Genomic DNA, 57,016 nt, shown 5'->3' on the forward strand with positions numbered 1-57,016 from the left:
CTCGACCTCGAAGGTCTCGAGGATGCGCAGGTCGATGCCCTTGAGGATCGGGGCGTCGTCGTCGACCCTGCCGCCGAGCTGCCAGCGGCGCTGGCCGCTGGCCTGAAGCAGGAAGACGTCATACTGGTCGACGTGGGGGCCGACGCTGCCGCCGGGCGGCGCATAGCTGACCATGATGTCGTCGAGGCGCCAGCTCGGCAGGAAGTCGAAGGTCTCGAGCAGCTCGGCGACCTCGGGCACGTAGTGGTCCACGGCCTGGACCAGCAGGGTCCAGTCCTGCTCCGGCAGGCGGGCGAAGGTGGCCTCGTCGAAGGGGCCGTGGCTGACCTGCCAGGGGCCGTCAGGGCCTTGCTCCTCGACCAGACGCGCCTCGATGTTCTCCTCGCAGGCCAGGCCGGCGAGCTCGTCGGGTTCGAGGGGGCTCTGGAAGTCGGGGATGGCGCCGCGGATCAGCAGCGGCCGGCGCTGCCAGTGGTCGCGCAGGAAGTCGGCGGCGGTGCGGCCGCCGAGCAGGGTGAGGGGTTCGTCTCGGGACTGTCGTGACATGAGGCTCGCGCTCGCGAAGGGATGAAACGGCGACAGGCGCCGATTGGCGCCTGTCGGGATACTAGCATGTGGGGCCAGCCGACGAGGGGCATGGCGGGTTAAGGATCGGGCCTCGTGCTCGCGATCCCGGGAACGAAACCCTGACACTGCGCTTGCCGCCTGCGCGTCGCTTCACAACATAATCCCTCACGGGTGAAGCTGGCTCGCCATCCCTGGCGAGCCACGCGCGCGGCTGCGCTGGTGTCAGCGTCCCCGGGTAGATATCGCATCGCTACGATGCCCGCCCCTGATCGGCTGACCGGCCGGGCGCTTACAGATTGCGCGCCTGGGCCTCGGCGTTGCCGATGTAGTTGGCCGGAGTCAGCTGCTTGAGCTCGCCCTTCACCTCGGCCGGCAGCTCCAGGGTGTCGATGAAGGCGGCGAAGCCGGCCTGATCGATGCGCTTGCCGCGGGTCAGCTCCTTGAGCTTCTCGTAGGGCTTCTCGATGCCGTAGCGACGCATCACGGTCTGGATCGGCTCGGCCAGCACTTCCCAGCTGTTGTCCAGGTCCTCGGCCAGGCGAGCCGGGTTGGCCTCGAGCTTGCCGATGCCCTTCAGCGAGGCCTGGTAGGCCACCAGCGCGTAGGCCATGCCGACGCCCAGGTTGCGCAGCACGGTGGAGTCGGTCAGGTCGCGCTGCCAGCGGGAGATCGGCAGCTTCTCGGCCAGGTGACCCAGCACGGCGTTGGACAGCCCCAGGTTGCCCTCGGAGTTCTCGAAGTCGATCGGATTGACCTTGTGCGGCATGGTCGAGGAGCCGATCTCGCCGGCCACGGTCTTCTGCTTGAAGTAGCCCAGCGAGATGTAGCCCCAGACGTCGCGGTCGAAGTCGATCAGCACGGTGTTGAAGCGGCACACGGCATCGAACAGCTCGGCGATGTAGTCGTGGGGCTCGATCTGGGTGGTGTAGGGGTTGAAGGTCAGGCCCAGGCCCTCGACGAAGGTGCGGGCATTGGCTTCCCAGTCGACCTCCGGGTAGGTCGCCAGGTGGGCGTTGTAGTTGCCCACGGCGCCGTTGATCTTGCCGAACAGCTCCACGCTCTCGATCTGCTTGAGCTGGCGACGCAGCCGGTAGGCGACGTTGGCCATCTCCTTGCCGAGGGTGGTGGGGCTGGCGGTCTGGCCATGGGTGCGCGACAGCATCGGCTGAGCGGCGTGCTCCTCGGCCAGGCGGGCCACCTCGTCGGCCACCTGGTGCATCACCGGCAGCAGCGCATCCAGGCCGCCGCGCAGCATCAGCGCGTGGGACAGGTTGTTGATGTCCTCGCTGGTGCAGGCGAAGTGCACGAATTCGGTGATGGCGTGCAGCTCGGGCGTCTCGGCAATGCGCTCCTTGATGAAGTACTCGACCGCCTTGACGTCATGGTTGGTGGTGCGCTCAATCTCCTTGATGCGCTCGGCGTCTTCCACGGAGAAGTCGCGGACCAGGGCATCCAGCGCCGCGGTGGCCGCGGCGGAGAGCGGCGGCACCTCGGTGATCTGAGGCTGCTCGGCCAGGCGCTGCAGCCAGCGGGCCTCGACGATGACGCGGGCACGGATCAGGCCGAACTCGCTGAAATGCTCGCGCAGGGCCTCGGCCTTGCTGCCGTAGCGGCCGTCGACGGGAGAAAGGGCGGTGAGGGCGGTCAGGGGGAGTGACTTGGGCTGCATGGGCGCGTTCCGGGTGGCGTGGTGGAGAAATCAGTGGGGGAAATCAGTTCAGCTCGTCCAGGGCCTTCTTGAGGGCGCCGCGCTGGAACATCAGCTTCCAGCGGCGGCCGCCCTGCTGGTGCCACAGCAGCGCGAAGCGGATGCCGGTCAGCAGGCAGGCGCGCACGCGCTCGGGCATCATGCGGCTCTGCAGCAGCGAGGGATCGCCCTGGACGACGATCCGGCTCTTGAAGGTGGAGATGGTGTCCTGGTAGGCCTCGCCGAGGCTGGCGACGACGTTCTCGTGGGTCTCGCCGAAGTGCTCGGCCTGGCCCTGGATGCGGGTCAGCCGGGTGCCCAGGGTGTCCATCATGTCGGCGTCGTTTCTCAGCTTGCTCATCAGCATCAGCAGCGAGAAACCATAGCGCATCACCACCGGGTTGGCCTGGCGGCGGCCCAGCATGCCCTCGAGGGTCTCGATGCCCTGGCGCAGGTTGTTGGGATGGCCGCCGTAGATGGCCTCGAAGCTGGCCGGGTCGGTGTCCAGGGTGGCGTGGATCAGGGTGTCCCAGGCGCGCTGGTCGACCTGGCCGGTGCGGGCCAGCTGGTCGACCTGGCTGGCGGCCTGGAAGACCCCGGCCAGCGCCAGGGCCTGGCGCGCGACGGGGGAGTCGGGGGCGCGGTGAATGGGCGTGGTGCCGTTCATCGCGCGGCCTCCTCGGCGTTCCAGATGGCTTTGATCACGCCGCCGCCGAGGCAGATGTCGCCGTCGTAAAGCACCAGCGACTGGCCGGGGGTCACGGCGCGCTGGGGCTCGTCGAAGCGCACCCGCACGCCGCCGTCCTCGGTGGTCTCGAAGCGGCAGGGCACGTCTTCCTGGCGATAGCGGGTCTTGGCGGTGAGGCGGCCCTCGGCGGCCGGCGGCTCGCCGGCGACCCAGTCCATCGGCTCGGTGGCCAGGCTGTCGGTGTAGAGCAGCGGGTGATGCTTGCCCTGCACGGCCACCAGCACGTTGCGCTCGAGGTCCTTGTCGGCCACGAACCAGGGCGCGTCGGAGTAGTTGGCGAGCCCGCCGATGCCGAGCCCCTGGCGCTGGCCGAGGGTGTAGTACATCAGGCCCATGTGCTCGCCGATGACGTCGCCGTCCGGCGTCTCGATGGTGCCGGGCTGGGCGGGCAGGTACTGCTGCAGGAAGTCGCGGAAGCGGCGCTCGCCGATGAAGCAGATGCCGGTGGAGTCCTTCTTGCGCGCGGTCACCAGGTCATGACGCTCGGCCAGGGCGCGGACCTCGGGCTTCTCCAGTTCGCCGACCGGGAACAGGGTGCGGGCGATGGCCGCCTCGGGCACGGCGTGCAGGAAGTAGCTCTGGTCCTTGTTGGCGTCGAGCCCCTTGAGCAGCCGCGGGCGCTCGGCCCCGTCGAGCTCGCCGCGGGCGCGGCCGCCACGGACGTAGTGGCCGGTGGCGATGCGCTCGGCGCCCAGCATCTCGGCGTACTCGAGGAACACCTTGAACTTGATCTCGCGGTTGCAGAGGATGTCCGGGTTCGGCGTGCGTCCGGCCTGGTACTCGGCCAGGAAGTGCTCGAAGACGTTGTCCCAGTACTCGGCGGCGAAGTTGGCGGTGTGCAGCTTGATGCCGAGCTTGGCGCACACGGCCTCGGCGTCCGCCAGGTCTTCCTTGGCGGTGCAGTATTCGGTGCCGTCGTCCTCGTCCCAGTTCTTCATGAACAGGCCCTCGACCTCATAGCCCTGCTCGAGCAGGAGCAGGGCGGAGACGGAGGAATCGACGCCGCCGGACATGCCGACGATCACCTTGCCTTGGGTGGCTGTCATGACGCTCTCGGATTGGGGTGGTCGCAAATGGGGCGGGATTATACATCACTCGAGCCGGAAGCTCGAAGAGCGGTGCTTCGCACCTGGAAGCTGGAAGCCCCCCCCCCCTTGCCGGAGTGCAGGGCGACACGCTGTTTTCCAGCTTCCAGCTTCCAGCTTCCAGCTTCCAGCTTCCAGCTTCCAGCTCCGCGCGAAGCGCGGCTACCGTTCGTGAATCACGTCCATGGGATAGAAGCGCCCGGCCAGGGCGTCGCGCACGCGGCGCAGCACCAGCGGGCTGCGCAGCCGTCCCAGGCGTTCCAGCGCCTCCAGTTCCTCCAGCGTCACCCAGTGGGTGGCCAGGATGTCCGGGTCGAGTTCGGTGCCCAGCCGGGCCAGCGCCATGCCGTAGAAGCCGTGGCTGTGAAAGGTGGTGCCGTCCGGCGCCCGATAGACGTAGATGCCCAGGTAATCGCTGAGACCCACCTGCCAGGCGGTTTCCTCGCGCAGCTCGCGCAGGGCGGCGTCCTGGATGCGCTCGCCCGGTTCCAGGTGCCCGGCCGGCTGGTTGAAGACCGTGTGGGGCCCGCCCCGGTCTTCCTCGACGATCAGGAAGCGCCCGGCGCGCTCGACCACGGTGGCCACGGTGACGAGGGGATGCCAGCGGCTCATCGGCGTGTCCTCCCGCCGTGGGGTGACTTGCCGTTCCGACGGCCGCTGCCCCGGCGGCCGGTGTCGCGACGATTCGAGGGCGGCGCGGGCGCGTGCAGGGTCTCGCGACGCCACTCGCCGGGCGCCAGGCCGTCGAGCGACCAGGGGCCGATCGCCACCCTGACCAGGCGCAGGGTGGGGTGGCCCACATGGGCGGTCATGCGTCTCACCTGGCGATTGCGGCCCTCGGAGATGATCAGCTCCAGCCAGTGGGTGTCGGGATGACGCTTCGGGTCCAGCGGCGGCTCGCGCTCGGGCAGCTCGCTGGCCTCGAGGCGGCGCACCCGGGCCGGCCGGGTCAGGCCGTCCCTGAGTTCGACGCCGCGGCGCAGGGCCTCCAGGGCGACATCGTCGGGCCGCCCCTCGACCTGCACGCGATAGGTCTTGGGCTGCTTGTGACGCGGATGACTGATGCGGTGGATCAGCTCGCCGTCGTCGGAGAGCAGCAGCAGACCCTCGGAGTCGTGGTCGAGTCGGCCCGCCGGATAGATGCCGGGCACGTCGAGGTAGTCGGCCAGGGTGGCGCGGGGCGTGCCCTCGGCGTCGCCCTGGTCGGTGAACTGGGACAGCACCCGGTAGGGCTTGTGAAAGAGATATAAGCGGCTCATGGGCGTATCTTACCGCTCGGCGCGGCGGGATGGCAGGGATCGGCGACCATCGCTGCCATGCGTCGTGGGCGGCGGGCTGGTATACTGCGCGACGCTCGCCGGAGCGCCCTCGTCATTTTCCGGGCCTGGCGTGACCCGCTCAGAGGGATGGCCGATGCCGCGTGTCGGCGATCGAGCCGAGCGGCGGTCGCCCTGGTTGCCCGTGTTGCCGACATCGAGAGTGTGCGCTTCGATCCGTTTCATGCACCGCAGTGACCAGAGAGATCTACGCCACATGTCCAAAACGCCGAAGATTATCTATACGCTGACCGACGAAGCGCCGGCTCTGGCGACCCATTCCCTGTTGCCGATCATCGACGCCTACACCGATTCCGCCGGCATCTCCGTCGAGACCCGTGATATCTCCCTGGCCGGGCGTATCCTCTCGCAGTTCCCCGATTCCCTGACCGACGAGCAGCGGCTGGGCGACCACCTGGCCGAGCTGGGCGAGCTGGCCAAGACGCCGGAAGCCAACATCATCAAGCTGCCCAATATCAGCGCCTCGGTGCCGCAGCTCAAGGCGGCCATCAAGGAACTGCAGGGCCAGGGCTATGCGCTGCCCGACTACCCGGACGAGCCCGCCAGCGACGAGCAGCGCGACATCAAGGCGCGCTACGACCGGGTCAAGGGCAGCGCCGTCAACCCGGTGCTGCGTGAAGGCAACAGTGACCGTCGTGCCCCCAAGTCGGTGAAGAACTACGCCCGCAAGTACCCGCACCGCATGGGCGAGTGGCAGTCCGATTCCCGCTCCCACGTCGCCCACATGAACGAGGGTGACTTCTACGGCAGCGAGAAGTCCGCCGTGATCGGCGCCGACGGCGCGGTCAAGATCGAGCTGGTCGGCCAGGACGGCAGCGTCAGCGTGCTCAAGGAGCGCACCCCGGTGCTGGCCGGTGAGGTGATCGACGGCTCCATGATGAGTCGCAAGGCGCTGTCCGCCTTCGTCGCCGAGCAGATCGCCGACGCCAAGGCCCAGGGCGTGCTGTTCTCCCTGCACCTCAAGGCGACCATGATGAAGGTCTCCGACCCGATCATGTTCGGCATGGTGGTCGACGAGTTCTACCGCGACGTGCTCGAGAAGCACGCCGAGGCGCTGGAAGAGGTCGGCTTCGACGCCACCAACGGCATCGGCGACCTGTACGCCACCATCGCCAAGCTGCCGGCCGACAAGCAGGCCGAGATCGAGGCCGACATCGACGCGCTGTACGCCGAGCGTCCGAGCCTGGCCATGGTCGATTCCTACAAGGGCATCACCAACCTGCACGTGCCGAGCGACGTGATCATCGACGCCTCCATGCCGGCCATGATCCGCGACTCCGGCAAGATGTGGGGCGCCGACGACGCCCTGCACGACACCAAGGCGGTGATCCCGGATCGCTGCTATGCCGGCATCTATCAGGCCACCATCGAGGACTGCAAGAAGCACGGCGCCTTCGATCCGACCACCATGGGCAGCGTGCCCAACGTCGGCCTGATGGCTCAGAAGGCCGAGGAGTATGGCTCCCACGACAAGACCTTCCAGATCCCCGCCGGCGGCACCGTGCGCGTGACCGACGAGGCCGGCGAGGTGCTGTTCGAGCACGCGGTGGAAGAGGGCGACATCTGGCGCATGTGCCAGACCAAGGACGCCCCGATCCGCGACTGGGTCAAGCTGGCCGTGTCCCGCGCCCGCGAGAGCGGTGCCCCGGCGGTGTTCTGGCTCGACGCCGAGCGCGCCCACGACGCCCAGCTGATCAAGAAGGTCGAGGCCTACCTGCAGGATCACGACACCGACGGTCTGGACATCCGCATCATGGCCCCGGTCGAGGCGATGCAGTTCTCCCTCGAGCGCATCCGCCGCGGCGAGGACACCATCTCCGTGACCGGCAACGTGCTGCGTGACTACCTGACCGACCTGTTCCCGATCATGGAGCTCGGCACCAGCGCCAAGATGCTGTCCATCGTGCCGCTGATGAACGGCGGCGGCCTGTTCGAGACCGGCGCCGGCGGCTCCGCGCCCAAGCACGTCCAGCAGCTGCTCGAGGAGAATCACCTGCGCTGGGATTCCCTGGGCGAGTTCCTGGCCCTGGCCGCGTCCCTCGAGCACCTGGGCAAGACCTTCGACAACGCTCGCGCCCGCGTGCTGGCCAAGGCACTGGACGAGGCCAACGGCAAGTTCCTCGACAGCAACAAGTCGCCGTCGCGCAAGGTCGGTGAGCTCGACAACCGCGGCAGCCACTTCTACCTGGCCATGTACTGGGCCGAGGCGCTGGCCGCCCAGGACGAGGACGCCGAGCTCAAGGCGCTGTTCGGCAAGCTCGCCGCCGAGCTGACCGCCAAGGAGGCGGTGATCGTCGAAGAGCTCAACGCCGTTCAGGGGCAGGCGGTCGACATCGGTGGCTACTATCACGCCAACGGCGAGCTGGCCGATGCCGTGATGCGCCCCAGCCGCACCCTAAACGCGGCCCTGGAGCTGGTGGCCGAGCGCTAAGCGCCACCGACCCGCGACAGACGCGTCGTCGACGTGTTCCGGCCCCCGCCCGTTCCCGGGCGGGGGCCGTTGCATTGCTGGCGGCGGTCAAAGACGGCACAGTGAATTCATCCCGATGAACCCGATCGCCTCGCCGGCGTCCAAACACGGTTGGAATGCCCGGGGGGCGCCCGGCTTGTCGATAGCGACAGTGATGCTTATGTTCAAGACAAAGGAAGAGGGCATGGCGCCGCACCGCGCGTCGCTTCATGCCGGCATGACGCGGCCTCCCGGGCCCGAGGAAGAGGGCGACGGCGACCTGGCGGTGCAGTCGTCGGAACCGGAGCTTGCGCAACCGCCGATGTACAAGGTGGTCTTGCACAACGACGACTTCACCCCCATGGAGTTCGTGGTGGACGTGTTGCAGACGTTCTTCAACATGGACAACGAGAAGGCGGTGCAGGTCATGCTGGCCGTGCACACCCAGGGCAAGGCGACCTGCGGGATCTTCACTCGCGATATCGCCGAGACCAAGAGTCATCAGGTCAACGAGTACGCCCGGGAGTGCCAGCACCCACTGCTGTGCGACATCGAAGCAACGGATTGAGCGTCGGCGTGTCGAAGTAAGGAAATCGCCAGCGTTGGCGGGGCGACTTGCAACGCCGATGTTTGTGCTCGATGTTGATGATGCCGGACCCAGAAGGGTCCGACGCAAGCCCTAAGCGGCGAGAAGGGGACTGCCATGCTGAGCAAAGAACTTGAACTGACCCTGAACACGGCCTTTACCGTGGCGCGCTCCAAGCGTCACGAGTTCATGACCGTGGAGCACCTGCTGCTGGCGCTGCTCGACAACGCCTCGGCGGCGGACGTGCTGCGAGCCTGCGGGGCCAACCTCGACAAGCTGCGGTCCGACCTGCAGGATTTCATCAATTCCACCACGCCGCTGATTCCCGAGGATCAGGCCGATCGCGAGACGCAGCCGACGCTGGGCTTCCAGCGCGTCCTGCAGCGCGCGGTCTTCCACGTGCAGTCTTCCGGCAAGAGCGAGGTGACCGGCGCCAACGTGCTGGTGGCGATCTTCTCCGAGCAGGAGAGTCAGGCCGTCTACTTCCTCAAGCAGCAGAACGTGGCCCGGGTGGACGCCGTCAACTACATCGCCCATGGCATCTCCAAGGTCGCCGGTCATGGCCAGGGGCAGAGTTCGCCGTCGCCCGAGGCCGAGGACGCCGAGGAGGCCGGCAGCGAGCAGGGCGGCAATCCGCTGACGGGCTATGCCACCAATCTCAACGAGCAGGCCCGCATGGGCAAGATCGACCCGCTGATCGGGCGCGATCACGAGCTCGAGCGGGTGGTGCAGATCCTCGCCCGGCGGCGCAAGAACAACCCGCTGCTGGTCGGCGAGGCCGGCGTGGGCAAGACCGCCATCGCCGAGGGGCTGGCCAAGCGCATCGTCGAGGAGGACGTGCCCGAGGTGATCGGCGACGCCGTCGTCTACTCCCTCGACATGGGCGCGCTGCTGGCGGGCACCAAGTACCGCGGCGACTTCGAGAAGCGTCTCAAGGCGCTGCTGGCCGAGCTGCGCAAGCAGCCCAACGCCATCCTCTTCATCGACGAGATTCACACCGTGATCGGCGCCGGGGCGGCCTCCGGTGGCGTGATGGACGCCTCCAACCTGCTCAAGCCGCTGCTGTCCTCCGGCGAGCTGCGCTGCATCGGCTCCACCACCTTCCAGGAGTTCCGCGGCATCTTCGAGAAGGACCGTGCGCTGGCCCGTCGCTTCCAGAAGGTCGACGTCATGGCGCCCTCGGTGGAGGACACCATCCGCATCCTCAAGGGGCTGCGCTCGCGCTTCGAGGAGCATCACCACCTCAAGTACACCGACGCCGCACTGGAAAGCGCCTCGCGGCTGGCGGATCGCTACATCAACGACCGTCACCTGCCCGACAAGGCGATCGACGTGATCGACGAGGCCGGTGCCCACCAGCGGCTGCTGCCGCCCGAGGTGCGCGTCGACACCATCGACACCGATCAGGTCGAGGCTGTTGTGGCCTCCATCGCGCGGATTCCGCCGAAGAGCGTCTCCAGCTCCGATCGCAAGCTGCTGGCCAATATCGACCGCGACCTCAAGATGCTGGTGTTCGGCCAGGACGAGGCGATCGACGGCCTGTCGGCGGCCATCAAGCTGTCGCGGGCCGGCCTCAAGGCGCCGGACAAGCCGGTGGGCAGCTTCCTGTTCGCCGGTCCTACCGGGGTCGGCAAGACCGAGGTGGCTCGCCAGCTGGCCCACATCATGGGCATCGACCTGGTGCGCTTCGACATGTCCGAGTACATGGAGCGCCACACCGTGTCGCGGCTGATCGGCGCCCCCCCGGGCTACGTCGGCTATGACCAGGGAGGCCTGCTGACCGAGGCGATCACCAAGCAGCCGCACTGCGTGCTGTTGCTCGACGAGATCGAGAAGGCGCACCCCGAGGTCTTCAACCTGCTGCTGCAGGTGATGGACCACGGCCGGCTGACCGACAACAACGGCCGCGAGGCGGACTTCCGTCACGTGATCCTGATCATGACCTCCAACGCCGGGGTCGAGCAGGCCACGCGGCGTTCGATCGGCTTCCAGACCCAGGACCACTCCACCGACGCCATGGAGGTCATCCGCAAGACCTTCTCGCCGGAGTTCCGCAACCGCCTGGACGGCATCATCCAGTTCCACGCCCTGCCCACCGAGGTGGTGCGCAACGTGGTCGACAAGTTCCTGATCGAACTCCAGGCGCAGCTCGACGAGAAGCGCGTGCAGCTCGATGTGGACGAGGAAGCCCGGGACTGGCTGGCCGAGAAGGGTTACGACCCCGATATGGGGGCAAGGCCGATGGCGCGCCTGATCCAGGAGAAGCTCAAGAAGCCGCTGGCAGAGCTGATCCTGTTCGGCGAGCTGGCCGAGCACGGTGGCGTGGTGCACGTCAGCGTCGAGGACGGCGAGCTGCACCTGGCATCGGAGTCGGAACTGGCCGACGCGCCCTGAAGCGGCGCGTCGATCGCTTCCGCCAACCCATCAGCGCCCTGTCTTCGGACGGGGCGTTGTGCGTCTGGGAGCCGTGCTGGCGGGGAGGGGCCGAAGGGCATTTCATGCATGCCCTCAGGCTGGCCTAGCGAGAGCGGTAGACGATGCGGCCCTTGGACAGGTCGTAGGGAGTCAGCTCGACCTTGACCTTGTCGCCGGTGAGGATGCGGATGTAGTTCTTGCGCATCTTGCCCGAGATGTGGGCGGTCACCACGTGGCCGTTCTCGAGTTCGACCCGGAACATGGTGTTGGGCAGCGTGTCGACGACGACGCCTTCCATTTCGATATGGTCTTCGCGTGCCATATAGGCAATTCCTCGCTGGTGATAACAAACGGCGGCACGAGTGGCGGAGTGTCCGTTCGTGCCGATCAGGATAGCGCGATATTGTGCCGCATGCCGGGCGTCAAGGCAAAAAGCGCCGCAATGTCAGGTCGGGATCAGGCGCCGCCAGTGGCGTCCCTCGAGCCGCTCCAGGGGGGAGAAGGCCTGCTTGTAGGCCATCTTGCGGCATTCCTCGATCCAGTAGCCCAGGTAGACGTGGGGCAGACCCAGCTCGCGGGCGCGTTCCACCAGTGCCAGCACCGCGTAGGTGCCCAGCGAGCGGCGGTCGAATTCCTCGGCCGGGTCGAAGAAGGTATAGATGGCCGACAGGCCATGCGAGAGCTGATCGAAGGCCGAAACGGCCAGCAGCCGGCCGTCGAGGCGCAGCTCCAGCATCCGCGCATAGTCCTGATTCAGGGTCAGGAAGGTGCGGTACTGCTCATGGCTGGGGGGGTACATGTCGCCATCGGCGTGCCGGGTGCGGATGTAGTGGGCGTAGAGCCCGTAGTGCTCGGCATCGAACAGCGCCGGGCGAACCCTGGCCTCGAGATCGGCGTTGCGGCGGTAGAGCTTGCGCTGGGTGCGGTTGGGGGTGAAGCCCTTGACCGGAATGCGCACCGAGATGCAGGCGTTGCAGCCCTCGCAGTGGGGGCGATAGAGGTGTCGTCCGCTGCGCCGGAAGCCGAGTGGCGCGAGGGAGTCGTAGACGCCGCTGCCCGGTGACTCCTGGGGATCCAGGAACAGGGTGGTGGCCTCACGCCCCTCCAGATAACTGCAGGCGTGCGGCACGGTCAGGAAGAACCGCAGATCGCGAATCGGCTGGCGGGGAGTGTTACTGCTCAAGGTGACCGCCTCCTGTGGCTCCCGGGGGCATCTGTCTCGCGGCGTCGAGGCGTTCGAACGACCATGCCGGCGGTGGAAAGACGAGGGTCCCGTCGCCCTGCGGCTCCGGCATCGCGTCCAGCCACTCATCAAGATAGCCGATGAACGTCCGCCGGGCGATGTCCCGGGCGCCCAGGCTCGCCAGGTGCGCGGTATGCATCTGACAGTCGATCAGGCGGCCGCCTTCGGCGGCCATGGTGCGGGCGAGGCACGCCAGCGCCACCTTGGAGGCGTCGGGCGCCCGCGAGAACATCGATTCGCCGAAGAATACCGGCCCCAGTGCAATGCCGTAGAGGCCGCCCACCAGCGTCTCGTCCTGCCACACCTCCACCGAGCGGGCCGCGCCCAAGGCGTGCAGGCGGCGGTAGGCGGTGACCATCTCCGGAGTGATCCAGGTGCCGGGCTCGTCGTCTCGGGGTGCGGCACAGGCGGCGATGACGGCCTCGAAGGCGGTATCGCCGGTGACCGTGAAACCGCCGTTGCGCAGCCGCTTGGCCAGGCTGCGCCGGACCCGGACCTCTTCGGGAAACAGCACCATGCGCGGGTCCGGGCTCCACCACAGGATGGGCTGGCCCTCGCTGTACCAGGGGAAGATGCCGTGGCGATAGGCGCTGAGCAGCCAGGCCGGGCTCAGTTCACCGCCGGCGGCCAGCAGACCGCCGGGATCGTCGAGGGCGGACTCGACCGATGGGAAGCGAACGGGGTGCTCGGGGAGCCAGGGCAGCATGGGGTGGACGTCCTCGGGGCGTGGAAGTCCAAGTGTGACCGGCGCGATGGCGCGGCTCAAGTCGTGGCGTGCCCCCTGTGACGGGCGCGGCTGGCTCGGTATGATTGTTGGCCTTGGATTTGGAAGACGCCGTCTCGGCGCAAGGGGGTTGGCCGCTTGAGTGCCAAGAAGACAACCACGTCGCCGCGCGAACGCGCAGCGACGGCCAGGGAAACGGCCCGGCGCTTCGGCCTGCGTTTGCAGGGATCGATGCGCGAAGGCGTGGTGATCCTGCTGCTGGCGGGCTGCGTGTTCCTGCTGCTGGCGCTATACAGCTTTCGGCCCGACGATCCCGGCTGGTCACGCAGTGGCCCCGAGACCGAGGTCGCCAACTGGATGGGCCGCATCGGTGCCTGGCTGGCCGACGTGCTCTATTCGCTGTTCGGCGGCAGTGCGCTGTGGTGGCCGGGCATGCTGGGCTTCGCCGCCTGGTGGCTGATCCGTGCCGGCCAGGTGCGCCTGGAATGGGATGCCACGGCGCTCGCCGTGCGCAGCGGCGGCCTGATGCTGCTGCTGCTCGGCTCGACCACGCTTGGTGCGCTGCACTTCTACGATCCCGAGAGCCTGCTGCCCTACGGGGCCGGCGGCATCCTCGGCGAGGGGCTGGTCGGGGCGCTGCTGCCGCTGGTCGGTGCCGGCGGCACCGCGCTGCTGGCGCTGGTGGCGATCCTGTGCGGCGTGCCGCTGTTCAGCGGCTGGTCCTGGCTGACCATCATGGACGAGCTGGGCCGGCGTGCCACCTCGCTGTGGTCCGGCATCAGCGAGCGCTTCGCCTTCGGCCGTGACGACGCGGGCGACGGCGACGCCGAGCCCGCGCAGGACGGCACGCAGGACAGCAAGAGCGCCGACGACTCGGCCCGGGCCGAGCGTGATGACGCGGCGAGCCCGGAACGCGCGCCCTGGTGGCGCCGCTGGCTGCCGGCGCGTCGCGAGCCCGTCCCGGCGCTGGCTGCCGAGAGCGGACGCCGCGAGCCCGGCTTCGGCGACGACGGCGACACCGAGATTCCCTGGGAGGTGCCCGAGCGCACGCCTTCGGCCAAGCGCCCGGAGGCGGCCTATACCGCTCAGGAGCCGCGTCTGTCGCTGTCCCCCGAACGCGGCGAGCCGCGCGAGGCCGGCGAGCCCGTCGCTGCCATGCCGCTGCGCGCCACCGAGCCTGCGGAGCCCGAGGCGCCGGCTGCATCGGCGGAGAACGCTCGGCCGGCAGAGCCGACGCCGTCCCGTGCGGTCGAGCCCGAGCCCAAGGCCGAGGAACCGACGCCGCGTCGTGAGTCGCCCGATGCGGCGTGCTCGCCCGCCGCGCCGTCGCCCCAGGCCTTCGCACCGCGGGAGGACGCCGCTGTCGAGCCTCGGGAGCCGCGGCACGAGTCGTTCGTGTCGCGCGAGCGCGAAGAGAGCGAAGAGAACGAGGAGAAGAGCGAAGAGCCGGCACCCAAGTCCTGGGAGCCCGCGTTGTCTCCGTCCCCCGGGCCGGCACCGGAGGCCGAGCCGACGCGCGAGTCCTCACCGTCGACGGCCGAGCAGCCGTCGTCCGGGACGCCGGTCGAGGACACCCCGGCCGAGGCGGTCGCGCCGCCCTGGTCGCATGACGAGGTCGACCACTCGGCCCAGGCCGAGCGCGAGCTCGCCCCGAATCAGCCGGTCGAGCCCCAGGCGCCCGAGGCGTCCTACGAGCCTGCGGCTCCCCGTGAGACTCAGCCTGAATCGGTTGCGACGCCGTCGCCCGAGCGGCCCGAGCCGCGCCGCGTGCCGGAGGTGATCCCCGATCCGGTGCTGCCGGACGACGATGACGAGGTGCCGCTGCCGTCGTCTTCTGCGTCGGCCGCGCCCGTCTCGCGGGCGGCCGAGCCGCCGCGTCAGGAAGCGCCCGCCGCTCAGGTGGCGACCGCCGAGCAGGCGCGTCAGGCCACCGACGAGCCCGACGGCCCGACGCTGTGGACCGTGGAGCACCTGCAGAACCAGGGCGCCGAGGTGGAGGCGTTCGCCGAGCCCGAGGGCGAACTGCCGAGCCTGCGGCTGCTGACGCCGCCCCAGGATCATGAGCCCAACTACACCGACGAGCAGCTGGCCGAGATGGCCGAACTGCTGGAGGTGCGGCTGCGCGAGTACGGGGTCAAGGCCGAGGTGGTCGACACCTGGCCGGGGCCGGTGATCACGCGCTTCGAGATCAAGCCGGCGGCCGGGGTGAAGGTCTCCAAGATCAGCAACCTGGCCAAGGACCTGGCGCGCTCGCTGATGGTCAAGAGCGTGCGCGTGGTGGAGGTGATCCCGGGCCGGCCCACGGTGGGCATCGAGATCCCCAATCCCAACCGCGCCATGATCCGCCTGCGCGAGGTGATCGACTCCGACCGCTACCAGCACGAGGCCTCGGCGCTGACCATGGCGCTCGGCCAGGACATCGGCGGCGGCGCCGTGGTCGCCAACCTCGGCAAGATGCCGCACCTGCTGGTGGCCGGCACCACCGGCTCGGGCAAGTCGGTGGGGGTCAACGCGATGCTGATCTCCATGCTGCTCAAGGCCAAGCCGGAAGAGGTCCGCATGATCATGGTGGACCCGAAGATGCTGGAGCTGTCGGTCTACGACGGCATTCCACACCTGCTGGCGCCGGTGGTCACCGACATGAAGGAGGCCGCCAACGCCCTGCGCTGGTGCGTGGCCGAGATGGAGCGGCGCTACAAGCTGATGGCCGCCATGGGCGTGCGCAACATCGCCGGCTTCAACGCCAAGCTCGACGAGGCCGAGCGCGCCGGGGCCCAGGTCGCCGATCCGCTGTGGGAGCCGCAGCCCTGGGAGATGCACCAGGCGCCGCCGGTGCTCGAGAAGCTGCCCTACATCGTGGTGGTGATCGATGAGTTCGCCGACATGTTCATGATCGTCGGCAAGAAGGTCGAGGAGCTGATCGCGCGTCTGGCCCAGAAGGCCCGTGCCGCCGGCATCCACCTGATCCTCGCCACCCAGCGGCCCTCGGTGGACGTGGTGACCGGCCTGATCAAGGCCAACATCCCCACCCGCATGGCGTTCCAGGTCTCCTCCCGGGTCGACTCGCGCACCATCCTCGACCAGGGCGGCGCCGAGAACCTGCTGGGCCACGGCGACATGCTCTACCTGCCCGCCGGGTCCGGCATGCCGACCCGCGTGCACGGTGCCTTCGTCGACGACGACGAGGTGCATCGGGTGGTCGAGGACTGGAAGCGTCGCGGCGAGCCGGAGTACATCGACGAGATCCTCTCCGGCGGCGTGTCCGCCGACGCCCTGGCCGGCCTCGAAGCCGAGGGCGGCGGTGGCGGCGACGACGACGCCGAGCAGGACGCCCTCTACGACGAGGCGGTGGCCTTCGTCACCGAGAGCCGTCGGGCCTCCATCTCGGCGGTCCAGCGGCGCTTCAAGATCGGCTACAACCGGGCGGCACGCCTGGTCGAGGCGATGGAGACGGCCGGCGTGGTCTCGACCATGGGCACCAACGGCGCCCGCGAGGTGCTGGCGCCGCCGCCGGCGGGCGACTGAGCCGCCGATCGTGCAACCACCATGCAAGCCGCGGCGGGGAGGCAACCCGTCGCGGCCCGTGCAGTCTTACCGGGCAGGATGCTCTCGACCTTCAGGGAAACAGGAGATGACCATGAAACGATCCCTCGCCGCGCTGGCCCTGGTGGCCCTGACCCCGCTGACCGCCGTGGCCAACGAAGGCGCCGAGCGGCTGGCGCACATGCTCGAGCCGTTGGACACCTACGTCGCCGACTTCGACCAGCAGATCCTCGACGGCTCCGGCCAGCGGTTGCAGGAGGCCAGCGGCCGCATGTGGCTGTCGCGCCCGGGCCGCTTCCGCTGGGAAGTGAACGCCCCCTATGAGCAGGTCGTGGTCTCCGACGGCGACGAGGTCACGCTCTACGATCCCGACCTCCAGCAGGCCACCGTCCAGCCGCTGGACGACCGCGTGACCCACACGCCGGCCCTGCTGCTGTCCGGCAGCGCCGACCAGCTGACCGAGAGCTACGAGGTCTCCAGCAGCCAGCAGGGCACCGCCGAGACCTTCGCGCTGGTGCCGAAGAGCCCCGACACCCTGTTCGAGGAGCTCAAGCTGACCTTCTACGGCGAACGGCTCGGCTTCCTGCAGATGACCGACAGCACCGGCCAGCGCACTGCCATCGAGTTCGACGACGTCGAGCAGAACGTGTCGGTGGAAGACTCGCGTTTCGACGTGACGCTGCCGGAAGGCACCGACGTGATCCGCGAGTCGCGCTAGGCGCCGCCAAGCGCGGATGCCGCCGACGACACCGCCCCCGGAGCAAGCGCTCCGGGGGCGGTGTCGTTTCAGGCGGGGTCTCGGGTCGCCAGTCCGGCGCGTTGCTGCTGGCGCCACAGCCGGGTGGCCACCAGCAGGCAGGCGCCGAACAGCGTCACGCCGAAGGCCGTCAGGGCGCCGGCCTGTCCGAGTCGCTCCATCAGGCCGCCGGTGACGACGACCGGCACGCTGAAGCCGAGATAGGCCAGCAGGAAGAAGCCGGCGCTGGCGCGGTCGGGGCGATCCCCGGCAGTTTCGAGCACGCCGCTCAGGCCGCCCAGATAGAGGAATCCGTAGCAGGCGCTGCTGGCGCCCAGCGTGCCCAGCAGCACGGCGAGCAGCTGGCCCTCGAGGGCGCCCCAGGCGATCAGGGCGTAGGTCAGCGGCAGGATGGCCAGGCCCAGGCGCACCGAGGTCGCCGGCGCCAGGCGGCGGGCCAGGGGCTGGAAGAGCACGCCGCCGCTGCAGATGCCGAGGGTCGCGAAGCCGGACCAGGCCGAGAGTGCGTGGCGCTCCAGCACGCCGGGCAGCAGCGCGATCACCAGCCCGACCGTGGCCCAGGCCAGCAGGATCGCCGCGCCGAAGGTGGCGGCACCGGGCGGATAGGCCGGCAGGCGGATCCGAACGGCGCCGGAGGTGACGGGGCTGTCGTCGCGCAGTCGCCACAGGCCGGCCAGGGCCAGCGAGGCCGCGAGCAGATAGCCCCACAGGCTCGGCGGCGTCAGGCTGGGCTCGCGAAGCAGGCTCAGGCTGGTCAGGGCGGCGCCCAGGCCGAAGCCGAGTGAGGTGCTGGCCGTGACCCAGGCCGTGGCGCGGCGACCATCGCCGGCGGGCATCAGCGCGCGCATGTAGCCGGGGGCCGAGGCGGCGGTCAGCGCGCTGGCAATGCCCATCAGCAGTCGGGCGAGGCCCAGTGTGATCACGCCGGGGGCGATCAGCGTCAGCAGGGTGGCGGCGAGACACAGGCCCAGGGCAACGGCGATCAGGGCACGTCGCCCGAACCGCTCCGGCAGGCCGCCGCCGAGCAGCAGCACCGGCAGGATGCCGAGCACGTAGCAGGCGAAGGCGACGCCGGTGGCGGTCGCGCCGAAGCCGTCGTGGGCGGCCAGGGCATCATAGTAGGGCGCCTGGAGATTGACGGCGGTAGTGATCAGGCAGAGGGCGGCGGCCAGGCGCAGTCCCGGAAGCGTCGACATGGGAGTCCTCGGGCGGGTGGATGAGCCTTCAAGCCTCGCACCGTGCCCGCGGCGCCATAAGGTACACTGGCGGCCGATTTCACGGGAACGGTAGGGGCACGACACCGATGGCCAGCAGGGGCATCCCATGCGGATGATGATCGATCCGCGAGATCCGCGGCCGCGGGTGGAGCAGCTGACGGACGGCCTGCGAGGCTGGATCGAGCGGCACGCCGCCCCCGGCGATCGGTTGCCGTCGATCCGCCGCCTTGCGGCGTCCCAGGGCGTCGGCCGCAACATGGTCATCGAGGCCTACGAGCGCCTCGTCGCGCTGGGTCGGATCGTCTCGCGTCCCGGTGCCGGGTTCTACGTGGCCGAGGGCGCCTGCAGAACGACGGAGCACCAGGCCCGGGCCGGCATGGCCGACGTGTCCGACGAGATGTGGCAGCAGTTCCAGCCCGAGGGCGAACATCTACGCCTGGGCTGCGGCTGGCTGCCCACCGCCTGGCGCGACGAGGAGGCCTTCGGCTACGCCCTGCGCCGGGTGACGCGTCAGTCGATGACGGGGTTGTTCGAGTACGGCACGCCGCTGGGCTCGCCCGAGCTGCGCGCCCTGGTGCAGGAGCGGCTGTGGGGGCTGGGCATTGCGGTCGACGCCAACCAGCTGCTGACCACCGCGGGCGGCAGCCAGGCCCTAGACGCCATCGTGCGCGGGCTGCTGCGTCCGGGCGATACCGTGCTGGTCGAATCCCCGGGCTACTACAACCTGCTCGGGCTGCTGCATCTGCATCGGGTCAACGTCGTCGGCGTGCCCCGGACCGAGCATGGCCCCGATCCCGAGCGCCTCGAGGCACTGATCGAGCGCCATGCCCCGCGTCTGTTCTTCTGCCATAGCGCCTTGCACAACCCCACCGGCACGACCCTGTCCGAGGCGGTCGCCCGGCGGGTGCTGGCGCTGGCCGAGCGCCATGACCTGTGGATCGTCGAGGACGACATCTACGCCGACTTCCAGGCGGCGCCCACGCCGCGACTGGCCGCGCTGGATGGCCTGCGGCGGGTGCTCTACGTGGGGAGTTTTTCCAAGACACTGTCCTGCTCGCTGCGGGTCGGCTTCATCGCCACGCCGCCGGCGCTGGTCAGAACGCTGGTCGACGTCAAGATGCTCAGCACCATCGCCACCTCGCCGTTTGCCGAACAGGTGGTGGCGACCCTGCTGCGCAACGGCGGTTATCGCCGGTTGGTGGAGCGGCTGCGGCCGCGCCTCGCGCGGCGCATGGACACTGCCCTGAAGCTGGCCCACGAGGGCGGTTGGGTGCCGTTCGCGACGCCCCGGGGCGGCATGTTCCTGTGGGCGCGCCACCCGGCGTTCGCCTCGTCCCGGGCGCGGGCCTTCCTCGCCGACCCGCGATGACTCAGTCCCGTGCTCGGTCGGCGGCGGCGTCGAGCTCGGCCCGCCACTCCAGCATCTGGCCGTAGCGCTTCTCCTGGCCGTTGGCGGTGGGCTGGTAGAAGCGTTCGAAGGGCACGTCGTCCGGCCAGCAGTCGTGGGCGCTGCCGGCGGGGTAGCCGTTGGGCTCGTTATGGGCGTAGCGATAGCCGTCGCCGTGGCCCAGCGATTCCATCAGCTTGGTGGGCGCGTTGCGCAGGTAGGTGGGCACCTCGAGGCGCGGCTGGGCGGCGGCGAACGCCTTGGCGCGGTTCCAGGCCTGGTCGACGGCGTTGCTCTTGGGCGCCACCGCCAGATGGACGGCGGCGTGGGCGATGGCGCGCTGGCCCTCGTAGTCGCCGAGCCGCAGGTAGGCGTCCCAGGCCGCCATGGTCAGCGGCAGCGCCTTGGGGTCGGCGTTGCCGACGTCTTCCGAGGCGATGGCGGTCAGCCGGCGGATCACGTCCAGCGGGTCGCCGCCGCCCTGGATGAATCGCGCGATGTAGAGCAGGGCGGCGTCCTGGCGCGAGGAGCGGATCGACTTGTGGATCGCCGACAGCAGGTCATAGTAGTGATCGCCCTGCTTGTCGAAGGCGCTGGCCTGGTGGCCGATCACGTCCTCCAGCGCCTCGCGGGGCAGGCGCTCGCCGTCGCCTTCCTGCACCGTGAAGTCGCAGGCGGTCTCCAGCAGGCCCAGGGCGCGGCGGGCGTCGCCGGCGGCGGCCCGGGCCAGCAGCGCGAGCACCTCGTCGTCCACGGTGATGTGTCGGGCGCCCAGCCCGCGGTCGGCGTCGGCAAGCGCGCGGCGGAGCACCTCGGTCACGTCGTCGTCGGAGAGCGACTTCAGCACGTGCACCCGGGCCCGGGACAGCAGCGCCGAGTTGACCTCGAACGAGGGGTTCTCGGTGGTGGCGCCGATCAGCGTCAGCAGGCCGGACTCCACGTGGGGCAGCAGGGCGTCCTGCTGGCTCTTGTTGAGCCGGTGGATCTCGTCGAGGAACAGCAGGGTGGGGCGGTCCTGACCCTGGGCGGCTCGGGCGCGGTCCACCGCCGCGCGGATGTCCTTGACCCCGGCCATTACCGCCGAGAGCCGCTCGAGGTGGGCGCCGGACTCCTCGGCCAGGATCTCGGCCAGGGTGGTCTTGCCGGTGCCCGGCGGGCCCCACAGGATCATCGACCGCACCGGGCCGCCCTCGGCCATGCGGCGCAGCGGCTTGCCGGGGCCGACCAGCGCCGGCTGGCCCACGTAATCGGCCAGCCGACGGGGGCGCATGCGCCAGGCCAGGGGGGCGCTCTCCTCGCTGCTGGCCTGCTGGAACAGGTCCATTTCTGACTCCTTCGCTGACGGCTGCTATGTTGGATACGCGATGTCGGGCATTGGCTCCCGGCATCGCCAGATCCCGAACGAGGTGGGCGAACCCTGACGGCCGGTGCCATTGGCCAGGAACCCGGAGGGCGAAGGCGCGTCTAACACCAGTGCCTTCCGTCCATGACCGATATTGAGGAGGCTGCCGCAATGCCCATGCTGAACCAACTGCGCCAGGATCATGCCAACATGGCCCGCATGTTGCACGTTCTACAGCTCAAGCAGAAGACCCTGGCCGAGGGCGAACGCCCGAACTTCCAGCTGGTGCGGGAAGTCGTGGATTATATCCTCGATTACCAGGACAGCTTCAGCCAGCCGCTGGAGCATGTCTGCTCCGAACGCCTGCAGGAACTGGCCCCGGAGACCGAGGCGGTGACCGAGCGGCTGGCCAAGGACTATCGTGCCCTCAAGGCCCAGCTCAAGCGCCTCTCCGGCGACCTCGACATGATTCTCATGGATGCCGTAGTGCCCATGGATCGTTTCGCCGACGACCTCAAGGCGTATCTCGATGCCCATCGGGCCTACCTGCGCGACGAGCGCGAGCTGCTCTTCCCGCTGATTCGCGAGCATTTCTCCGAGGATGACCTCCAGCGGCTTGCCGAGGCTCTGCCCGAGGGCGCGACCACCGAACTCGAGCGCCTGCAGGAGGCCTACCCCGAGCTCTATGCCGAGCTGCGCGATGCGCCGGAGCCGGTGACCTGATTCCCTGCGTCGCCGCCGGGAGACGGCTTCGAGTCCCGGCCCCGCTGAGGTAGAATGCGCCGCATCGTTCGACGGAATGCCTGCGATGCCGATGTTCGCCTCGACCACCTTCACCCTGATCTTGCCCCTCGTGCCGTCCCGGCCGGGGGGCGAGTGCGTGGTGGCGCGCCGATGACGGGCCCGGTGCTGGTGTTCGATTCCGGCGTCGGCGGGCTCTCGGTGGTCGAGGCGCTTCGCCGCCGCCTGCCCGACGTGGTCCTGGCCTACGCCTGCGACAACGCCATGCTGCCCTATGGCGTGCGCGAGGACGCCTGGCTGGTAGAGCGCATCCTCGCCGTGTGCGAGGCGGCGGTGGCCGCCAGTGGGTGTTGTGGCCTCGTGGTGGCCTGCAACACCGCCAGCACCCTGGCCCTCGATGCCCTGCGCGAGCGGCTGTCGGTGCCGGTGGTGGGCACCGTGCCGGCGATCAAGCCCGCCACCGGGGCCAGCGAGAGCCGCCATATCGGTCTTCTCGCCACCAGTGCCACCGTGGCGCGGCCCTATACCGCGCGGCTGATCGAGGCCTTCGCCGGCGACTGCCGGGTCACGCGCCTGGCCGCCGACCCGTTGGTGGGCGAGGCCGAACGCCTGGTGGCCGGCGAGGTGCCGGACCCCGAGGTGCTGCGCCGGGTGCTGGCGCCGCTGGCCGAGCTGCCGGATCTCGATACCCTGGTGCTCGGTTGCACCCACTTCCCGCTGCTGCGCGAGGCGCTCGAGGCCGCGGTACCGCATCCGGTGCGCTGGGTCGACTCCGGTGACGCCATCGCCCGGCGCACCGGCCAGGTGATCGTCGCGCCCCAGCGCCGCCCGGCCGTCGAGCGGGGCTGGGTCACCGGCCCCGACACGACCCTGGCCCGGGGGCTCGCCGGCTTCGGTTTTTCCGAGACACACGCTCTCGTGTTGCCCTGAGGCATCGGCCGGCCCAAGGTGCCGCGCTTTCCGTCTTTCATCGCCCGTATTCGACCATCCCTTTCGACCGACCATCTTTCAGGAGCCGCCGTGGCCATTCCCGTTGTCGACCCCGACCGCTATGACGAGCAGCTCGCGGCCAAGCGCGACCGACTGACCGCCCAGTTCGCCCGTTTCGCTCCACCCGAGCTGGAAGTGCATGCCTCGCCGGCCAGCCACTACCGCCAGCGCTGCGAATTCCGGGTCTGGCACGAGGGCGACGATCTCTACTATGCCATGTTCGAGGTCGATCCCGAGGACCCGAAGCAGAAGACCGTGGTGCGTCTGGACGACTACCCGGTGGCCGGCCAGCGCATCAATGAGCTGATGCCGGCACTGCGCGAGCGCCTGCTCGACAACCCGACCCTGCGGCATCGGCTGTTCCAGGTGGAGTTTCTCACCACCTTGACCGGCGAGGCGCTGGTGACGCTGATCTATCACCGCCAGCTCGACGAGGCCTGGGAGGTCGAGGCCCGTGCCCTCGAGCAGGCACTGGACATCATGATCATCGGCCGGGCCCGCAAGCAGCGCCTGGTGCTGACCCGCGACCACGTCTGGGAGCGGCTCGGCGTCGACGGCCGCGAGCTCGTCTACCAGCAGGTGGAGAACAGCTTCACCCAGCCCAACGCCGAGATCTGTCGTTCGATGCTGTCCTGGGCCCGGGACGTCACCGCCGGCAGCACCGAACGCGACCTGGTGGAGCTGTACTGCGGCAATGGCAACTTCACCGTGGCCCTGGCGGAGAACTTCCGCCGCGTGCTGGCCACCGAGATCTCGCGCACCTCGGTCGCCAGCGCCCGGGAGAACCTGGCCGCCAACGGCGTCGACAACGCCGTGGTGGGGCGTATGTCGGCCGAGGAGTTCTCCCAGGCGCTGCGCGGCGAGAAGGGCGGCCGCCGGGTCGCCGAGTTCGGCCTCGACGACTACGATTTCTCTACCGTGCTAGTCGACCCGCCGCGGGCCGGGCTCGATGAGGACAGCTGTCGTCAACTCAGTGACTACGAGCGTATCGTCTATATTTCATGCAATCCGGATACGCTTGCCGACAACCTGGAGACCCTCACCCGTACCCACGAGGTGGTGCGCTTCGCGCTCTTCGACCAGTTCCCCTGGACCCACCACTGCGAGTGCGGTGTCCTGCTGGAGCGGCGCCGCTAGCGGCGAGAACAGACCTCGCTGCCGGGCGAAATGTCAAGGGCGATGCGCAACCGACATGGTCATGAGGAAAGCGGCATGTGGCTGGGGTGATCGGTGTCGAACGCGTAAGCTGTTGGCAATGCGGGGCTTTGGCCGAGGCCGGGCCCGGCGATTCGGTCCAATGATCCGGCCGCACGAGGCGGCCGCTGGCAGTCGAGGTGATGGATGCTACAAGTCGCACACGAGGAGGGCCGTCAGGACCTCCTCAAGCAGCTCGAGGAACGGCTGCAGAGCCGTCTGGAACAGGACAAGGCCGCGTCGGTCGAGGCCTTCGCCCGGCACTTTTATGCGGCGGTGCCTCTGGAGGATCTCGCCGACCGACGCCTTGACGACCTCTACGGCGCGACCCTCTCGGTGTGGCACTTCATCCAGCAGTTCGATGCCGACGCCCCCAAGGTGCGGGTCTTCAACCCGGACTTCGAGGAGCACGGTTGGCAGTCCACCCATACCTTCATCGCCGTGCTGCACGAGGACATGCCGTTCCTCGTCGATTCGGTGCGCGTGGAGCTCAACCGTCGCGGCATGACCGTGCACGCCATCCACAACGCCGTGCTGGCGGTGGAGCGCGACGCCGATCATCGCCTTTGCCGCGTCAGCGACCCTGGTGCGTCCGGCGCTCCTGAGACCCGCGAATCGCTGATCGCCATCGAGGTCGACCGCCACTCCGACGTGGCCGAGCTGGAAGAGATCGAGGCCAGCCTGCATGAGGTGCTGGGCGACGTGCGCACCGCCGTGGCCGACTTCGACCCCATGCGCGAGAAGGTCCGCGAGGCCATCGCCGAACTCGAGACCGGCTGCCCCGAGCAGGTCGAAGCCGAGGATCATCGCGAGGCGATCGCCTTCCTCGAATGGTTGCTCGAGGACAACTTCACCTTCTTCGGCTACGACGAGTACGAGGTTCTCGAAGACGGCAGCCGGCAGCGCCTGGACAAGGTCGAGGACAGTGAACTCGGCGTGTTCCGCCTCGACCAGCCGCGCTACCGCGAACGCATTCGCACCGACCTGGGCGTCGAGGGCGACCGCTTCGTGCTGGTCCCCCAGCTGCTGTCGTTCGCCAAGAGCGCCCATCATGCGCGCATCCACCGGCCGACCTACCCGGACTACATCTCCATCGACCGCTACGACGAGCAGGGCAACATCGTCGGCGAGCGGCGGTTCCTGGGGCTGTTCACCGCCACCGTCTACAACGATTCGCCGCGCCACGTGCCGATCCTGCGGCGCAAGCTGCGCTCGGTGATGGAGATCTCCGGCTTCAATCCCAAGGCCCACAACGGCAAGCAGCTGCTGCAGATCCTCGAGGTCTATCCCCGCGACGACCTGTTCCAGATCGACGTCGACGAGCTGGCGCAGACCGCGCTGGGCATCCTGGACATCCGTGAGCGGCGCCGGGTGAGGCTGTTCATCCGCGAGGACCGCTTCGGCAAGTTCTTCTCCTGCCTCGTGTTCGTGCCGCGCGACGTCTTCTCCACCGAGCTGCGCCTGCGCCTGCAGGAGCTGCTGTGCGAGGAACTCGACGCCACCTTCGGCGACTTCAACACATATCTCTCCGAGTCGGTGCTGGCGCGCATCCAGTTCATCCTGCGTTTCAACGGTGACGGCCCGGCGGACTACGACATCCGGCGCCTCGAGGACAAGCTGGTCAAGCTGGCGCGCAACTGGCGCGACGACCTGCTCAACGCCGCCATCGAGGGATTCGGCGAGGAGCATGCCAACCAGCTGATGGGCCGCTTCCGCGACGCCTTCCCGGCCAGCTACCGCGACGACTTCAGCGCTCGCACCGCGGTCTACGACCTGCAGCATCTCGGGGAGCTCGACGACGGCGCGCCCCTGGCGCTGTCGCTGTACCGCCTGATCGAGGAAGAGGGCAGCGGCGTCAATCTCAAGCTGTTCCATCCCGACACCTCGATTCCCCTCTCCGATGTGCTGCCGATGATGGAGAACCTGGGCCTGCGGGTGCTCGGTGAGCGGCCCTACGAGGTCGGTGCCACCGATCGCGACTACTGGATTCATGATTTCACCCTGGAGCATCACACCAGCGTGGAGGTGAATCTGCAGGAGATGCGCGAGCCGTTCATCGAGGCCTTCCAGCGCATCTGGACCGGCGAGGCCGACAATGATCCCTTCAACCGGCTGATCATCGGCGCCAACCTGGACTGGCGGGAAGTGGCGATGCTGCGTGCCTACGCGCGCTACCTGAAGCAGATCCGCTTCGGCATGTCGCAGAACTACATCGCCACCACCCTGGTGAACCATCCCGAGATCACCCGCGAGCTGGTCAGCCTGTTCGAGCTGCGCTTCGATCCCGCCGATCGTCCCGAGGGCGGCGACATCGCCGACTGCGAGGCGCGCATCCTGGCGCTGCTCGAGGAGGTGCCGAGCCTCAACGACGACCGCATGCTGCGTCGCTACATGGAGCTGATCCAGGCGACCCTGCGCACCAATTACTATCAGCGCACCGAAGACGGCGGCTTCAAGGACTACATCGCCCTGAAGCTCGAGCCCTCCAGGGTCACCGGCATGCCCAAGCCGCGCCCGGCCTTCGAGATCTTCGTCTGCTCGCCGCGGGTCGAGGGCGTGCATCTGCGTGGCGGCAAGGTCGCCCGCGGCGGGCTGCGCTGGTCCGACCGTCGGGAGGATTTCCGCACCGAGGTGCTGGGCCTGGTCAAGGCGCAGCAGGTCAAGAACGCGGTGATCGTGCCGGTAGGGGCCAAGGGTGGCTTCGTCTGCAAGCGCATGCCGGAAGGCGCGGACCGCGAGACCGTGCAGAAGGAAGGCATCGCCTGCTACCAGATTTTCATCCGTGCGCTGCTCGACGTCACCGACAACCTGGTCGGCGGCGAGGTGGTGCCGCCCGAGTGCGTGGTGCGCCACGACGACGATGACGCCTACCTGGTGGTGGCCGCCGACAAGGGCACGGCGACCTTCTCCGACATCGCCAACGAGATCTCCGTCGAGTACGGTCACTGGCTGGGCGATGCCTTCGCCTCCGGCGGCGCCCACGGTTACGACCACAAGAAGATGGGCATCACCGCCAAGGGCGCCTGGGAATCGGTCAAGCGCCACTTCCGCGGGCTGGGCATCAATACCCAGGAAGACGAGTTCAGCGTGGTCGGCGTCGGCGACATGGCCGGCGACGTGTTCGGCAACGGCATGCTGCTGTCCGACAAGATCCGGCTGATGGGCGCCTTCAACCACCTGCACATCTTCGTCGACCCGACCCCGGACGCCGCGGCCAGCTTCGCCGAGCGCAAGCGCCTGTTCGAGCAGCCCCGTTCGAGCTGGGAGGACTACGACCAGAGCGTGATCTCCGAGGGCGGCGGCGTGTTCCAGCGCAGCGCCAAGTCGATCACCATCACGCCGCAGATGAAGAAGGCCTTCGGCATCCGCGAGGACAGGCTGTCACCCAACGAGCTGATCCGCGCCATGCTGGTCTCCCAGGTCGACCTGATCTGGAACGGCGGCATCGGCACCTACGTCAAGGGCAGCGCCGAGAGCCACGCTCAGGTCGGTGACAAGGCCAACGACGCCCTGCGCGTCGACGGGCGCGAGCTCAACTGCCGGGTGGTGGGCGAGGGCGGCAACCTCGGCCTGACCCAGCGAGGACGCATGGAAGCCGCGGCCAAGGGCGTGCGGGTCTACACCGACTTCATCGACAACGCCGGCGGCGTCAACTGCTCCGACCATGAGGTCAACATCAAGATCCTCATCGACGAGGTGGTCTCCCGCGGCGACATGACCGAGAAGCAGCGCAACCGTCTGCTCGCCGACATGACCGACGAAGTCAGCGAGCTGGTGCTGCTCGACAACTATCGTCAGACTCAGGCCCTCGATCTCGCCGAGCGGCTTTCCCGGGAGGGGATCGGCCCCTTCCGCCGTTTCATCAGCGAGCTGGAAGCGGCCGGTCAGATCGATCGCGAGCTGGAATTCCTGCCCAGCGACGAGGAGCTTCAGGAGCGGGCACACCAGGCGCAGGGCATGACGCTGCCCGAGCTGTCGGTGCTGATCTCCTATGCCAAGAGCGTGCTCAAGGGCGACCTGATCGCCTCCGACGTGCCCGACGACCCGACCATCATCCGCTACGTGGAGCGCGTCTTCCCGTCGATGCTGGCCGAGCGCTATCGCGACGAGATGTACGACCACCGCCTGAAGCGCGAGATCGTCGCCACCCAGCTGGCCAACGACATCATCGATCACATGGGCGTGGTGTTCATGCGCCGGCTGATGGACTCCACCGGGGCAGGCCGTGCCGACATCGCCCGGGCCTACGTCATCGCCCGTGACAGTTTCCAGCTGCCCAAGCTTTGGGAGCAGCTCGAGGCGCTGGACAACAAGATCGCGACGGATGTCCAGTACGCGATGATGCTCGACCTGATGCGTATGCTGCGTCGTTCCACCCGCTGGTTCCTGCGTCATCGCAGCAGCCTGAGCACCCGCGACGCCATCGACTACTTCGGTCCGCGCCTGGCCCAGCTGCAGGAAGGCATCGGCAAGCGCCTGCGCGGCGAGGAGAAGGCCCAGTGGGAGGCGCGGCGTCAGGAGCTGGTCGAGGCCGGCGTGCCGGAGGCCCTGGCCGCCACGGTCGCCGCGGCCGACAGTCTCTACGCGGCGCTGGGCATCATTCATGCCGCTCGCCAGAACGACGACAAGCCGCAGCGGGTCGCCGAGGTCTTCTACGAGATCGGTGCGCGCCTCGAGCTGCCCTGGCTGCTGCAGCAGGTCACTCGCCTAGAGGTCAGCGACGGCTGGGAGGTCAAGGCGCGGGAGACCTTCCGCGACGACATCGAGCGTCAGCAGCTGGCACTGACCTCGAGCGTGCTGAGCATGGAAGGCGGGCCGCGCGAGAGCGCCGAGCGCGTCGAGCGCTGGCTGTCGCTCCACGAGAGCATGCACCAGCGCTGGGGCCGCCTGCTCGAGGAGGTCGGCAGCGGCAGTCAGGGTGGCTTCCCGCTGTTTGCCGTGGCGGTCCGCGAGCTGGTGGACCTGGCCGAGAGCAACAGCGAGGGCTGATCCGCCGGCCCGGCCCTGTTGAACGCGAAATCCCGCCTCGAAGGCGGGATTTCGTCGTTCTGGGCCGGGGAGCGGCGGATCAGAGCAGGAACAGCGTGGCCAGGCCCAGGAAGGACATGAAGCCCACCACGTCGGTGACCGTGGTCAGCACCACCGAGCCGGACAGGGCCGGGTCGATGCCGAAGCGCTTGAGCATCAGCGGGATGACGATGCCGGCGACGCCGGCGGCCAGCATGTTGATCACCAGGGCGGCGGCGATGATGATGCCGATGCCGACGCTGCCGAACCAGACGATCGCCAGTACCGCCACCACCAGCGCCCACAGCACGCCGTTGAGCACCGCGATGCCGACCTCCTTGCGCAGCAGCCAATTGCTGTTGGTGCGGCTGATCTGGCCGAGGGCCAGGCCTCGAATCGCCAGCGTCAGGGTCTGACTGCCGGCGATGCCGCCCATGCTGGCGACGATCGGCATCAGCACGGCCAGTGCCACCAGCTGATCCAGCGCCGCCTCGAAGCGGCCGATCACCCAGGCGGCCAGGAAGGCGGTCAGCAGGTTGATGCCGAGCCAAACGGCACGGCGTTTGGCGCTGGGCAGCACTGGAGCGAACAGGTCCTCTTCCTCGTCGAGGCCGGCCATGTTCATCAGCGCCTGCTCGGACTGCTCTCGAATCACGTCGACGATGTCGTCGATCACGATGCGGCCAAGCAGCAGGCCGCGGGCATCGACCACCGGCGCCGAGACCAGGTCGTGGGTCTGGAACAGGGTGGCGACGTCCTGGGCCTTCATGGTCACCTGGATGCTGTCCACGTCGCTGTCCATCAGGTCGGCCACGGCCTGCTCCTGATCGCTGGCCACCAGCCGGGCCAGCGGCAGCATGCCCATGAACAGGCCGTTGCGGTCGACCACCATCAGGCTGTCGGTGTTGTCGGGCACCTCCTGCTTCCAGCGCAGGAAGCGCTGTACCGTCTCCAGGCTGACGTCGCCACGCACGGCGATGGTGTCGGTACGCATCAGGCGCCCGGCGGAGTCCTCCTCGAAGGCCAGGGTCTCCTGCAGGCGCGCACGCTGCAGCTCGTCCATGGAGCGCAGCATGTCCTCGGCGACCTGCTGTGGCAGGTCCTCGAACAGCTCGGCCAGATCGGCGGTATCGAGCCCGGCGGTAGCGGCGACGATCTCGGCGTGGTCCATGTCGTCGATCAGGGTACTGCGCGCCTCGTCGTGGACGTGCAGCAGTACCTCGCCGTCGACCTCCTGGGGCACGCGCTCCCACAGCCGGATGCGCGCATCGAGCGGCAGCGACTCCAGCAGCAGGGCGACCTCGGCAGGTTCCAGGTCGGCGATCACGTCGTCGACCCACTCCAGGTGTTCCTTCTCCAGCGCCAGGTGAATGCGCGACAGGCGGTGTTCCAGCGTCTCGGTGGTTTCGGTCATGGCGTCTCCCTGGCGGGGCGATGGCCCCAGCGGTCTGTTCTGTCGCGGACATTCCGATGTCCGGTCAGTGAATCATACAAGAAGTGCCGGGCGGTCGTTGGTTTCCGAGTTCGTCGTGGCGATGCGGCTGCGCTATACTCGCGCCCCGATTTTCCGCCGCCGTCCCAGGAGTCGCCATGTATTCCCTCGCCCGTTCGCTGCTGTTCCGTCTCGATGCCGAGAAGGCCCATGGCCTGGCGCTGTCGGGGCTGGACCTGGCCGACCGCCTCGGCCTGGCGAAGACCCTGGGCGAGCGCGTCGATGATCCGGTGGAGCTGATGGGGCTGAGTTTCCCCAATCGGGTGGGCCTGGCCGCCGGGCTCGACAAGAACGCCGACCATCTGGACGCCCTGGGCGCGCTCGGCTTCGGTTTCGTCGAGGTCGGCACCGTGACGCCCAGGCCCCAGGACGGCAATCCGAAGCCGCGGCTGTTCCGCCTGCCCGAGGCCGGCGCCATCATCAACCGCATGGGCTTCAACAACGCCGGCGTCGACCACCTGATCGCCAACGTGAAGGCCAGCCGTTATCAGGGCGTGATCGGCATCAACATCGGCAAGAACCTGACCACGCCGGTGGAGCAGGCGGTGGACGACTACCTCCACTGCCTGAACAAGGTGCATGCCCACGCCCACTACATCACCGTGAACATCTCGTCGCCGAACACCCCGGGGCTTCGCAACCTGCAGTTCGGCGAGCATCTGGACGAGCTGCTCGGCACCCTGCGCGAGGCGGGCGACCGACTCGACCGCGACAGCGGGCGGCGCGTGCCCCTGGCGGTCAAGATCGCGCCGGACATGGAGGCCGAGGAGGTGGGCCTTGTGGCGCGCAGCCTCGAGGCCAATCGCATCGATGCGGTGATCGCCACCAATACCACCATCGCGCGAGAAGCGGTGGCAGGACTCGTCCACGGCGACGAGCAGGGCGGGCTGTCGGGGCGGCCGGTGTTCGAGGCCTCCAACACCGTGATTCGCGAGCTGCGTCGGCACCTGCCGGAGCTGCCGATCATCGGCGTGGGCGGCATCGACAGCGGCGAGGCGGCGATGGTCAAGCGCGAGGCGGGCGCGGATCTGGTGCAGCTGTATTCCGGCTTCATCTATCGCGGGCCGGGGCTGGTCGGGGAGTGCGCCCGGGCGCTGCGCGGCTGGCGTCGCTGAGCCCGGCGGATCGAGGCGCACTAAAAAGCCCACGCGAGGCGTGGGCTTGTGAGGTTCGTCAGGGTAACGAACGGCGATCCGCTCGAATGGAGGTCAGATCACCATGGGGTTCTTGTGAATACCGGAGATGCCCGTCATGCCGGACCACTGGTCTCCACGACCTTCACGCCAACCGCTCATCCAGTACTCGCGTAGATTGATATCCTGATTCGGACAGTCATCGCGGGAACGACCTGAGACACCCGCCTTGTACCCGTGAACATAGGCACGCTGGAAGCGATCACGTTTCTGTCGTTTCATTGGACTACCTCTTGCGAAAGGCACCGATGGCATACGACGCACAGGCGTCGCACCCGTTAAGCGAGGGCGTCGAAAATGGCGCGTCAGCGAATCGCGCCGACAGGTCCTTGCCCTCATGACAGGAATGCATGCGTTGTCTGGTAGCTACCAATTCATTCATAGCGCAACCTGGTCGATGCCGTCGACAGGTGATTTGTAACAAAGCGTACATTCAGGCGTCACGCGGGCGTGGCGGGCCTGATGCCACCCGATGGATTTCTCATGACCGAACGACGAGCTACCGACTCCCTGGCCTTCCTCGCCACCTGTCCCAAGGGGCTGGAACTGCTGGTGTCCGACGAGCTGGCCGCACTGGGCGCCACGCCCGGCAAGACGACCCTGGCCGGGGTGCACTTCCAGGCCGACCTCGAGACGGCCTACCGGGCCTGCCTGTGGTCGCGGCTGGCCAACCGGGTGGTGCTGTGCCTGGTGCGCGAGGAGGGCATCGAGACCCCCGACCAGCTGCGCGCGGCCACGGCCGGCGTGGCCTGGGGCGAGCACCTGCCGCGTGGCGCCACCCTGGCGGTGGACTTCCATGGCCGCTCCACCGAGATTCGCCACACCCGCTTCGGCGCCCAGACCGTCAAGGACGGCGTGGTCGATCGCCTGCAGGCCGACGGTCTGCCGCGGCCGAACGTCGACACCCGCCAGCCGGATCTGCGTCTCTACGCTCATCTGCATCGCGGTCGGCTGACCCTGGGCATCGACTTCGCCGGTGACAGCCTGCACCGGCGAGGCTATCGCCGCGACGTGGGGCACGCGCCGCTCAAGGAGAACCTGGCCGCCGCGCTGCTGATCCGCGCCGGCTGGCCCGAGCGGGCGCGCGAGGGCCAGCCGCTGGTCGACCCGCTGTGCGGCGCCGGCACCCTGCTGATCGAGGCGGCGATGATGGCCGCCGACATGGCGCCCAACCTCAACCGCGAGCGCTTCGGTTTCCAGGGCTGGGCCGGCCATGAGAAGGCCTGCTGGCAGGAGGTCAAGCGCGAGGCCGAGGCCCGGGCCAGCATCGGCCGCAAGCGCTGCCGCTGCCGGATCCACGGCTTCGACCAGAGTCCGCCGGCGCTGTCGTCGGCCAAGGCCAACGCCATGCGCGCCGGCATTCCGGCGCTGATCACCCTGAAGGGCGCCAGCCTCACCGAGCTCAAGCGCCCCGAGGATTTCGACCCCGAGGCGAAGGGCCTCGTGATCACCAACCCGCCCTACGGCGAGCGGCTCGGCGAGCTGCCGGAGCTGGTCGGCCTCTACGCCGATCTCGGCGAGCGGGCGCGCCAGGCCTTCCCGGGCTGGCGCCTGGCGCTGTTCACCGGCAATCCGGACCTCGGCCATCGCACCGGGCTGCGTGCCCACAAGCAGTATTCGCTGAAGAACGGCCCGCTGGACGCCAAGCTGCTGCTGATGGACGTGCCGGAGGATGCCCAGGACGCTGGCAAGGGCGAGCCCGCCGTGTCCGCTCCGCCGCCGCGCTCCGAGGGCGCGCAGATGTTCGCCAATCGCCTGACCAAGAACCGCAAGCGGCTGAAGAAGTGGCTCAAGCGCTCCGGCGAGACCTGCTACCGGCTGTATGACGCCGACATGCCGGAATATGCCCTGGCCATCGACGTCTACGGCGACCACGTGCACGTGCAGGAGTACGCGCCGCCGAAGTCGATCGATGCCGGTCAGGCCCAGAAACGCCTGTTCGAGGCGCTGGCGGTGATTCCGGAGGAGCTGGAGGTCGATGCCAGCCGGGTGGTGGTCAAGCGCCGCGAGCGCCAGAGCGGGCGCGCCCAGTACCAGAAGCAGGCCGCCAGCGGCGAGCGCTTCGAGGTCCGGGAAGGGGCGGCCCGGGTATGGGTGAACCTGCGCGACTACCTCGACACCGGGCTGTTCCTCGATCATCGTCCGGTGCGGCGCATGCTCGGCGAGATGGCACGGGGCAAGCGCTTCCTGAACCTGTTCTGCTACACCGCCACGGCCACCGTGCAGGCGGCCCTCGGCGGCGCCTCGGACAGCGTCAGCGTGGATCTGTCGAACACCTACCTCGACTGGGCCCGCGACAACTTCGCCCTGAACCGGCTCGATCCCTCGCGCCACCGCGTGGTCCGTGACGACTGCTTCCAGTGGCTGGAGACCGCCGGCGTCCACTTCGACCTGATCTTCATGGACCCGCCGACCTTCTCGAACTCGAAGAAGATGGCCGACACCCTGGACGTGCAGCGCGACCACGGCCGGCTGGTGCGCCTGGCCATGGCGCGTCTGGCGCCCGGCGGCACCCTGGTGTTCTCCAACAACCAGCGCCGCTTCAAGCTCGATGCCGAGCTGGCCGAGGCCTACGCGGTGGAGGAGATCTCGGCGAAGACCTTCGATCCGGACTTCTCGAGGCGCCCGGACCTGCACCATGTCTTCCTGATTCGTCACCGCGAGGAAGAGCAAACGTCATGAGACCTTCGACCCGCTCTCTACTCGGCACCCGGCGCCCGGACCTGCATCACGTCTTCCTGATTCGTCATCGTGAGGAAGGGCAAACGTCATGAGACCTTCGACCCGCTCTCTATTCGGCACCCGGCGCCCGGACCTGCACCACGTCTTCCTGATCCGCCACAAGGAGGGGGTCGCCGCGTCATGATCCATCTGACGCTCTACACCACGCTCGGCTGCCATCTGTGCGAGACGCTGGAGGCTGGACTTTCGCGCCTGGCCGGCGTCGAGGTTCGCCTGACGCGGGTCGAGATCAGCGAGGACGAGGCGCTGCTGGCGCGCTTCGGTGAGCGCATTCCGGTGCTGGTGGACGAGGCAGGGGCGGCGCTGGAAGGCGCCGCCTCCCCGGCGCGGCTGGCCGAGTGGCTGGCTGCGCGGGGCTGGCTGGACGACAGCGCCTGGCAGGCGATGCAGGGAGAAGCCGATGCACCGTCGGAGCCGGGTGGCGCGGTCAGGCGCCGGGGGCGTCGCTATCTCGGATAGGCGCTGAGGGGCGAGCCGAGGTTCAGGGAAGGGTCAGAGCTGGTCGAGCAGCGACAGCTGATTCACCGCATCGCGCCCTTCCGGGCTGTGGTCGTCGGCTTCCAGCACCTTGTGGAAGCCGCGCGAGGCCTGGATGGTGGCCTCGTCCTCGAGCCACATCATGGCCTGGCCGTGGTCGTCGGCGAGCTGGTGCTTGAGCCCGCCGAACTGGGTGCCGATCTGGCCCCAGGCGCGGCTGAAGATCCAGTCGCCGAACATGTCCTGATGGACATGTACCAGCACATAGTCATGGTCGGTTTCCCAGCGGACGATCACGGCGACTCCCGAGGTCGGCGGCGGCGCGACGCGCGCCGCTCGTGTAACATGACCTGTATTGTAAGGCCTTGTGTTCCATGGACAAGTCAAGCGGGAGGAAAGACCCATGAGAATCGTCGTCGATGCCAACGTGCCGGCCGCGGAGACCTGTTTCGGGCCGCTGGGCGAGGTGGTTCGGGTGCCCGGCCGCGAGATCGATGCCGACACGGTGCGCGACGCCGATGCGCTGGTGGTGCGCTCCATCACCCGCGTCGACGAGGCCCTGGTGGCCGGCTCCCGGCTGCGCTTCGTCGGCACCTGCACCATCGGCACCGACCACGTCGACCAGGCGGCGCTGGCCGCGCGCGACATCGGCTTCGCCAGCGCCCCGGGCTGCAACGCCGAGGCGGTGGTCGACTACGTGCTGACGAGTCTCGCGACCCTGGCCGAGCGTCAGGGCTTCTCGCTGCTCGAGCGCACGGTCGGTATCGTCGGGGTCGGCAACGTCGGCGGCCGACTGCGCGCGCGCCTAGAGGCCATGGGCATCGCCTGCCTGGCCTGCGACCCGCCCCGCGCCGAGGCAGAAGGCGACGATGGCTTCCATGAGCTGGACGCGCTGATCGATGCCTGCGACGTGCTGTGCCTGCACACGCCGCTGGTGCGCGATGGCCGCCATGTTACCCGTCACCTGCTCGACGCCCGTCGCATCGCCGAGCTGGCGCCGGGCACCGTCGTGCTCAACGCCGGGCGGGGCGACTGCCTGGACGGTCAGGCGCTGCGCTCGCGGCTCTCGGGGCAGGGCGACATCACCGCGCTGCTTGATGTCTGGGAGCACGAGCCCGGCATCGACGCCGCGCTGTGCGACCTGGCGGCGATCGCCACGCCGCATATCGCCGGCCACAGCCGCGACGGCAAGCTGCGTGGCACCCACGCCATCTACCAGGCGCTGACCCAGCGCTTCGGCCTGCCGGCGCGGCTGACCCTGGCGGACCTGTCGCCGACGCCGCCGCTGGCCTCGCTGACCCTCGACGGCGGCCTGTCGCTGGAGGAGGCGCTGCGGCTGTGCATGCGCGCGGTCTACGACGTGCGCCGCGACCACGATGCCCTGCACCGGGAGAGCCGCCGCCAGGGCATGGCGGTCGGCTTCGACGACTGCCGCGCGAATTACCCGCTGCGCCGGGAGTTCTCGACCCTGGCCATCGAGCTGCGCCCGGCGGCCGAGGCCCTGGCCGCGCCGCTCGCCGCCGCCGGTTTCCGGGTGGCGAGCGGTAAGGGGTAAGGAGGAAGGCGTGAGGAGAAGGGCATAAGCGCCGAGCGTCTGGTCGGCTCGCGTAACGTCCACAAGAAAGCCCCGCCGGCGTCAGCCGGCGGGGCTCTTGTTTGCAGGGAGGGAAGGTGGCGTTCGATGCTGCCCGAACGCCTTACCCCTCACTCCTCACCCGCCATCACTTACTGCCGGTAGGCCGCTTCCTTGAGCGCACGAATGCGATCATCCAGGGGCGGGTGGCTGGCGAACAGCCGCTCCATCAGCTTGCGGGTCTGGCCGGTGGTGATGGCGAACGCGGTCAGGGTGTCCGGCATCTGGTCGGCCATCTGGGTCTCGGCCTTGAGCCGGCCCAGGGCATTGATCATGGCGCCGCTGCCGGCCAGCCTGGCGCCCGCGGCGTCGGCGCGGTACTCGCGGAAGCGCGAGAACCAGGCGACGATGGCCGAGGCGATCAGGCCGAACACGATCTCGGCGACGATCACCACCGCGAAGTAGCCGAAGAAGCCCAGACCTTCGTTGTCATCCTTGCGCAGGAAGCTGTCGACCAGCTGGGCCACCACGCGGGCGAAGAACATCACGAAGGTGTTCAGCACACCCTGAACCAGCGCCAGGGTCACCATGTCGCCGTTGGCCACGTGGCCGATCTCGTGGGCCAGCACCGCCCGCACCTCTTCCGGGCGCATGCGGTTGAGCAGGCCGGCGGAGACCGCCACCAGGGCGTCGTCCTTGTTCCAGCCGGTGGCGAAGGCGTTGGACTGCTCGGCGGGGAAGATGCCCACTTCCGGCATCTTGATGCCGGCCTCGCGGGCCAGCTCGCCCACGGTGTCCAGCAGCCACTGCTCGGTGCTGTTGGAGGGCTGCTCGATGATCACCGTGCCGGTGGTGCGCTTGGCCATCCACTTGGAGATGAACAGCGACACCATGGAGCCGGCCATGCCGAAGATGAAGCAGAAGATCAGCAGGCTGTTGAAGTTGATGCCCTGGGCGGTGAGGTAGGGCTCCACGCCGAGCAGTCGCAGGGTGATGCTGGCCACCAGGATCACCGCCAGGTTGGTGCCCAGGAACAGCAGGATTCTCATCATTGCCGGAACTCTCCCATGAGGGTTGTCGTGCAGGCGCCGCGCCCGGGTGGGCGCGGCGAGTAGAAGCATCTGCTTAGATACGGACTTTCGTCGAGGGTTTCAAGCGCGGCGTCGCCGTGGGCTCACTGGCGGTAGCGCGACAGGAAGCGCGCGAAGCGATCCAGGGCGTCGTCGAGCTGCTCGGCCCAGGGCAGGGTGACGATGCGCACGTGGTCCGGCTCGGGCCAGTTGAAGGCCGTGCCCTGCACCAGCAGGATCTTTTCCTGCAGCAGCAGGTCGAGCACCAGCTGCTGGTCGTCCTGGATGTTGAATACCTTGGGGTCGAGACGCGGGAAGGCGTAGAGCGCGCCCTTGGCCTTGGTGCAGGACACGCCGGGAATGGCGTTCAGCTTTTCAAAGGTGATGTCGCGCTGGGCCAGCAGCCGGCCGCCGGGCAGCACCAGGTCGTTGATCGACTGGTAGCCGCCCAGCGCGGTCTGGATGGCGTGCTGGGCCGGCACGTTGGCGCACAGGCGCATCGAGGCCAGCATGTTGAGGCCCTGGATGTAGTCCTGGGCGCGCTGCTTGGCGATGCTGCCCGACAGCGTCATCCAGCCGCTGCGGAAGCCGGCGCAGCGATAGCTCTTGGACAGCCCGTTCATGGTCACCACCAGCTGGTCGTCGCCGGCCAGGGAGCCGGTGGAGACGTGCTCGATGCCGTCGTAGAGGATCTTGTCGTAGATCTCGTCGGAGAACACCACCAGGTTGTGCTCGTGGGCGATCGCCAGCAGCTCGCGCACCACCTCCGGCGGATAGACGGCGCCGGTGGGGTTGTTGGGGTTGATGATGACGATGGCCCGGGTGTGTTCCGTGACCTTCTTGCGGATGTCGTCGAGATCCGGTGCCCAGTCCGCCTGCTCGTCGCACAGGTAGTGCACGGCGCGGCCGCCGGAGAGGTTGGTGGCGGCGGTCCACAGCGGATAGTCCGGCGCCGGGATCAGCACCTCGTCGCCGTCGTTGAGCAGCGCCTGGAGCGAGATGGTGATCAGCTCGGAGACCCCGTTGCCGACGAACACGTCCTCGACGCCGACGCCGGGAATGCCCTTGCGCTGGCACTCCTGCATGATCGCCTTGCGCGCCGAGTAGAGCCCCTTGGAATCGCAGTAGCCCTGAGCGGTGGGCAGGTTGCGCATCACGTCCTGGAGGATCTCCTCCGGGGCCTCGAAGCCGAACGGCGCGGGGTTGCCGATGTTCAGCTTGAGGATGCGCTGGCCTTCCTCTTCCAGGCGTTTGGCGTGGTCGAGCACCGGGCCGCGGATGTCGTAGCAGACGTTTTCGAGCTTGTGCGATTTCCTGAGCGAGGCAGTGTCCATGGGGTCGAATCCAGTGGTGTCCAGGGCCGCCGGTCGGCGGGGTGATCGTCTTTGGGATAAGAAGAATCGTCAGTGTGGCTCAGCCGGCCGCTTCGTCGTCGGCGCTGGCGGAGGCGGAGGCATCCGGGGTCTCTTCGGGCGGAGCCGCCGGAATGTCGTCCGGGGTCTCGAGGCTCACGCGGCCGAGCTTGCCGTCGCGCAGCTCGTGCAGCAGGACCTCGGCGCCGCGGTGCAGATCGACCTCGCCGCCGGCGCGCAGGCCGCCGCGCTTGCTGGCGATGGTGGAGAGCAGGGCGTGGCCGTCGAAGCCGGCCTCGGCCAGCAGATCGAGCTGGGCGTCGCCGTCGGCCTCGACCCGGTCGGCGTCCGGATGCCCCTCGTAGGGAGGCAGTGCCTTCAGCTTGTAGCGGGCGGAGAACGCCTCGGGATAGCGCTTGGCCAGCTCGGCGGCGGCCACCACGGCCACGTCGACGTAGTCGATGGCGGTGTCGCGGATCGCCCCGCTGGCGGCCAGTCGATAGGCGCTGGCCTGATCCTCGATCTTCGGCCACAGCACTCCGGGGGTGTCGATCAGCGCCACCTGGCCGTTGATGCGCACCTTCTGCTGGCGCTTGGTGACCGCCGGCTCGTTGCCGGTCTTGGCGATGGTGCGTCCGGCCAGGCCGTTGATCAGCGTCGACTTGCCGACGTTGGGAATGCCCATGACCATCACCCGCACGTCGCGGTCGGCGCGCACCTGGCCGGCCAGCTCGTGGCACAGCTTGGGAATGCGCTTGAGCTCGCGCGACTGGGTGGTGGTCACCGCCAGCGCCCGGGTGTCGGGCTGGGCGTCGAAATGGGCCGTCCATTCCTTGGTGCGCACCGGGTCGGCCAGATCGGCCCGAGAGAGGATCTTGAGCACCGGCTTGTGGCGAGTGAGTTCCGCCAGCATGGGGTTGGCGCTGGAGTAGGGCAGACGGGCGTCGAGCACCTCGATCACCACGTCGATCTCCGGCAGCGCCTCGAGAATCTGCCGGCGCGCCTTGTTCATGTGTCCCGGGTACCAGCCGAGCATCATCCCTCTCCTGCTACTAAATGAAACGGCCGACCATCATAGCAGATGGCCGGCCGCTGCAGGGTGGGGGAAGACTCTATTCGCCGGGGTGGAAGTCGATGGCCACCGAGTTGATGCAGTAGCGCTGGCCGGTGGTCTCCTGCGGGCCGTCGGGGAAGACGTGGCCGAGGTGGGCATCGCAGCGGGCGCAGATCACCTCGACGCGCTGCATGCCGTGGCTGGAGTCCGCCTGCTGTTCCACGCAGCCGCTGGCCAGGGGGCGGTCGAAGCTCGGCCAGCCGCAGCCGGCGTTGAACTTGTGCTCGTTCTCGAACAGCGGCGCGTGGCAGCACACGCAGTGATAGATGCCGTGTTCGTCGGTGGTTCCGTAGTCGCCCGAGAAGGGGCGTTCGGTGCCTTTCTCTCGGGTCACGTGATACTGCTCGGGGGTGAGCTGTTCACGCCATTCGGCCTCGCTCTTCTCTACCTTCTTGCGCATGGCCTCTACTCCTCGGTTGCGTCGCCAGGTGCGTGCACCTCATTGTGACATCAAGACACGACGTTTTTTCCAGCTCGATCGTTAACGCTAGATCGTCGGGCCACTCCCGCGCTTGACACTTTCCCGTCGTGTCAGTACTATACGCGCCATCTCGACGAGGCGAGACACAGCGTCCCATTCGTCTAGTGGTCCAGGACACCGCCCTTTCACGGCGGTAACAGGGGTTCGAACCCCCTATGGGACGCCACTCTTCTCGATGAGATACCGGAGCGCGGGAATAGCTCAGTGGTAGAGCATCGCCTTGCCAAGGCGAGGGTCGCGAGTTCGAATCTCGTTTCCCGCTCCAATGCGTCCCATTCGTCTAGTGGTCCAGGACACCGCCCTTTCACGGCGGTAACAGGGGTTCGAACCCCCTATGGGACACCACTTCCGGTGTTTGACAATGCGAAAGCTGCGGGAATAGCTCAGTGGTAGAGCATCGCCTTGCCAAGGCGAGGGTCGCGAGTTCGAATCTCGTTTCCCGCTCCATGCGTCCCATTCGTCTAGTGGTCCAGGACACCGCCCTTTCACGGCGGTAACAGGGGTTCGAACCCCCTATGGGACGCCACTTCGCAGTGTCACCAGGTTTAAGCGGGAATAGCTCAGTGGTAGAGCATCGCCTTGCCAAGGCGAGGGTCGCGAGTTCGAATCTCGTTTCCCGCTCCATTTGCTCATAGAGCAATGATTGCGTCCCATTCGTCTAGTGGCCTAGGACACCGCCCTTTCACGGCGGTAACAGGGGTTCGAACCCCCTATGGGACGCCACTACGTAGTACCTCCTTCCAAGCGGGAATAGCTCAGTGGTAGAGCATCGCCTTGCCAAGGCGAGGGTCGCGAGTTCGAATCTCGTTTCCCGCTCCATTCGAAGGTTTCTCTCCACCGGTCAGGCCAAGGCTCGCGTCACGAGCTGGAACGCCAGCCCGGTCGATCTCATTTCCCGCTCCAGATTGTCTTAAGCACTTCTCTGATCACCGGTCCGGCCTGATGCGCCTGTCCGGGATGTCGTGTTGGTGCCCTGGCGTCTTTCCTCGCCATGCCGCAAGCGCATGCTTTCTGCAAAGCCACCCGACTCGTTCGCCCGCGATTGAATTTGGCGGAATCGTCCCCATGATAGTGGGCCTTCGACGACATTCACCCAAGTACACAGGACTGCTCATGGCCGAACCGGCGCTGTCCATTCGTGGCCTGACCAAGGTCTACGGCAATGGCTTCCAAGCCCTCAAGGGCATCGACCTCGATGTCGAGCAGGGCGACTTCTACGCCCTGCTGGGCCCCAACGGTGCGGGCAAGTCCACCACCCTCGGGGTGGTCTGTTCGCTGGTGCAGAAGACGGCCGGCAAGGTCTCGATCTTCGGCATCGACATCGACAAGGACTTCGCCAAGGCGAAGTATCATCTCGGCGTGGTGCCCCAGGAATTCAACTTCAACCAGTTCGAGAAGGTCATCGACATCGTGCTGGCCCAGGCCGGCTACTACGGCATGTCGCGCCGCGAGGCCCTGCCGCGCGCCGAGGAGCTGCTGCGCGACCTGGGGCTGTGGGACAAGCGCAACGGCAGCGCCCGCATGCTCTCCGGCGGCATGAAGCGCCGGCTGATGATCGCCCGCGCCCTGATGCACCGCCCCAAGCTGCTGATCCTCGACGAGCCGACCGCCGGGGTCGACATCGAACTGCGCCGCAGCATGTGGGAGTACATGCGTCGCATCAACGAGAAGGAAGGCACCACCATCATTCTCACCACCCACTACCTGGAAGAGGCCGAAAGCCTGTGCCGGCGCGTGGGCATTATCAACCACGGCGAGATCATCCGTGACACCAGCGTGCGCGACCTGCTCGCCGAGCTGGACACCGAGACCTTCCTGCTCGACCTGGCGCATCCGCTCGAGGAAGCGCCCGCCATCGACGGCTTCGACGTGCGCAAGTCCGACGACGCCCAGCTGGCGGTGATGGTCCATCGCGGCCAGCGCCTGAACGACGTCTTCGACGCCCTGGGTCAGCAGGGCATCGAAGTGGTCTCGATGCGCAACCGCGCTAACCGACTCGAGGAAATGTTCGTCTCCATGGTGGAAGAGGGGCAGAAATCCGCTAAATCCGACCAGGAGGCCCGTTCATGAACGCCACCCAGATCGCCATTGCCCTCTGGACGCTGGTGTCCAAGGAGATCCGCCGCTTCACCCGGATCTGGCCGCAGACGCTGCTGCCGCCGTCGATCACCATGACCATGTACTTCATCATCTTCGGCAACCTGATCGGATCGCGCATTGGGGCCATGGATGGCTACAGCTACATGGACTTCATCGTGCCCGGCCTGATCATGATGGCGGTGATCACCAACAGCTACTCCAACGTCGCCTCGAGCTTCTTCTCCAACAAGTTCCAGCGCAGCGTCGAGGAGATGATGGTCTCGCCGATGCCCAACTGGGTCATCCTCGCCGGCTTCGTGCTGGGCGGCATGGCGCGCGGCCTGGGCGTGGGCGTCATCGTCACCTTCGTGTCGCTGTTCTTCACCCGCATCGACGTGGCCCATCCGCTGTTGACCATCGTGGTGGTGGTGCTGACCGCGGCGCTGTTCGCCATCGGCGGCTTCATCAACGCGCTGCTGGGCAAGAAGTTCGACGACATCTCCATCGTGCCGACCTTCGTGCTGACGCCGCTGACCTACCTGGGCGGGGTGTTCTACTCGATCTCGCTGCTGCCGGCCTTCTGGCAGGGCGCCTCGATGCTCAACCCGATCCTCTACATGGTCAACGTCTTCCGATACGGCTTCCTGGGCGTCTCCGACATCCCCGTGGGCTGGGCCCTGACCGCCATCCTCGGCTTCATCGTGGTACTGTTCGGCATCGCCCTGTGGATGCTCAACAACGGCAAGGGCATCAGGAGTTGACCATGGCACACCAACGACCCGAGACGCTCGCAGAGGCCCCGCTGGGCCGCGAGTCCGCCTACCCGGAGCACTACGACGCCGGGCTGCTGTACCCGATTGCCCGCGCCGCCAACCGCGCGCCGCTGGGCATCGAGGAGGGCGCGCTGCCGTTCGTCGGCGAGGACGAATGGCACGCCTTCGAGGTCTCCTGGCTCAATGCCCGCGGCAAGCCCATCGTCGCCGTGGCGCGCTTCCGGCTGCCGGCCGAGTCGCCGCGGCTGATCGAGTCCAAGTCGTGGAAGCTCTACCTCAACAGCTTCAACCAGACCCGCCTGGCCTCGCAGGACGAGGCCCGGGCGATCATGGAGCGCGACCTCTCCGCCGCGGCCGGCGCGCCGGTGGCCGTGGAGCTGTTCGGCGTCGACGACGCGGCGCTCGCCCCGCGCCGCCTGCCGGGGGAGTGCATCGACGAGCGTGACATCGAGGTCGAGGACTACACGCCCAGCGCCGAGCATCTGGCCACCGGCGACGAGATCGTCGAGGAAACGCTGCATTCGCACCTGCTCAAGTCCAACTGCCCGGTCACCGGCCAGCCCGACTGGGGCAGCGTGATGATCCGCTACCGCGGGCCGCGCCTCGATCGCGACGGCCTGCTGCGCTACCTGATCGGCTATCGCCAGCATCAGGACTTCCATGAGCACTGCGTCGAGCACATCTTCATGGACCTGATGGAACGGGCGAAGCCTGAGCGGCTGCTGGTGCTGGCGCGCTACGTGCGCCGCGGCGGCCTCGACATCAGCCCCTGGCGCGGCACCCCCGGGGAGCAGCCGCCGACGCCGCTTCGTCTGGCGAGACAGTAGGGCTTTTCCGCCACCAGACTCGGCACGACAGCCATCGAGCGGCTTGATAGAGTATCGAGAACCTTTCTCGTCTGACCTCGGCAAGGAGACACCGATGGATGCGATGACGCTGCTGCAACAACGCAGCTCCATGGGCAAGCTGATGGCCCCGGCCCCCAACGCGGAACAGCTCGAGGCGATGTACCGGGCCGCGCTGCGTGCTCCGGACCACAAGGAGCTCCGGCCCTGGCGCTTCATCGAGTTCTCGGGCGACGGGCTCGACCGCCTCGGCGAGCTGTTCGCCGAGGCCGAGCGGGTCGAGAACCCCGATGCCCCGGAGGCCGTGCTCGAGGGCGCGCGCAAGAAGCCCAGGCGCGCACCGATGATCATCGCCGTGGTCGCCAGGGTCACCCCGGACGAGCCCAAGGTGCCGCGGGTCGAGCAGGTGATCTCCGCCGGCTGCGCCGCCCACGGCCTGCTGCTGGCCGCGCACGCCCAGTGCCTGGGCGCCATGTGGCGCACCGGCAAGTACGCCTTCGACGCCACCGTGCGCGAAGGGCTCGGCCTGGCCGGGCAGGACGAGCTGGTCGGCTTCCTCTATCTGGGGCAGATCGGCGGCCGCCACCGCCCGGTGCCCGAGCACGACCTCGACGCCTTCGTCGAGCGCTGGAGCTGAGCATGCGCGAGCTCGGCGTTCCCCATCCGCGCCTGCCGCTGCCGTCGGCGGGCGGGGAAGACGATCCGGCGGCCTTCCTGGCCTGGCTGCGCGAAGCCATCCCGATGGTCGAGCATCTCGGTATCGAGGCCATGCGGCGCGACGGCGAGGCGCTGGAATGGCGGCTCGCCATCGCCCCGAGCCTCAACGACAAGGGCACCGGCTTCGGCGGTGCCCTGACCGCCCAGACCACGCTGCTCGGCTGGTGCTGGGCCACGCTCTGGCTGCGGCGTCACGGTGTTGAGCGCGACGTGGTGGTGGCCGAGGCCAGTCAGCGCTTCCTGGCGCCGGTGACCGGCGACTATCGGCTGGTCTGCACGCCGGAGAGCGATGACGGCCCGGCGCGCCTCGAGGAGCGTCTGGCGGAGCGGGGCAGGGGGCGCATCGCCCTGGTGCAGCGCCTGTACTGCGGCGAGACCCTGTGCCTCGAGGCCCGCGGCGACTACGCCGTGCGCCCGGCAGGCTGAGCCACCGGGCCCGATCTGCAAGAAATCGAAAAAACCACTTGCGTACACGGACTTAAGTGGATAATATACGCCCCGTTCTCGAGGCAAAGGCAGCAAGCCAAACGGTTCGAGAGCCAAAATGCGGAGGGGTGTCCGAGTGGTCGAAGGAGCACGCCTGGAAAGTGTGTAAGTCGAAAGGCTTCGAGGGTTCGAATCCCTCCCCCTCCGCCAAGAATTCTAAAAAAGCCGCTGAGCCATCAGCGGCTTTTTTGTGTTTGTGTCCCTCCTCATCCCCCGCTTTTGCCCATCGGCGTCGCTCCGATGCCCGGTCCCGGAATCGCCCCGGATCTCCTGAACACTTTCAGGTTCAATGTCGCCGTTCGTCCTCCATGGATGACAGGTCATGCTTGGGCCGATCTGAAACTGCTCGGCAACGCGGTCCAGTCGAGGCAGGCGGTTTGACCTTTGGGTCGCACAAGGGTTCTAGGCTAAAAGTTTCATGGAAACCATGGCCGAAGCGCCTGGCCATGAATGCCACGCGCGCGAATGCCTGTCAGGCACTGAAGGAGGTGAATGCCCATGAACAGCGTCTCATCGGCGTCTTCCGCACCGCACAAGACGGCCCGTGTCTACCGTATGAAGACGGACGAGCACCTGTGTCCGTTTGGCCTGAAGACCGTGGATCTGCTCAAGCGCAAGGGCTATCGGGTCGAGGATCACCCCCTCGCCTCGCGGGACGCGATCGAGGAATTCAAGGAGCAGGCCGGTGTCGATACCACGCCCCAGGTTTACATCGGCGAGGAGCGCGTAGGAGGCTATGAGGAGGTTCGCGCCCACCTGGGAATGAGCGTGCCCGGCGAGAAGGAGACCACCTATCAGCCGGTCATCGCCATCTTCGCGATTTCCTTGCTGATCGGCCTGGCGGTGAGCTGGGCGGCCAGTGGCACTCTGGTATCGCCACGCATGCCCGAGTATGCGGTTGCCACCGCCATGGTGCTGCTGGGGCTCCAGAAGCTGCAGGATGTCGAAAGCTTCAGCACCATGTTCCTCAACTATGACCTGCTCGCCCAGCGCCATGTCCCTTACGGCTACGTCTACCCCTTCGCTGAGGCCCTGGCCGGTATCCTGATGCTGGCAGGCGCCCTGATCTGGCTCGCGGCGCCACTGGCGCTGTTCATTGGCACGGTAGGGGCCGTGTCGGTCTTCAAGGCCGTCTACATTGACAAGCGGGAGCTCAAGTGCGCCTGCGTGGGCGGCAACAGCAACGTGCCCCTGGGCTTCGTCTCCTTGACCGAGAACCTGGTCATGATGGGGATGGGGCTCTGGATGCCGCTGAAACAGCTCATCCTGTGAATGATACGTAGGCGGATGGCCGAGTCCTCGGATCGTACACCCGAATACCAAGAGGCTAACCCGACGCCGGCGGGCGCGGTTGCCGCGGGCGCGAAGGCATGATCGGGGCCGGCAGCTTCGCCCTGAGCGGCCGGGTGACACCGAGCTTCGGCGTGCTTCAGGCTTCGCCGAGCTGGAGCGACTACCCGGAGATCAACCGTGCCCCTGGGGGTACCTGATATCGAAGCTCATGGCACGGGCCGGGCGGTGGCTGCTGGCCGGCGGGCCGGTCCGGATACCAGATGCGGCACTCACCGGGCGGTGGCTGGTGGCCGCTGGGCACAGGGGTTCCGTACCGGTGATAGTCATCTCCGCGATGTCGATCCTCGTATCCTCCATAGCCACCGTATCCGTCTGCGTACGCCACGCAGCCGGCCAATGTTCCCAGCAGCCCCAGTGCGGCGCCAATCCTCGCGATTCCGATCATGACGTCCTCGGTGGGGAAGTGAAGCGACGGTCATTCTAGCCACCGTGGCAGGCAGGGCTGGCTCTCCACGGGTTCTTTCACGATATTGCCTCCAGCTGTTGCCTTTTTGCCACAGGGGCATCCCGGCAATGTCGGTTAACTTGCAGGTGACACTTGCCGCCGCACATCGCCGGGAGAGTTACCATGCGTTTTCCTCATATGCTGCTGTTCATCATTGCCCTGGCGAGCCTGGTGGGATGCAGCTATCAGCCTGCCCGGATCAGCTCGGTGCCGGCCATCATCATCGATGACGATGTCTACCACCGTGATCGCGACTGGGAAGACCGTGACTGGGATGACGATGACCGCTGGGAGCGAAGGAGAGAGTGGGAACGGGAGCGTCTCGAGGAGGCGTACGAACGCCGGGAGGAGCGTCGTGAGCGTGAACGTGAGCGTGAACGTGAGCGCTGGGAGGAGGCCAGGGAGCGTCAAAGAGAGCGCTGGGAAGAGGCGCACGAGCGATGGGATTGACCGCGCTTGCGCGATGACGGCTGGGGCGGCTGACTGGCTAAGGGAGGTCCGGTGCCGCCGTTGAGCCTCCGGTTTGCCTGTTTGGCCCCTCCATGAGTAGCCTTTCCGTATCCGGCCTGCCGGCGCCTCCGAGGCTCATGCTGCATGATCCTGCGCGTTTCCTTCCCGAATATCCTGCTGTCGTGCGGCCTGCGCCCGATGCTGGCGGCCATGGTGCTGCTGTTCTTGCTCTCCACCGGCGCCATGGCGTCGTCGGGGCCGCCGCCGAGCATCGAGAGCGTCGCCATGCTGGCCGATCCGGGAGGGCAGTGGCAGGCAAAGGAGCTGGCCGGCCGGGAGGATGCCTTCCGGCCGGTCGAGACCAGGGCTGATCTGAGCATCGGCTACACCGGCCATCCGGTGTGGCTGCGCTTGCGGGTCTCGGGCGGGGCGCATGGCGCGAGCGAGGCCGTGCTGCGCTTCGTCTATCCGTTGCTGGAGCACGTCTCGCTCTATCGGGTCCAGGGCGGCGCGATCGCGGAGGTGTGGCAGAGCGGGCTGGTGGTGCCGCCCGAGCGGCGGGCGGTGGCGCACCGCTTGCCCGCCTTTCCGCTGAATCTCGAGGCCGGCGAGACCGCCACGCTGCTGGCGAGAGTGGAAAGCGCCGGTAGCATGGCGCTCGGCGTCGAGCTGCTGAGCCTCGAAGCCTTCCGGGTCGCCAACGACCGGGAGATGTTCTGGCTCTCCGCCTACGTCGGCCTGCTGGTGGCGCTGGGCGCCTATAACCTGCTGCTGTTCGTCGGGCTCCAGGAGCGCGTGTTCCTGCTCTATGCGCTGTTCGTCGGCAGCTTCTGCGTGGCGGTCATCACCGCCAACGGCCTCGGGCCATTGCTGCTGTGGAGCGGGCTGGGCGAGGCGACGGTTCGCTTCGTCACCTTAGGCTTCACGCTCTCGGCGGCGCTGGGCACGCTCTTCGCCCAGCAGTTCCTGCGTACCCGGCATTTCGCGCCGCGCTGGCACCGGGCCCTGCGCTGGCTGCTGGTGGCATGCCTGGCGGGCGTGGTCGGCGCCGGCCTTCTGCCGCGCCGCGGGGCCCTGCAGCTGATGGACGTGGTCGGGCTGGTGACCTGCCTGTCGCTGCTGGCCTGTGCCGTCACCTGTGCCTACCGCCGCGTGCCGGGCGCCAGGCTGTTCGTGCTGGCCTGGGCCTTCCTGCTGGTGGGCGCGTCGATCTTCGCCCTGCGCAATCTCGGCATCATTCCCTCGAACGCCTTCACGCTGTACGGCATCCAGGCGGGATCGGCGCTGGAGATGCTGCTGCTGTCCTTCGCGCTGGCGGCGCGCTTCAATACGCTCAAGCGCCAGAAGGAGAAGGCCCAGGCGCAGCTGGTGGCATCGCTGAAGACCCAGGAATCGATCCTCGAGAAGCGCGTCGCCGAGCGCACCGCGGAGCTCGAGGAGATGGCCCGCCAGGACACCCTGACCGGGCTGTTGAACCGCACCGGACTGGCCGATCGCGCGGCGGCGGCCTGGGGGCGCCGCGAGAAGAACGGCAGCCCGTTGGCGGTGCTGATGCTGGATCTCGACGACTTCAAGCCGATCAACGACCGCTTCGGCCACGCCACGGGCGACAGCGTCATCCAGGTCATCGCCGGGCGGCTGCGCCACCAGATACGCCAGCACGACCACTGCGCCCGCATCGGCGGCGACGAGTTCCTGGTGCTGTGTGAGGACCTGAGCGGCCTCGAGGAGGTCGAGGCGCTGAAGCAGCGCCTGGATGCTGCGATCCGCCAGCCGGTCCGGCTCTCGGACGACACGGCGATCCGGGTGGGCGTCAGCATCGGGATCGGCTTCGATGCCTCCGGCACCCAGGACCTCGAGTCGCTGATGCGCCGCGCGGACGCGGCGATGTATGCCAGCAAGCGTGACGAGCGGCGGCGCGCCGAAGGCTCGTGATGGCCGGCCGGGGAAAGCGATGCTTAACGAGCGTGGTCCGAGAGGCCGATCAGTCGGTCGGTGCGCTGGGCGCTGAGCCGCTGGATCAGCCGCCGCAGTCGACGTCGTTGTCGCCAGGACGCGAGGCGCTTGGTGTCCCAGCTCGCCGGCGTCAGGGCACACTGATCCCCGCGATCCTCGAGCCGGAAACGCCGCTCGGCGCCGACCGGCATGTCCTCTGGCCCGTAGATGCCGATGAGTCGGATCGTCAGGCTGTGCAGCACCAGATCATCCGCCGGGCGATGGCCGGCCATCTCGATGCCCTCCAGCTCGGCGATGCTGTGGATCAGCCCGGAAAAGGTGCCGATGTGCAGGAAATCGCCCGAGTCCAGCGGCCCCTGTCGGGTGTCATGCCGCCCGGCACTCGGGTCGTGGCGCCGCTCGGGGGGAGCCCCGTCGTGCGTGGTCGTGTTGCCCCGCGTCTCGTCACCTTCGCTGTACTGCTGCTCGCGGTCGGTCACGTCTACGGTGATGGTGCCCCGCGAGGTCTCGAGGTCGGCGACGATGTACTCGAGGAAGATCGATTCGGCGCTCATGTTGCTGATGATGCACAGGGCATCGATGTCGCGTTTCTTGCCGCGGTTGATCAACAGCCTAGGGCGCCGCTGTCGGCGAAAGCCCCAGTAGAGCAGCTGCGCATACACCAGCCAGATGGCCAGCGTGACCAGGTTGATGAAGACGACCAGCACGTCCCGGTGCTGCGCTAACCATTCGAACATGACGTTCCCTGTCGTTGCCTCGCGGATCGCTCCCCAGCCTAAAGCAAAAGCCCCGGCGCTGTCCTGGCGGCGGTGGGCGCTCGGGGTTCTGGCGGACCCTGGCGTCCTCGGAGCGTCGCGTTTCTGTTAGTGATTTCTTACGTCCGGCGGCGTCGATGCCATGCGGCCGGAAGCCGGGAGGCGCGTCATGATGGAGTCATGGCGTGCACCCGGCCACCAGGGCCCGGGTCAGGTCGGGCCATGGACGGCCCGTGCATGCCAGGGACTCGGTGAGCGCCCGGCGGTACCCGTACCCCCTGCGGGCAGCCGCCAAGTCTCATTGTTACGACGTGATCGAGACGTCACTTTTCCCTGCTTGGCCCCCCTCGTGGGGGCATTTTTTGGCGTGGACCACGTTTGGGGGTGAGCCGCACGCCGTGTCGCCGGCGCTATGCCCCGGTGCGGCGGCCGGCTGGCGGGGAGGGCAGATGCTCCACCCACTCCAGGGCGTCGGGCTTGTGGCGGTGGGTGAAGGTGCGGATCTCCATCGACTTGAACAGATGATTCTCCAGCCGCGTCAGGTGGCGCACCCAGTGCCTGTCGCTGAGCACCGCGGCGCGATAGTAGCGGTTGAGATCGCCGATCTGGGTCAGGCCGTAGCCGAGGTCGCGCAGGAAGGCGGTGAAGGTCATCCAGCGCATCTCGTCGATCTCGGCGTAGAGGCTGATACGGGGCTGGGTCTTCTTGGTCGCCTCGATGGCATCGATGGCCACCTGAAGGTCCGGCGCGGTGACGCGGCCGCTGACCTTCATCGCCACCACGTGATCGGCCCCCGAGGGCAGGAGTTCAAGCATGATCGGGCCTCCCTGGCTCTGGCTGGGATGGTCGTGTCTTACCCTGAGCATAGTCGCTGGCGAGGCGAAAGGCCGTGGCTCGGCGCCGAAAGGCAGCGAAGCCCGGCGTCGCGTGCGACGCCGGGCCCCGTTCCTGACGGCGGTGACGCGGCCTCAGTGCTGGGCCGGCAGCTCGTCCATCTCCCGTTCCAGGCGGCGGGCCACGTCGCCGGGCGAGCCGGTGCGCCGGGCCAGCAGGTCGTAGGCCACCGGTACCACGAACAGGGTGAAGAAGGTCGCCGCGGCCACGCCGGTGAAGATCACGGTGCCGATCACCAGACGGGTCTCGGCGCCGGCGCCGCTGGAGAGGATCAGCGGCACCGAGCCGGCGATGGTGGTGGCCGAGGTCATCACGATGGGGCGCAGCCGGGTCATGGCGGCGCGCAGCAGGGCCTCGCGGAAGGCCGTGCCCTGGTCGCGCAGCTGATTGGCGAACTCCACGATCAGGATACCGTTCTTGGCCGCCAGGCCCACCAGCATCACCAGTCCCACCTGGCTGTAGATGTTCAGCGACTGACCGGTGAGCCACAGCCCGAGCAGGGCGCCGCCGATGGCCAGTGGCACGGTGAGCATGATCACCAGCGGGTGGACGAAGCTCTCGAACTGGGCGGCCAGTACCAGGAACACCACCAGGGTGCCGAGCACCAGCAGGAAGGTGGTGGCGCCGCTGGACTCGCGATAGTCCCGTGCCTCGCCCTTGACGTCGGTCTGCACGCCAGGCGGCAGCACCTCGTCCACGGCATTTTCCAGGTAGGCCAATGCCTCGCCCATGGAATAGCCCTCGGCCAGGTCCGCCTGGACCGTGATCGCCCGTAGCCGGTTGTAGCGATTGAGCTGGCTGGGCCCGGCGTAGGTCTCGATCTCGACCAGGCTGGATAGCGGTATCAGCTCGCCGGTGCGCGCCGAGCGCACCCGCAGGCTTTCCAGGGCGCCCGGCGTCGGGGTGGCCCCGCGCTCGCTCTCGAGGATGACGTCGTACTCCTCGCCGCGGTCGGTGAAGCGGGTGACGGTCCGCCCGCCGAGCAGGGTCTCCAGGGTGCGGCCGATATCGCTGACGGTGACACCGAGGTCGGCCGCGCGGTTGTAATCGATGTTCACGCTGAGCTGAGGCTGGTTCTCCTCGTAGTCGCTCTCCAGGTTGAGCAGCCCCGGGTTGTCCTGGCGGATGTGATCCATCAGGGCGTCGCGCCAGGTCACCAGCTGCTCGTAGCTGCCGCCGCCGAGCACGAACTGCAGGCCCTGCTGGCTACCGCCACCGAACCCCTGGGGCATGATCGGGAACGCACGGATGCCGGGGAGCCCGGCCAGGTCCCGGCGTACCTCGTTCAGCACCGGGCCGGCCGGGCCGCGCTCGTCCCAGTCGGCGAGGCCGACGATGGCGAAACCGGAGTTGAAGTTCTCGGTGCGCCCGCGCCCGCGGGGCGACATGACCATCACGTCCTCGACCTCGCCGTCCTCGCGCAGCGGCAATAGCCGGGCCTCCACCTCGTCCATGTAGTCCTCCATGTACGAGAAGGTGGCGCCGGGCGGGCCATTGATCAGCACGAAGAAGCTGCCGCGGTCCTCCTGCGGGGTGTATTCCGCCGGCAGCTGGGGATAGAGCCAGGCGATGGCCGCGATCAGTCCCACGAAGCCTGCCACCACCAGCCAGCGCAGCCTGAGCACCGCCTCCAGGCAGCGTCGGTAGACCTCCTGGGCCCAGTTCAGCCCGCCGTCGACCCAGTGGGCGAGGCGGCCCTCGTACAGGCTCGGCGAGAGGATCTTGGAGGCCATCATCGGGCTCAGCGTCAGGGCCAGCAGCGACGAGATGGCCACCGCCGCCGAGAGCGTCAGCGCGAACTCGGTGAACAGCTTGCCGACGTCGCCCTGAATGAAGCTCAGCGGCACGAACACCGCGATCAGCACCAGGCTGGTGGCGATCACCGCAAAGGCCAGCTGGCGCGCGCCGCGGTAGGCGGCGACCAGCGGCGTCTCGCCGTAGAGATGCATGCGCCGGTGGATGTTCTCGAGTACCACGATGGCGTCGTCCACCACCAGGCCGATGGCCAGCACCAGGGCCAGCAGGGTCAGCAGGTTGATGGTGAAGCCCATGGCCGCCAGGGCGGCGAAGGTGCCGATCAGCGTCACCGGCACCGTGACCGCCGGCACCAGGGTGGTGCGCAGGTTGCCGAGGAAGACGAAGATCACCACCACCACCAGGCCGATGGCGATCAGCAGCGTGCTGACCACCTCGCGGATGGCGCCGGAGACGAAGGTGGAGGCGTCGTAGTTGACCGCCAGGCTCATGCCGTCGGGCAGCCGCGGCCCGACCCGCTCGACCTCGGCGCGCACCGCGTCGGAGAGCGCCATCACGTTGGCGGTGGACTGCTTGATCATGCCCAGGCCGACCACCGTCTGGCCGTTGCCGCGGAACAGCGAGCGCTCCTCGACGGTGCCTAGCTCCACCCGTGCGACGTCGGCCAGGCGCACCAGATAGCCGCCTTCGCCGCGGTCGAGCACCAGCTCGCGGAAGTCCTCGGGGCTGGCGAAGCTGCGCGGCAGACGCACGATGAACTGGCGGTCGGCAGATTCCACGGCGCCGCCGGGCAGCTCGACGTTTTCCTCGCGCAGGGCGCTCTCGACGTCGCTGACCGCCAGCCCGCGGGCGGCGAGGGCGTCGTTGTCCAGCCACACGCGCATGGCGTATTCGCGGCCGCCGCCGACGTACACCCCGGAGACGCCTTCCTGCACCGAGAAGCCGTCGACCAGATAGCGCTCGGCGTAGTCGGTCAACTCGGCGGTGGTGTAGCCCTCGCCGGAGAGCATCAGCCACATCACCATCTCGGAGCTGGTGTCCTCCTTGCGCACCTCCGGCGGGTCGGCTTCTTCGGGCAGATTGTCGGCGGCGCCGGAGATGCGGTCGCGCACGTCGTTGGCGGCGGCATCCACATCGGTGTTCAGGCCGAACTCGATGGTGATGCTGGAGTTGCCGTCGCTGCTGGTGGAGGAGATCACCTCGATGCCGGCGATGCCGGCGACGCGTTCCTCCAGCACCTGGGTGATGCGGGTCTCCACCACCTCGGCGTTGGCCCCGGGGTAGGAGGTGCTGATGCTGACGATCGGCGGATCGATGGTGGGGTATTCCTGCAGCGGCAGGCGGGTCAGGGCCAGCAGGCCGAAGGCGACGATCAGCGCCGCCATGACGATGGCCAGCACCGGTCGCTGGACGGAGATGTCGGACAGTCGCATCAGGCGTCATCTCCGTCGCGGGTCGCGCGCAGGATGTCGCTGACGCTGGTGGTGTCGTCGGCGATACCGATCAGCTCCACGCTGGAAGCGTCGTGCAGGCGATCGGCGCCGTGGCTGACCACCAGGTCGCCGGGGGCCAGGCCCTCGATGACCTCCACCTCGCCGCGTCGGCGTGCGCCCACGGCGATCTCGCGGCGCTCCACGCTGCCGTCTTCCGTTGAGGTGATCACCCATACCCACTGACGGCTCCCCTCGGGGACCACGGCGGACTCAGGGATCACCAGTGTCTGGCGCGGACGGCGGTCGAGGGTGACGCGCATCAGCATGCCGGGTCGCAGCAGCCGCTCGTCGTTGTCGAGCATGGCCCTCACGCTGACGCTGCGGCTGGCCGGATCGATCCGGGAGTCGATGATGGCAATCTCGCCCTCGAACACGCGCTCCGGATAGGCGGCGGTAGTGGCGCTCAGCGTCAGCCCCTCGGCCAGGGCGCTGAGCTGGACCTCCGGCACCTCGAAGTCGAGCTTCATGCGCGAGACGTCGTCCAGGGTGGCCAGCTCGTCGCCCGGCGAGACCAGTGCGCCCACGCTGAGGCCGCGCACGCCGACCACGCCGTCGAAGGGCGCGGTGATGCGATAGTCGTCGAGTCGCGCGCGCAGCCCCTGGAGGGTGGCATCCACCTGCTGCAGCTGGGCGCGGCTGTCCTCGATGTCGGCCCGGGGGGCCAGGTTGCGTTCCTGCAGCTGGGCCAGGCGGTCGACGGCGTTCTGGCGCTCGACGCGCAGCGCCTGGGCCTCGCGCAGCGACGCCCGTTCCTCGGCGTCGGACAGCTCGACCAGCACGTCGCCGCGGCTGACCGTCTCGCCGCCCTCGAAGTTGATCGCCGTCACCGTGTCGGTGACCGTGGACGACAGCGTCACACTCTCGTTGGCGGCCAGGGTGCCGAGCGATTCCAGCGGGTCCGACCAGGCCTCCAGGCCGGCCTCGGCGCCGATCACCGGCGTCGGCGGCATGCCGGCGGGCTGGGCGAGGGCGGCCGGGGCCAGAAACGTCAGCGCCGAGCAGAGGGCGAGCAGCAGCAGGCTCGGCATGGCCGGCCCGGATCGGTGGAGCCTGGCGCGGCGCGTGGCGAATGCGTGGTTCATGAGCGAGTGTCCGAAAGAGAGGCGTCGGCCCTGACAGGGGAGAGGGTCGAGTGGTGATACGAAAAACGTCGAAGAATGGCGACAGCATGCCTCAAGCCGGGCGCCAGGATGTCAACGCGACGCGCTTTGCACAATGTTTTCGCAACTCGTTCTCCCTGCGACAACACGCCGTTGCGCGAGGCGCGTCGTGGCGGGCTCGCGCCGACAGGCTCTGGTACCATGTCGCCCTTTTGCGGGCGTCCGCCCCGGGCGCGGTCCGGTGGCATGGGGAGTGAGATGAGTAGTGGCATGACGTATGACGTGGTGATTATCGGCGCTGGCGCCGCTGGCTTGATGTGCGCGCTGACCGCCGGCTATGCCGGACGGTCGGTGCTGGTCATCGATCATGCCAACAAGGCCGGCAAGAAGATCCTGATGTCCGGCGGCGGGCGCTGCAACTTCACCAACCTCGATACTGCCCCGGCCCACTTTTTCTCCAGCAATCCCCACTTCTGCATCTCGGCGCTCAAGCGCTACCGGCCGGAGCACTTCGTCGAGCTGGTCGAGCGCCACGGCCTGGAGCACGTGGAGAAGGCGCCGGGGCAGCTTTTCTGTGCCGACTCGGCCAAGGACCTGCTGGCGGTGCTGCTCACCGAATGCGACTGGGCGGGCGTCGAGATCCGCCTCAAGACCTCCGTCGAGTCACTCGAGCGCCAGGGCGAGGGCATGCGGCTCGACACCTCCGCCGGGCGCATCGAGGCCGGGGCGGTGGTGGTCGCCACCGGCGGGCTGTCGATCCCGACCCTCGGCGCCAGCGGCTTCGGCTACGAGATCGCCCGCCAGTTCGGCCTCGAGGTGACCGACACCCGGGCCGCCCTGGTGCCCTTCACCCTGACCTCGGCCTGGAAGGAACGCACCGCGGCGCTGTCCGGGCTCTCCACCGAGGTGGTGGCGCGCTGCCGCGACGGCGAATACCGCGAGCCGATGCTGTTCACCCACCGCGGGCTGTCCGGGCCAGCGCTGCTGCAGGTCTCCAGCCACTGGCATCCCGGTGATGAGCTGGCCATCGATCTGCTGCCCGGGGAGTCGGCCTTCGAGGGGCTGGCGGCCGCCCGGCGCGAGGCGCCGAAACGGCGCCTCTCCACCTGGCTCGGCGAGCGCCTGCCGCGGCGCCTGGCCCAGGCGCTGGTCGAATGGCATGGCGGCGACGGCCCCATGGCCGAACGCTCCAATGCGGACCTTGAGGCCTGGGCCTCACGCCTCAACGACTGGCGGATCAAGCCCGCCGGCACCGAGGGCTGGCGCACCGCCGAGGTCACCATGGGCGGCGTCGACACCCGGGCGCTGTCGTCGAAGACCTTCGAGGTCAACGGTCTGCCCCAGCTGCGCTTCATCGGCGAGGTGCTGGACGTCACCGGCCAGCTCGGCGGCTACAATTTCC

Annotated in this window: 45 protein-coding genes and 9 tRNA genes (2 of these 54 cut by a window edge); 32 read left to right on the forward strand and 22 right to left on the reverse strand. The window is 68.1% G+C overall.

What is annotated here, in order from left to right; all coding sequences use genetic code 11:
* From QWG60_RS06195 to QWG60_RS06220, 6 genes are all read right to left on the reverse strand, one after another.
* Positions 1-546, reverse strand: partial view of a ribosomal protein uL16 3-hydroxylase gene (locus tag QWG60_RS06195; RefSeq protein ID WP_107180861.1) — the start only. 639 nt of this gene lie to the left of the window's left edge; only the first 546 of its 1,185 coding nucleotides appear in the window; its start codon is at positions 544-546; the stop codon falls past the left edge of the window.
* 310 nt (positions 547-856) lie between these two features.
* Positions 857-2,236 (reverse strand): adenylosuccinate lyase, encoded by a 1,380-nt coding sequence (gene purB, locus QWG60_RS06200; RefSeq protein ID WP_107180860.1) that lies wholly within the window; start codon positions 2,234-2,236, stop codon positions 857-859.
* A 43-nt stretch (positions 2,237-2,279) separates the two neighbouring features.
* Complete coding sequence (gene hflD, locus QWG60_RS06205) at positions 2,280-2,921, reverse strand: high frequency lysogenization protein HflD (protein ID WP_035595256.1); 642 nt, start codon at positions 2,919-2,921, stop codon at positions 2,280-2,282.
* Complete coding sequence (mnmA, locus tag QWG60_RS06210) at positions 2,918-4,048, reverse strand: tRNA 2-thiouridine(34) synthase MnmA (protein ID WP_046080067.1); 1,131 nt, start codon at positions 4,046-4,048, stop codon at positions 2,918-2,920. Before mnmA ends, hflD begins: the two co-directional genes overlap by 4 nt.
* Before the next feature lie 201 nt (positions 4,049-4,249).
* Complete coding sequence (locus QWG60_RS06215) at positions 4,250-4,699, reverse strand: NUDIX domain-containing protein (protein WP_035595259.1); 450 nt, start codon at positions 4,697-4,699, stop codon at positions 4,250-4,252.
* A complete protein-coding gene (locus tag QWG60_RS06220; protein WP_146908158.1) occupies positions 4,696-5,346 on the reverse strand; it encodes a pseudouridine synthase in 651 nt (216 codons plus the stop codon). The genes QWG60_RS06215 and QWG60_RS06220 overlap by 4 nt, the downstream gene beginning before the upstream one ends.
* Positions 5,347-5,620: 274 nt before the next feature.
* Here QWG60_RS06220 and QWG60_RS06225 point away from each other — a divergent pair, with 274 nt between their 5' ends.
* The 3 genes from QWG60_RS06225 (at position 5,621) to clpA (ending at position 10,853) form a co-directional block, all read left to right on the forward strand.
* Positions 5,621-7,855, forward strand: a complete 2,235-nt coding sequence (locus QWG60_RS06225; protein WP_046080070.1) for an NADP-dependent isocitrate dehydrogenase — start codon at positions 5,621-5,623, stop codon at positions 7,853-7,855.
* Between the two features lie 223 nt (positions 7,856-8,078).
* Positions 8,079-8,441: an ATP-dependent Clp protease adapter ClpS gene (clpS, locus tag QWG60_RS06230; protein ID WP_046080071.1), complete on the forward strand. Its 363-nt coding sequence runs from the start codon at positions 8,079-8,081 to the stop codon at positions 8,439-8,441.
* 135 nt (positions 8,442-8,576) lie between these two features.
* Positions 8,577-10,853: an ATP-dependent Clp protease ATP-binding subunit ClpA gene (clpA, locus tag QWG60_RS06235; protein ID WP_046080072.1), complete on the forward strand. Its 2,277-nt coding sequence runs from the start codon at positions 8,577-8,579 to the stop codon at positions 10,851-10,853.
* A gap of 124 nt (positions 10,854-10,977) precedes the next feature.
* Here the strand turns inward: clpA and infA are convergent, their stop codons facing one another.
* The 3 genes from infA to aat form a co-directional block, all read right to left on the reverse strand.
* Entirely contained in the window at positions 10,978-11,196 is a 219-nt protein-coding gene (gene infA, locus QWG60_RS06240) for a translation initiation factor IF-1 (protein WP_013332816.1), read from the reverse strand.
* A 123-nt stretch (positions 11,197-11,319) separates the two neighbouring features.
* Positions 11,320-12,057, reverse strand: coding sequence for an arginyltransferase (locus QWG60_RS06245; RefSeq protein ID WP_146908160.1), 738 nt, complete (start codon positions 12,055-12,057; stop codon positions 11,320-11,322).
* Positions 12,047-12,823 carry a leucyl/phenylalanyl-tRNA--protein transferase gene (aat, locus tag QWG60_RS06250; protein WP_035595269.1) on the reverse strand — a complete coding sequence of 259 codons (777 nt, stop codon included), beginning with the start codon at positions 12,821-12,823 and terminating at the stop codon, positions 12,047-12,049. The genes QWG60_RS06245 and aat overlap by 11 nt, the downstream gene beginning before the upstream one ends.
* Positions 12,824-13,072: 249 nt before the next feature.
* Here aat and QWG60_RS06255 point away from each other — a divergent pair, with 249 nt between their 5' ends.
* Together QWG60_RS06255 and lolA are read left to right on the forward strand one after the other, a co-directional pair.
* Positions 13,073-16,366 (forward strand): DNA translocase FtsK, encoded by a 3,294-nt coding sequence (locus QWG60_RS06255; protein ID WP_246124646.1) that lies wholly within the window; start codon positions 13,073-13,075, stop codon positions 16,364-16,366.
* Between the two features lie 106 nt (positions 16,367-16,472).
* Positions 16,473-17,102, forward strand: a complete 630-nt coding sequence (gene lolA, locus QWG60_RS06260; protein ID WP_035595274.1) for an outer membrane lipoprotein chaperone LolA — start codon at positions 16,473-16,475, stop codon at positions 17,100-17,102.
* A 68-nt stretch (positions 17,103-17,170) separates the two neighbouring features.
* Here the strand turns inward: lolA and QWG60_RS06265 are convergent, their stop codons facing one another.
* A complete protein-coding gene (locus QWG60_RS06265) occupies positions 17,171-18,337 on the reverse strand; it encodes an MFS transporter (protein WP_222593859.1) in 1,167 nt (388 codons plus the stop codon).
* Between the two features lie 127 nt (positions 18,338-18,464).
* Between QWG60_RS06265 and QWG60_RS06270 the strand changes: the two genes are divergently transcribed.
* Positions 18,465-19,727, forward strand: a complete 1,263-nt coding sequence (locus QWG60_RS06270; protein WP_146908164.1) for an aminotransferase-like domain-containing protein — start codon at positions 18,465-18,467, stop codon at positions 19,725-19,727.
* A gap of 1 nt (position 19,728) precedes the next feature.
* Here QWG60_RS06270 and QWG60_RS06275 read toward each other — a convergent pair whose 3' ends face one another.
* Complete coding sequence (locus QWG60_RS06275) at positions 19,729-21,069, reverse strand: replication-associated recombination protein A (protein ID WP_146908166.1); 1,341 nt, start codon at positions 21,067-21,069, stop codon at positions 19,729-19,731.
* 195 nt (positions 21,070-21,264) lie between these two features.
* Here QWG60_RS06275 and QWG60_RS06280 point away from each other — a divergent pair, with 195 nt between their 5' ends.
* The 4 genes from QWG60_RS06280 (at position 21,265) to QWG60_RS06295 (ending at position 29,001) form a co-directional block, all read left to right on the forward strand.
* Complete coding sequence (locus QWG60_RS06280; RefSeq protein ID WP_035595313.1) at positions 21,265-21,810, forward strand: hemerythrin domain-containing protein; 546 nt, start codon at positions 21,265-21,267, stop codon at positions 21,808-21,810.
* A 171-nt stretch (positions 21,811-21,981) separates the two neighbouring features.
* Positions 21,982-22,758, forward strand: coding sequence for a glutamate racemase (gene murI, locus QWG60_RS06285; RefSeq protein ID WP_146908169.1), 777 nt, complete (start codon positions 21,982-21,984; stop codon positions 22,756-22,758).
* A 90-nt stretch (positions 22,759-22,848) separates the two neighbouring features.
* The gene (gene trmA / locus QWG60_RS06290; protein ID WP_035595284.1) at positions 22,849-23,955 is read left to right on the forward strand and encodes a tRNA (uridine(54)-C5)-methyltransferase TrmA; all 1,107 of its coding nucleotides are present in this window, start codon (positions 22,849-22,851) and stop codon (positions 23,953-23,955) included.
* A 204-nt stretch (positions 23,956-24,159) separates the two neighbouring features.
* Positions 24,160-29,001, forward strand: a complete 4,842-nt coding sequence (locus tag QWG60_RS06295; RefSeq protein ID WP_146908171.1) for an NAD-glutamate dehydrogenase — start codon at positions 24,160-24,162, stop codon at positions 28,999-29,001.
* A gap of 79 nt (positions 29,002-29,080) precedes the next feature.
* Here QWG60_RS06295 and mgtE read toward each other — a convergent pair whose 3' ends face one another.
* A complete protein-coding gene (gene mgtE, locus QWG60_RS06300; protein ID WP_046080081.1) occupies positions 29,081-30,433 on the reverse strand; it encodes a magnesium transporter in 1,353 nt (450 codons plus the stop codon).
* Positions 30,434-30,609: 176 nt separating this feature from the next.
* Between mgtE and QWG60_RS06305 the strand changes: the two genes are divergently transcribed.
* Positions 30,610-31,626, forward strand: coding sequence for a quinone-dependent dihydroorotate dehydrogenase (locus QWG60_RS06305; RefSeq protein WP_107180847.1), 1,017 nt, complete (start codon positions 30,610-30,612; stop codon positions 31,624-31,626).
* A 93-nt stretch (positions 31,627-31,719) separates the two neighbouring features.
* Here the strand turns inward: QWG60_RS06305 and rmf are convergent, their stop codons facing one another.
* Positions 31,720-31,926, reverse strand: a complete 207-nt coding sequence (gene rmf, locus QWG60_RS06310; protein WP_081945816.1) for a ribosome modulation factor — start codon at positions 31,924-31,926, stop codon at positions 31,720-31,722.
* A 261-nt stretch (positions 31,927-32,187) separates the two neighbouring features.
* Here rmf and rlmKL point away from each other — a divergent pair, with 261 nt between their 5' ends.
* On the forward strand, positions 32,188-34,386 hold the full coding sequence (rlmKL, locus tag QWG60_RS06315; protein WP_146908173.1) for a bifunctional 23S rRNA (guanine(2069)-N(7))-methyltransferase RlmK/23S rRNA (guanine(2445)-N(2))-methyltransferase RlmL: 2,199 nt from the start codon (positions 32,188-32,190) through the stop codon (positions 34,384-34,386).
* Positions 34,387-34,566: 180 nt separating this feature from the next.
* Positions 34,567-34,905: a glutaredoxin family protein gene (locus QWG60_RS06320; protein ID WP_107180845.1), complete on the forward strand. Its 339-nt coding sequence runs from the start codon at positions 34,567-34,569 to the stop codon at positions 34,903-34,905.
* 33 nt (positions 34,906-34,938) lie between these two features.
* On the opposite strand, the gene QWG60_RS06325 is transcribed toward QWG60_RS06320, so the two are convergent.
* Positions 34,939-35,220 carry a hypothetical protein gene (locus QWG60_RS06325; RefSeq protein WP_035595296.1) on the reverse strand — a complete coding sequence of 94 codons (282 nt, stop codon included), beginning with the start codon at positions 35,218-35,220 and terminating at the stop codon, positions 34,939-34,941.
* A gap of 106 nt (positions 35,221-35,326) precedes the next feature.
* Between QWG60_RS06325 and pdxB the strand changes: the two genes are divergently transcribed.
* Positions 35,327-36,478 (forward strand): 4-phosphoerythronate dehydrogenase PdxB, encoded by a 1,152-nt coding sequence (pdxB, locus tag QWG60_RS06330; RefSeq protein WP_146908175.1) that lies wholly within the window; start codon positions 35,327-35,329, stop codon positions 36,476-36,478.
* 170 nt (positions 36,479-36,648) lie between these two features.
* On the opposite strand, the gene htpX is transcribed toward pdxB, so the two are convergent.
* The 4 genes from htpX to msrB form a co-directional block, all read right to left on the reverse strand.
* Positions 36,649-37,548, reverse strand: coding sequence for a protease HtpX (htpX, locus tag QWG60_RS06335; protein WP_035595301.1), 900 nt, complete (start codon positions 37,546-37,548; stop codon positions 36,649-36,651).
* Positions 37,549-37,670: 122 nt separating this feature from the next.
* Entirely contained in the window at positions 37,671-38,900 is a 1,230-nt protein-coding gene (locus tag QWG60_RS06340; RefSeq protein ID WP_146908177.1) for a pyridoxal phosphate-dependent aminotransferase, read from the reverse strand.
* A gap of 79 nt (positions 38,901-38,979) precedes the next feature.
* On the reverse strand, positions 38,980-39,954 hold the full coding sequence (gene ylqF, locus QWG60_RS06345) for a ribosome biogenesis GTPase YlqF (protein ID WP_146908180.1): 975 nt from the start codon (positions 39,952-39,954) through the stop codon (positions 38,980-38,982).
* A gap of 76 nt (positions 39,955-40,030) precedes the next feature.
* Entirely contained in the window at positions 40,031-40,432 is a 402-nt protein-coding gene (gene msrB / locus QWG60_RS06350; RefSeq protein ID WP_146908182.1) for a peptide-methionine (R)-S-oxide reductase MsrB, read from the reverse strand.
* A gap of 171 nt (positions 40,433-40,603) precedes the next feature.
* Here msrB and QWG60_RS06355 point away from each other — a divergent pair.
* From QWG60_RS06355 to QWG60_RS06435, 17 genes are all read left to right on the forward strand, one after another.
* Positions 40,604-40,679, forward strand: a tRNA-Glu gene (locus QWG60_RS06355).
* Positions 40,680-40,703: 24 nt separating this feature from the next.
* Positions 40,704-40,778: transfer RNA gene (locus QWG60_RS06360), tRNA-Gly, on the forward strand.
* A gap of 4 nt (positions 40,779-40,782) precedes the next feature.
* A tRNA-Glu gene (locus QWG60_RS06365) sits at positions 40,783-40,858 on the forward strand.
* A gap of 27 nt (positions 40,859-40,885) precedes the next feature.
* Positions 40,886-40,960: transfer RNA gene (locus tag QWG60_RS06370), tRNA-Gly, on the forward strand.
* 3 nt (positions 40,961-40,963) lie between these two features.
* A tRNA-Glu gene (locus tag QWG60_RS06375) sits at positions 40,964-41,039 on the forward strand.
* A 23-nt stretch (positions 41,040-41,062) separates the two neighbouring features.
* Positions 41,063-41,137, forward strand: a tRNA-Gly gene (locus tag QWG60_RS06380).
* Between the two features lie 23 nt (positions 41,138-41,160).
* Positions 41,161-41,236, forward strand: a tRNA-Glu gene (locus QWG60_RS06385).
* A 21-nt stretch (positions 41,237-41,257) separates the two neighbouring features.
* Positions 41,258-41,332: transfer RNA gene (locus tag QWG60_RS06390), tRNA-Gly, on the forward strand.
* A gap of 294 nt (positions 41,333-41,626) precedes the next feature.
* Positions 41,627-42,583, forward strand: coding sequence for an ABC transporter ATP-binding protein (locus tag QWG60_RS06395; RefSeq protein WP_046080090.1), 957 nt, complete (start codon positions 41,627-41,629; stop codon positions 42,581-42,583).
* Positions 42,580-43,353, forward strand: a complete 774-nt coding sequence (locus QWG60_RS06400; protein WP_107180842.1) for an ABC transporter permease — start codon at positions 42,580-42,582, stop codon at positions 43,351-43,353. Before QWG60_RS06395 ends, QWG60_RS06400 begins: the two co-directional genes overlap by 4 nt.
* A gap of 2 nt (positions 43,354-43,355) precedes the next feature.
* Positions 43,356-44,192, forward strand: coding sequence for an NADPH-dependent 7-cyano-7-deazaguanine reductase QueF (gene queF, locus QWG60_RS06405; RefSeq protein ID WP_046080092.1), 837 nt, complete (start codon positions 43,356-43,358; stop codon positions 44,190-44,192).
* 94 nt (positions 44,193-44,286) lie between these two features.
* Complete coding sequence (locus QWG60_RS06410; RefSeq protein WP_107180841.1) at positions 44,287-44,847, forward strand: nitroreductase family protein; 561 nt, start codon at positions 44,287-44,289, stop codon at positions 44,845-44,847.
* A 2-nt stretch (positions 44,848-44,849) separates the two neighbouring features.
* Positions 44,850-45,353: a YiiD C-terminal domain-containing protein gene (locus QWG60_RS06415; RefSeq protein WP_046080094.1), complete on the forward strand. Its 504-nt coding sequence runs from the start codon at positions 44,850-44,852 to the stop codon at positions 45,351-45,353.
* Positions 45,354-45,475: 122 nt separating this feature from the next.
* Positions 45,476-45,563 (forward strand) — tRNA-Ser (locus tag QWG60_RS06420).
* Between the two features lie 342 nt (positions 45,564-45,905).
* Positions 45,906-46,685, forward strand: coding sequence for a glutaredoxin (locus QWG60_RS06425; RefSeq protein WP_046080108.1), 780 nt, complete (start codon positions 45,906-45,908; stop codon positions 46,683-46,685).
* A gap of 649 nt (positions 46,686-47,334) precedes the next feature.
* Positions 47,335-47,661 carry a hypothetical protein gene (locus tag QWG60_RS06430; RefSeq protein ID WP_146909564.1) on the forward strand — a complete coding sequence of 109 codons (327 nt, stop codon included), beginning with the start codon at positions 47,335-47,337 and terminating at the stop codon, positions 47,659-47,661.
* A gap of 144 nt (positions 47,662-47,805) precedes the next feature.
* The gene (locus tag QWG60_RS06435) at positions 47,806-49,596 is read left to right on the forward strand and encodes a diguanylate cyclase (protein ID WP_146909566.1); all 1,791 of its coding nucleotides are present in this window, start codon (positions 47,806-47,808) and stop codon (positions 49,594-49,596) included.
* A gap of 23 nt (positions 49,597-49,619) precedes the next feature.
* Here the strand turns inward: QWG60_RS06435 and QWG60_RS06440 are convergent, their stop codons facing one another.
* The 4 genes from QWG60_RS06440 to QWG60_RS06455 form a co-directional block, all read right to left on the reverse strand.
* Positions 49,620-50,354 (reverse strand): hypothetical protein, encoded by a 735-nt coding sequence (locus QWG60_RS06440; RefSeq protein ID WP_046080112.1) that lies wholly within the window; start codon positions 50,352-50,354, stop codon positions 49,620-49,622.
* Between the two features lie 428 nt (positions 50,355-50,782).
* Entirely contained in the window at positions 50,783-51,187 is a 405-nt protein-coding gene (locus QWG60_RS06445; RefSeq protein ID WP_046080113.1) for a SpoIIAA family protein, read from the reverse strand.
* A 153-nt stretch (positions 51,188-51,340) separates the two neighbouring features.
* On the reverse strand, positions 51,341-54,454 hold the full coding sequence (locus tag QWG60_RS06450) for an efflux RND transporter permease subunit (protein ID WP_146909568.1): 3,114 nt from the start codon (positions 54,452-54,454) through the stop codon (positions 51,341-51,343).
* Positions 54,454-55,596: an efflux RND transporter periplasmic adaptor subunit gene (locus QWG60_RS06455; protein ID WP_107180800.1), complete on the reverse strand. Its 1,143-nt coding sequence runs from the start codon at positions 55,594-55,596 to the stop codon at positions 54,454-54,456. The genes QWG60_RS06450 and QWG60_RS06455 overlap by 1 nt, the downstream gene beginning before the upstream one ends.
* Before the next feature lie 288 nt (positions 55,597-55,884).
* On the opposite strand from QWG60_RS06455, the gene QWG60_RS06460 reads away from it, so the two are divergent.
* Positions 55,885-57,016, forward strand: partial view of a BaiN/RdsA family NAD(P)/FAD-dependent oxidoreductase gene (locus QWG60_RS06460; RefSeq protein WP_146909570.1) — the 5' portion only. Its footprint extends 44 nt past the window's final position; 1,132 of the gene's 1,176 nt are visible here — the first part of the coding sequence; its start codon is at positions 55,885-55,887; its stop codon lies beyond the right edge, outside the window.

The sequence above is a fragment of the Halomonas halophila genome (assembly GCF_030406665.1).
GTDB lineage: Bacteria > Pseudomonadota > Gammaproteobacteria > Pseudomonadales > Halomonadaceae > Halomonas > Halomonas halophila.

Coding starts and splice junctions, on each gene's coding strand:
- QWG60_RS06445 (WP_046080113.1), bottom strand. CDS start 51,187: ATGCTTGAACTCCTGCCCTCGGGGGCCGATCACGTGGTGGCGATGAAG.
- QWG60_RS06415 (WP_046080094.1), top strand. CDS start 44,850: ATGCGCGAGCTCGGCGTTCCCCATCCGCGCCTGCCGCTGCCGTCGGCG.
- QWG60_RS06450 (WP_146909568.1), bottom strand. CDS start 54,454: ATGCGACTGTCCGACATCTCCGTCCAGCGACCGGTGCTGGCCATCGTC.
- QWG60_RS06265 (WP_222593859.1), bottom strand. CDS start 18,337: ATGTCGACGCTTCCGGGACTGCGCCTGGCCGCCGCCCTCTGCCTGATC.
- QWG60_RS06225 (WP_046080070.1), top strand. CDS start 5,621: ATGTCCAAAACGCCGAAGATTATCTATACGCTGACCGACGAAGCGCCG.
- QWG60_RS06340 (WP_146908177.1), bottom strand. CDS start 38,900: ATGGACACTGCCTCGCTCAGGAAATCGCACAAGCTCGAAAACGTCTGC.
- mgtE (WP_046080081.1), bottom strand. CDS start 30,433: ATGACCGAAACCACCGAGACGCTGGAACACCGCCTGTCGCGCATTCAC.
- htpX (WP_035595301.1), bottom strand. CDS start 37,548: ATGATGAGAATCCTGCTGTTCCTGGGCACCAACCTGGCGGTGATCCTG.
- QWG60_RS06220 (WP_146908158.1), bottom strand. CDS start 5,346: ATGAGCCGCTTATATCTCTTTCACAAGCCCTACCGGGTGCTGTCCCAG.
- QWG60_RS06295 (WP_146908171.1), top strand. CDS start 24,160: ATGCTACAAGTCGCACACGAGGAGGGCCGTCAGGACCTCCTCAAGCAG.
- QWG60_RS06425 (WP_046080108.1), top strand. CDS start 45,906: ATGCCCATGAACAGCGTCTCATCGGCGTCTTCCGCACCGCACAAGACG.
- QWG60_RS06305 (WP_107180847.1), top strand. CDS start 30,610: ATGTATTCCCTCGCCCGTTCGCTGCTGTTCCGTCTCGATGCCGAGAAG.
- rmf (WP_081945816.1), bottom strand. CDS start 31,926: ATGAAACGACAGAAACGTGATCGCTTCCAGCGTGCCTATGTTCACGGG.
- purB (WP_107180860.1), bottom strand. CDS start 2,236: ATGCAGCCCAAGTCACTCCCCCTGACCGCCCTCACCGCCCTTTCTCCC.
- clpA (WP_046080072.1), top strand. CDS start 8,577: ATGCTGAGCAAAGAACTTGAACTGACCCTGAACACGGCCTTTACCGTG.
- QWG60_RS06395 (WP_046080090.1), top strand. CDS start 41,627: ATGGCCGAACCGGCGCTGTCCATTCGTGGCCTGACCAAGGTCTACGGC.
- QWG60_RS06280 (WP_035595313.1), top strand. CDS start 21,265: ATGCTGAACCAACTGCGCCAGGATCATGCCAACATGGCCCGCATGTTG.
- QWG60_RS06410 (WP_107180841.1), top strand. CDS start 44,287: ATGGATGCGATGACGCTGCTGCAACAACGCAGCTCCATGGGCAAGCTG.
- QWG60_RS06320 (WP_107180845.1), top strand. CDS start 34,567: ATGATCCATCTGACGCTCTACACCACGCTCGGCTGCCATCTGTGCGAG.
- QWG60_RS06400 (WP_107180842.1), top strand. CDS start 42,580: ATGAACGCCACCCAGATCGCCATTGCCCTCTGGACGCTGGTGTCCAAG.
- QWG60_RS06430 (WP_146909564.1), top strand. CDS start 47,335: ATGCGTTTTCCTCATATGCTGCTGTTCATCATTGCCCTGGCGAGCCTG.
- QWG60_RS06270 (WP_146908164.1), top strand. CDS start 18,465: ATGCGGATGATGATCGATCCGCGAGATCCGCGGCCGCGGGTGGAGCAG.
- aat (WP_035595269.1), bottom strand. CDS start 12,823: ATGCTGCCCTGGCTCCCCGAGCACCCCGTTCGCTTCCCATCGGTCGAG.
- ylqF (WP_146908180.1), bottom strand. CDS start 39,954: ATGCTCGGCTGGTACCCGGGACACATGAACAAGGCGCGCCGGCAGATT.
- QWG60_RS06215 (WP_035595259.1), bottom strand. CDS start 4,699: ATGAGCCGCTGGCATCCCCTCGTCACCGTGGCCACCGTGGTCGAGCGC.
- infA (WP_013332816.1), bottom strand. CDS start 11,196: ATGGCACGCGAAGACCATATCGAAATGGAAGGCGTCGTCGTCGACACG.
- QWG60_RS06255 (WP_246124646.1), top strand. CDS start 13,073: ATGCGCGAAGGCGTGGTGATCCTGCTGCTGGCGGGCTGCGTGTTCCTG.
- clpS (WP_046080071.1), top strand. CDS start 8,079: ATGGCGCCGCACCGCGCGTCGCTTCATGCCGGCATGACGCGGCCTCCC.
- queF (WP_046080092.1), top strand. CDS start 43,356: ATGGCACACCAACGACCCGAGACGCTCGCAGAGGCCCCGCTGGGCCGC.
- rlmKL (WP_146908173.1), top strand. CDS start 32,188: ATGACCGAACGACGAGCTACCGACTCCCTGGCCTTCCTCGCCACCTGT.
- QWG60_RS06275 (WP_146908166.1), bottom strand. CDS start 21,069: ATGGACCTGTTCCAGCAGGCCAGCAGCGAGGAGAGCGCCCCCCTGGCC.
- pdxB (WP_146908175.1), top strand. CDS start 35,327: ATGAGAATCGTCGTCGATGCCAACGTGCCGGCCGCGGAGACCTGTTTC.
- msrB (WP_146908182.1), bottom strand. CDS start 40,432: ATGCGCAAGAAGGTAGAGAAGAGCGAGGCCGAATGGCGTGAACAGCTC.
- QWG60_RS06440 (WP_046080112.1), bottom strand. CDS start 50,354: ATGTTCGAATGGTTAGCGCAGCACCGGGACGTGCTGGTCGTCTTCATC.
- lolA (WP_035595274.1), top strand. CDS start 16,473: ATGACCATGAAACGATCCCTCGCCGCGCTGGCCCTGGTGGCCCTGACC.
- mnmA (WP_046080067.1), bottom strand. CDS start 4,048: ATGACAGCCACCCAAGGCAAGGTGATCGTCGGCATGTCCGGCGGCGTC.
- murI (WP_146908169.1), top strand. CDS start 21,982: ATGACGGGCCCGGTGCTGGTGTTCGATTCCGGCGTCGGCGGGCTCTCG.
- hflD (WP_035595256.1), bottom strand. CDS start 2,921: ATGAACGGCACCACGCCCATTCACCGCGCCCCCGACTCCCCCGTCGCG.
- QWG60_RS06455 (WP_107180800.1), bottom strand. CDS start 55,596: ATGAACCACGCATTCGCCACGCGCCGCGCCAGGCTCCACCGATCCGGG.
- QWG60_RS06435 (WP_146909566.1), top strand. CDS start 47,806: ATGATCCTGCGCGTTTCCTTCCCGAATATCCTGCTGTCGTGCGGCCTG.